Source organism: Psychrosphaera saromensis, from assembly GCF_002954545.1.
Lineage (GTDB): Bacteria > Pseudomonadota > Gammaproteobacteria > Enterobacterales > Alteromonadaceae > Psychrosphaera > Psychrosphaera saromensis.
Window position 1 is genome coordinate 2,876,078 of sequence record NZ_MSCH01000003.1, and the last position, 57,671, is coordinate 2,933,748.

At 37.5% G+C, this 57,671-nt stretch carries 45 protein-coding genes and 2 pseudogenes (1 of these 47 cut by a window edge); 9 read left to right on the forward strand and 38 right to left on the reverse strand.

Features of this window, described 5'->3' with window-relative positions; genetic code table 11:
- Positions 1-590 precede the first annotated feature (590 nt).
- From BTO11_RS16630 to BTO11_RS13085, 5 genes and pseudogenes are all read right to left on the reverse strand, one after another.
- A pseudogene (locus BTO11_RS16630) lies at positions 591-689 on the reverse strand (transposase); the annotation flags it as partial.
- 110 nt (positions 690-799) lie between these two features.
- The gene (locus BTO11_RS13070) at positions 800-1,900 is read right to left on the reverse strand and encodes a hypothetical protein (protein WP_105053015.1); all 1,101 of its coding nucleotides are present in this window, start codon (positions 1,898-1,900) and stop codon (positions 800-802) included.
- A gap of 136 nt (positions 1,901-2,036) precedes the next feature.
- Positions 2,037-4,001: an ATP-binding protein gene (locus BTO11_RS13075; protein ID WP_105053016.1), complete on the reverse strand. Its 1,965-nt coding sequence runs from the start codon at positions 3,999-4,001 to the stop codon at positions 2,037-2,039.
- Between the two features lie 248 nt (positions 4,002-4,249).
- A pseudogene (locus tag BTO11_RS13080) lies at positions 4,250-4,411 on the reverse strand (transposase); the annotation flags it as partial.
- Between the two features lie 575 nt (positions 4,412-4,986).
- The gene (locus BTO11_RS13085; protein WP_105053017.1) at positions 4,987-5,502 is read right to left on the reverse strand and encodes a peptide-methionine (S)-S-oxide reductase; all 516 of its coding nucleotides are present in this window, start codon (positions 5,500-5,502) and stop codon (positions 4,987-4,989) included.
- Positions 5,503-5,827: 325 nt separating this feature from the next.
- Here BTO11_RS13085 and BTO11_RS13090 point away from each other — a divergent pair, with 325 nt between their 5' ends.
- Complete coding sequence (locus BTO11_RS13090; RefSeq protein ID WP_105053018.1) at positions 5,828-7,702, forward strand: TonB-dependent receptor plug domain-containing protein; 1,875 nt, start codon at positions 5,828-5,830, stop codon at positions 7,700-7,702.
- 209 nt (positions 7,703-7,911) lie between these two features.
- On the opposite strand, the gene BTO11_RS13095 is transcribed toward BTO11_RS13090, so the two are convergent.
- The 10 genes from BTO11_RS13095 to BTO11_RS13140 all read right to left on the reverse strand — a co-directional run bounded on the left by BTO11_RS13095 (position 7,912) and on the right by BTO11_RS13140 (position 23,281).
- Positions 7,912-11,130 (reverse strand): efflux RND transporter permease subunit, encoded by a 3,219-nt coding sequence (locus tag BTO11_RS13095; RefSeq protein WP_105053019.1) that lies wholly within the window; start codon positions 11,128-11,130, stop codon positions 7,912-7,914.
- 16 nt (positions 11,131-11,146) lie between these two features.
- Positions 11,147-12,838: an efflux RND transporter periplasmic adaptor subunit gene (locus BTO11_RS13100; protein WP_229793291.1), complete on the reverse strand. Its 1,692-nt coding sequence runs from the start codon at positions 12,836-12,838 to the stop codon at positions 11,147-11,149.
- On the reverse strand, positions 12,838-14,373 hold the full coding sequence (locus tag BTO11_RS13105; RefSeq protein WP_229793290.1) for a TolC family protein: 1,536 nt from the start codon (positions 14,371-14,373) through the stop codon (positions 12,838-12,840). Before BTO11_RS13105 ends, BTO11_RS13100 begins: the two co-directional genes overlap by 1 nt.
- 181 nt (positions 14,374-14,554) lie before the next feature.
- On the reverse strand, positions 14,555-14,953 hold the full coding sequence (locus BTO11_RS13110) for a hypothetical protein (RefSeq protein ID WP_229793289.1): 399 nt from the start codon (positions 14,951-14,953) through the stop codon (positions 14,555-14,557).
- A 235-nt stretch (positions 14,954-15,188) separates the two neighbouring features.
- Complete coding sequence (locus BTO11_RS13115; protein ID WP_105053020.1) at positions 15,189-16,556, reverse strand: alkaline phosphatase PhoX; 1,368 nt, start codon at positions 16,554-16,556, stop codon at positions 15,189-15,191.
- A gap of 438 nt (positions 16,557-16,994) precedes the next feature.
- Positions 16,995-17,906, reverse strand: a complete 912-nt coding sequence (locus BTO11_RS13120) for a dienelactone hydrolase family protein (protein ID WP_105053021.1) — start codon at positions 17,904-17,906, stop codon at positions 16,995-16,997.
- A gap of 369 nt (positions 17,907-18,275) precedes the next feature.
- Positions 18,276-18,818, reverse strand: coding sequence for a hypothetical protein (locus tag BTO11_RS13125; protein ID WP_105053022.1), 543 nt, complete (start codon positions 18,816-18,818; stop codon positions 18,276-18,278).
- Between the two features lie 11 nt (positions 18,819-18,829).
- Positions 18,830-19,507 carry a hypothetical protein gene (locus BTO11_RS13130; RefSeq protein WP_105053023.1) on the reverse strand — a complete coding sequence of 226 codons (678 nt, stop codon included), beginning with the start codon at positions 19,505-19,507 and terminating at the stop codon, positions 18,830-18,832.
- Between the two features lie 127 nt (positions 19,508-19,634).
- Complete coding sequence (locus tag BTO11_RS13135) at positions 19,635-20,288, reverse strand: Qnr family pentapeptide repeat protein (RefSeq protein WP_105053024.1); 654 nt, start codon at positions 20,286-20,288, stop codon at positions 19,635-19,637.
- A gap of 467 nt (positions 20,289-20,755) precedes the next feature.
- Complete coding sequence (locus tag BTO11_RS13140) at positions 20,756-23,281, reverse strand: RCC1 domain-containing protein (protein WP_105053025.1); 2,526 nt, start codon at positions 23,279-23,281, stop codon at positions 20,756-20,758.
- A 280-nt stretch (positions 23,282-23,561) separates the two neighbouring features.
- On the opposite strand from BTO11_RS13140, the gene BTO11_RS13145 reads away from it, so the two are divergent.
- Complete coding sequence (locus BTO11_RS13145) at positions 23,562-23,810, forward strand: alternative ribosome-rescue factor A (RefSeq protein WP_373295159.1); 249 nt, start codon at positions 23,562-23,564, stop codon at positions 23,808-23,810.
- Between the two features lie 119 nt (positions 23,811-23,929).
- Here the strand turns inward: BTO11_RS13145 and BTO11_RS13150 are convergent, their stop codons facing one another.
- From BTO11_RS13150 to BTO11_RS13165, 4 genes are all read right to left on the reverse strand, one after another.
- Positions 23,930-24,289, reverse strand: a complete 360-nt coding sequence (locus BTO11_RS13150; RefSeq protein ID WP_105053026.1) for a hypothetical protein — start codon at positions 24,287-24,289, stop codon at positions 23,930-23,932.
- A gap of 315 nt (positions 24,290-24,604) precedes the next feature.
- The gene (locus BTO11_RS13155; RefSeq protein ID WP_105053027.1) at positions 24,605-25,300 is read right to left on the reverse strand and encodes a type II secretion system protein GspG; all 696 of its coding nucleotides are present in this window, start codon (positions 25,298-25,300) and stop codon (positions 24,605-24,607) included.
- A 241-nt stretch (positions 25,301-25,541) separates the two neighbouring features.
- On the reverse strand, positions 25,542-26,834 hold the full coding sequence (locus BTO11_RS13160) for an NRAMP family divalent metal transporter (protein WP_105053028.1): 1,293 nt from the start codon (positions 26,832-26,834) through the stop codon (positions 25,542-25,544).
- Positions 26,835-27,209: 375 nt separating this feature from the next.
- Positions 27,210-27,554: a DUF3718 domain-containing protein gene (locus tag BTO11_RS13165; RefSeq protein WP_105053029.1), complete on the reverse strand. Its 345-nt coding sequence runs from the start codon at positions 27,552-27,554 to the stop codon at positions 27,210-27,212.
- A 472-nt stretch (positions 27,555-28,026) separates the two neighbouring features.
- On the opposite strand from BTO11_RS13165, the gene BTO11_RS13170 reads away from it, so the two are divergent.
- Positions 28,027-29,706 (forward strand): SulP family inorganic anion transporter, encoded by a 1,680-nt coding sequence (locus BTO11_RS13170; protein WP_105053030.1) that lies wholly within the window; start codon positions 28,027-28,029, stop codon positions 29,704-29,706.
- Between the two features lie 72 nt (positions 29,707-29,778).
- Here the strand turns inward: BTO11_RS13170 and BTO11_RS16505 are convergent, their stop codons facing one another.
- The 5 genes from BTO11_RS16505 to BTO11_RS13190 form a co-directional block, all read right to left on the reverse strand.
- Positions 29,779-29,922, reverse strand: a complete 144-nt coding sequence (locus tag BTO11_RS16505) for a hypothetical protein (protein ID WP_181135907.1) — start codon at positions 29,920-29,922, stop codon at positions 29,779-29,781.
- A 234-nt stretch (positions 29,923-30,156) separates the two neighbouring features.
- The gene (locus BTO11_RS13175) at positions 30,157-30,558 is read right to left on the reverse strand and encodes a ribosomal maturation YjgA family protein (protein WP_105053031.1); all 402 of its coding nucleotides are present in this window, start codon (positions 30,556-30,558) and stop codon (positions 30,157-30,159) included.
- Between the two features lie 13 nt (positions 30,559-30,571).
- Positions 30,572-32,206, reverse strand: coding sequence for a PrsW family intramembrane metalloprotease (locus tag BTO11_RS13180; RefSeq protein WP_105053032.1), 1,635 nt, complete (start codon positions 32,204-32,206; stop codon positions 30,572-30,574).
- A gap of 61 nt (positions 32,207-32,267) precedes the next feature.
- Positions 32,268-32,690, reverse strand: coding sequence for a DUF1493 family protein (locus tag BTO11_RS13185; RefSeq protein WP_105053033.1), 423 nt, complete (start codon positions 32,688-32,690; stop codon positions 32,268-32,270).
- Positions 32,691-32,889: 199 nt separating this feature from the next.
- A complete protein-coding gene (locus BTO11_RS13190; protein ID WP_105053034.1) occupies positions 32,890-33,279 on the reverse strand; it encodes a hypothetical protein in 390 nt (129 codons plus the stop codon).
- Between the two features lie 315 nt (positions 33,280-33,594).
- On the opposite strand from BTO11_RS13190, the gene BTO11_RS13195 reads away from it, so the two are divergent.
- A complete protein-coding gene (locus BTO11_RS13195; RefSeq protein WP_105053035.1) occupies positions 33,595-34,206 on the forward strand; it encodes a hypothetical protein in 612 nt (203 codons plus the stop codon).
- Between the two features lie 166 nt (positions 34,207-34,372).
- On the opposite strand, the gene BTO11_RS13200 is transcribed toward BTO11_RS13195, so the two are convergent.
- The 6 genes from BTO11_RS13200 to BTO11_RS13225 all read right to left on the reverse strand — a co-directional run bounded on the left by BTO11_RS13200 (position 34,373) and on the right by BTO11_RS13225 (position 38,588).
- The gene (locus BTO11_RS13200) at positions 34,373-34,705 is read right to left on the reverse strand and encodes a DUF6488 family protein (protein ID WP_105053036.1); all 333 of its coding nucleotides are present in this window, start codon (positions 34,703-34,705) and stop codon (positions 34,373-34,375) included.
- Positions 34,706-34,781: 76 nt separating this feature from the next.
- A complete protein-coding gene (locus BTO11_RS13205; protein ID WP_105053768.1) occupies positions 34,782-35,270 on the reverse strand; it encodes a hypothetical protein in 489 nt (162 codons plus the stop codon).
- Positions 35,271-35,411: 141 nt separating this feature from the next.
- Complete coding sequence (locus BTO11_RS13210; RefSeq protein ID WP_105053037.1) at positions 35,412-36,110, reverse strand: HupE/UreJ family protein; 699 nt, start codon at positions 36,108-36,110, stop codon at positions 35,412-35,414.
- Positions 36,111-36,384: 274 nt separating this feature from the next.
- Entirely contained in the window at positions 36,385-36,885 is a 501-nt protein-coding gene (locus BTO11_RS13215) for a rod shape-determining protein (RefSeq protein ID WP_229793288.1), read from the reverse strand.
- A gap of 328 nt (positions 36,886-37,213) precedes the next feature.
- Complete coding sequence (locus BTO11_RS13220; RefSeq protein ID WP_181135908.1) at positions 37,214-38,128, reverse strand: pyridoxamine 5'-phosphate oxidase family protein; 915 nt, start codon at positions 38,126-38,128, stop codon at positions 37,214-37,216.
- A gap of 25 nt (positions 38,129-38,153) precedes the next feature.
- A complete protein-coding gene (locus BTO11_RS13225) occupies positions 38,154-38,588 on the reverse strand; it encodes a VOC family protein (protein ID WP_105053770.1) in 435 nt (144 codons plus the stop codon).
- Positions 38,589-38,749: 161 nt separating this feature from the next.
- Between BTO11_RS13225 and BTO11_RS13230 the strand changes: the two genes are divergently transcribed.
- Positions 38,750-39,286, forward strand: a complete 537-nt coding sequence (locus BTO11_RS13230) for a TetR/AcrR family transcriptional regulator (RefSeq protein ID WP_105053039.1) — start codon at positions 38,750-38,752, stop codon at positions 39,284-39,286.
- A 285-nt stretch (positions 39,287-39,571) separates the two neighbouring features.
- Here the strand turns inward: BTO11_RS13230 and BTO11_RS13235 are convergent, their stop codons facing one another.
- The 3 genes from BTO11_RS13235 to BTO11_RS13245 form a co-directional block, all read right to left on the reverse strand.
- Positions 39,572-40,378 carry a tetratricopeptide repeat protein gene (locus tag BTO11_RS13235; protein ID WP_105053040.1) on the reverse strand — a complete coding sequence of 269 codons (807 nt, stop codon included), beginning with the start codon at positions 40,376-40,378 and terminating at the stop codon, positions 39,572-39,574.
- Positions 40,379-40,453: 75 nt separating this feature from the next.
- Positions 40,454-40,939, reverse strand: a complete 486-nt coding sequence (locus BTO11_RS13240; RefSeq protein ID WP_146105489.1) for a hypothetical protein — start codon at positions 40,937-40,939, stop codon at positions 40,454-40,456.
- Positions 40,940-40,984: 45 nt separating this feature from the next.
- Positions 40,985-41,644, reverse strand: coding sequence for a hypothetical protein (locus tag BTO11_RS13245; RefSeq protein WP_105053042.1), 660 nt, complete (start codon positions 41,642-41,644; stop codon positions 40,985-40,987).
- Positions 41,645-42,183: 539 nt separating this feature from the next.
- Here BTO11_RS13245 and BTO11_RS13250 point away from each other — a divergent pair.
- A complete protein-coding gene (locus BTO11_RS13250; protein WP_105053043.1) occupies positions 42,184-43,395 on the forward strand; it encodes a hypothetical protein in 1,212 nt (403 codons plus the stop codon).
- Between the two features lie 5 nt (positions 43,396-43,400).
- Positions 43,401-45,554: a hypothetical protein gene (locus BTO11_RS13255; RefSeq protein ID WP_105053044.1), complete on the forward strand. Its 2,154-nt coding sequence runs from the start codon at positions 43,401-43,403 to the stop codon at positions 45,552-45,554.
- Positions 45,555-46,034: 480 nt separating this feature from the next.
- Here BTO11_RS13255 and gcvP read toward each other — a convergent pair whose 3' ends face one another.
- The 5 genes from gcvP to BTO11_RS13280 all read right to left on the reverse strand — a co-directional run bounded on the left by gcvP (position 46,035) and on the right by BTO11_RS13280 (position 53,874).
- Complete coding sequence (gene gcvP / locus BTO11_RS13260; protein ID WP_105053045.1) at positions 46,035-48,947, reverse strand: aminomethyl-transferring glycine dehydrogenase; 2,913 nt, start codon at positions 48,945-48,947, stop codon at positions 46,035-46,037.
- Positions 48,948-49,180: 233 nt separating this feature from the next.
- A complete protein-coding gene (gene gcvH / locus BTO11_RS13265; RefSeq protein WP_105053046.1) occupies positions 49,181-49,570 on the reverse strand; it encodes a glycine cleavage system protein GcvH in 390 nt (129 codons plus the stop codon).
- Between the two features lie 212 nt (positions 49,571-49,782).
- A complete protein-coding gene (gene gcvT / locus BTO11_RS13270) occupies positions 49,783-50,868 on the reverse strand; it encodes a glycine cleavage system aminomethyltransferase GcvT (protein WP_105053047.1) in 1,086 nt (361 codons plus the stop codon).
- Between the two features lie 271 nt (positions 50,869-51,139).
- Positions 51,140-52,402 (reverse strand): FAD-dependent monooxygenase, encoded by a 1,263-nt coding sequence (locus tag BTO11_RS13275; RefSeq protein WP_105053048.1) that lies wholly within the window; start codon positions 52,400-52,402, stop codon positions 51,140-51,142.
- Between the two features lie 53 nt (positions 52,403-52,455).
- Positions 52,456-53,874: an FAD-dependent monooxygenase gene (locus BTO11_RS13280; RefSeq protein WP_105053049.1), complete on the reverse strand. Its 1,419-nt coding sequence runs from the start codon at positions 53,872-53,874 to the stop codon at positions 52,456-52,458.
- Positions 53,875-54,324: 450 nt separating this feature from the next.
- On the opposite strand from BTO11_RS13280, the gene BTO11_RS13285 reads away from it, so the two are divergent.
- A complete protein-coding gene (locus BTO11_RS13285; protein WP_105053050.1) occupies positions 54,325-55,599 on the forward strand; it encodes an ABC transporter substrate-binding protein in 1,275 nt (424 codons plus the stop codon).
- 78 nt (positions 55,600-55,677) lie between these two features.
- On the forward strand, positions 55,678-57,671 hold the 5' portion of the coding sequence (locus tag BTO11_RS13290; protein WP_105053051.1) for an ATP-binding protein. It continues 751 nt past the right edge of the window; the window shows 1,994 of its 2,745 coding nt (coding positions 1-1,994); the start codon lies at positions 55,678-55,680; its stop codon lies beyond the right edge, outside the window.

Consider the following 57,671-nt stretch of genomic DNA (forward strand, 5'->3'; position numbering starts at 1 on the left):
CTTATTTCGCCCCTCGGCGGTCATACCTTTTTCAACAGCTCAAAAGGTAGGCCAAAAAGCCGCGTCCTATCAATATTCTAATCTTCAATAAAACTAAGTTTTGTCTTCCAAGACGGGATGAACATTCGTCCCTGAACACCATCCCTTATTCGACGTCCTGTCTCATACTTTAAAAACTTATTTTATTTCAGGAATATTTAGATGGAGAGATAAAAGCAGAGCAAGAGCGAAATGCAACAAATCCCAATAGCGAGAGCTACTGGGCTTTTATCTGGTTTAATTTGACACTGACCCGTTTTATTCAGGCGTATCCGATAAGCTAATTTGAATTTCTCTTGGTCTAGGCATAACAAAACACTCAATGTATCAATATAGGTACAATTGAGTTTAGTGCAGTTCAAATAACTGTCAAATTAAGATGGGTGGCCATGTTATTTACCTTGAAATACAATGATAATAAGGCGTATCCGATAAGCTAATTTGAAACTCTCTTGGTCTAGGCATAACAAAACACTCAATGTATCAATATAGGTACATTAAGTTTAGTTAACATTGAAAAACTGTCAAATTAAGATGGGTGGCCATGTTATTTCTTCACCGCATAAAAATGCCCTACGGACACAACGAGAGATACAGTGATAATAAGGCGTATCCGATAAGCTAATTTGAAACTCTCTTGGTCTAGGCATGACAAAAAACTCATTGTATCAATATGGGTACAATTGAGTTTAGTTAACATTGAAAAGCTGTCAAATTAAGATGGGTGGCCATGTTATTAGCCATGTTATTAAAGCTCTTGTTAGCTTTCGTTTGTTAGACTAGATATATACGATTTAGCCCCATCAAAACTGAATGTAACTTCACGAGCACCAAAAAAAGATTCCCAATGTGCAACTATACCAGCCTTTTCTTCTTCATTTGAAGAATATCCAACAACATGAATCTTAGCTTTTTTTCGAGTCATCCGAGAAAGTAATTGACGCATCTCAAAATCTGCACTTGGCAGAGAGTAACCAATAAAAACTATTTCTTCTGCTTCAGATATCTCTATACCAGCATTTTGCCAAATAATCTTATATTGTGGATTTGATAAATCTTTAATAAACGTTGGCATAATCAAGTTTGCCATAAGAGAATGATTACCTTCTTCCTCTTCAAAATTGTTGTCACAATGCCTACATGAGGTCAAAGTTGTAAAGTTATTTATTGCTTCTTTTTCATAAAACTTAGTATATAAGCGAGCACATCTTGGACATTGTAGCCAATTTAATGAACCATGAAGCTTTAATAATTTGACATTAAAACCACCTCCTCCAAGCACTTCTAAGCCAGGCTTAACTGTGACATCATCTTTATCAAGTGAACTTATATAGCAGCAGTAATCTACAACTGCATTATGAGGTGTATTTAAAATGGTTTTATAAATAGAATTATCTAAAAGAATGTCCCAGTTTGCACTAATTACACTTACAGGATCTTTTTCCTGATAATTGTTATAGGCTCTCATTGATGATTTTTCTGTTAAATATTTTGCAAATGAATCTATATAGTCTTTAGAGTGATTCTTATCAAGAAGGAGCTGAATTGTACGCCCAACCACATAAAAAACAGATTCTCTTATTTTCATTATATTATCTAAACTGATGCCCCTATATTGGGAACTTTCACTTAAACAGCGGTCTAAAGGCGTAAAAATATCCTCCAATGCTATAGAAGAATATCTACATTCTGGGATATTAAGTTGATCGTTTATGAAGCTTGTAAATTCTGCAAACCTATCCTTATCAAAGTTTGCTTTATTTTCTCTAAATTGCTTAAAAGCTTCTGGAATAATTGCAGCCTGCGTAGGAGCTCCAGCTTCTACTGAAAATCCAGCTCCCAAAATAAATACGGTTTTCATAATGTTAAATATATCCTATTAATTACGGATGAATGGATGAAAGCTAACACCTCGTTAAGCGGAATAAAAATGGTTGGTTAAAATCGCGAAGCAATAACCAACTGTTTTTATTCCGTTTAAACGACATGTTAGCTTTTTAGAACAGATCATTTCCATATGTTGCTTTTTGATAAGATTGAGATTTATCAATATCATTAAGGTAATTAACAAGTTCTTTTAGAATGATAACGTGAAATGTTGTTGTTCCGGAATTAAGAATATGTGTTATTCCGTGGAAGTCTCTTTGATGCAAATTATCTAGATCTAGTAATGAAATAGCTTCATATTTCTTTTTCCATTCAGTACCCATTTCCCAAGCTATTGCCAAATGAATATCTTTTTCAAATTTATAATCACTTTCAAATTCATGAATCAAAGCATCAATATTGTATTTATATTCCAATATTTTAGGAGGGCTAGTATGCTCTTTACTAAAATGAAACTCTTGAACTCCTAAAGGATTATCTTCTTTATCAAACTCATGGTTTGATAAAGGCTCCTTAACTACATATTTATATACACCATCATATTGTTTGATTTGGCTAGTTGCGAGTAAATTAACTCCCCTTATAACCCCTCCAGCAATCAATTGATTAAAGAGAACAATAACATCTTGTTCTGATTGAGGCTCTGATGTGATTGATATTTCATTCATCGGGGCAAAGAAGTTTTTATTATTTAAAACAAGAGGATTAGAAAGTTCATGTGTTTCTTGGGCTTTAATCCAGTCGTGTAATTCCAATTCCTTGGTTATATCTGGTTTTGTTCCACTATCTGACTTCAATAGCTTCCTCCACTTTTTAAAGCGGTTTACTATTGCAACAGAAAGTTTTTCAGAGGCGTCTTTCAATTCAGGCTGAAATCCTTTTCGCCCCAGGTCTGGATCTGCATCCTGAAAATGTACAATAATATGACATTGATTTTGATAACCAATATTTGAGGTTAATGGAATTGCAATCAATTCTCCCTGAGGCATACCATTGTTAGCTAGTTGCAAGCCTCCTTTTAAAACACGATAACCTTTTCTCAATTTTGCTAAGTTATCGTTTAATTGATCCCATACCGAAGTTGAATAAGTGAAGTAGCCGTAGGCTTCAACGTGGTATTTTTTTATCAAATCATTTAATTCGTCATCTTTAGGTTTAAGTGAGAATAAATCTGAGGAATTAAAATATTCATATACCCCATTCGATTTCATATATTTTTGTGGGATAGCAGAAGCATCATGACCTTTTTCGATTAATCTATTCTGAATTTTTAAAATTTCTTTTAAATCGATACTCGCTTTTATTTTTGTATGGGGGTACATATATAATGCATCTTCATATGAAAGCTTTCTTTCGTCTCCATTTTTATTGATAACAGTTAAATCAAATTTTATTGGCTTGGATACATTATCGATTTTATTAATTGTTCCTAGCGGTGTTTTTACCAATAATAAATGTAGCCATTGCTCTGGGGTAGTGGCTGAGTACCAAGATAAGTCTTTCGGGCGTGTATGCTCACCACCAAACTTTATTTTGAAAGTAGATCCTCGATTTATAGTATTGAAGTACTCATCACTTGATTCGGAAGAGGTAACAACAGGTCTAGTAACGGTGCCTGTATAATCTTCAACCCAACCTCTTCCTCTTTCTAATTTTCCTACAAACTCATGTCCATTACCTTTGGTTCCGAATTGTAAATAATCAAACCCATAACCAATGTATGTAGCACCGACCCCTTTATTACCCCTAGTACTACCACCATTCTTAAAAGAAATATTTGGTGCAAGGAAAGATTCAAATTCCTTTTCATTAAAGCCAACACCATTGTCAGTAATGGAAAATGAATTTTCTTCTAGATTTATCGTTAGTTGAAGTTTTCTCTCATAGTCACCATTTTCACTGTTAGCTCTTCTATCAACAGCATCCATACCGTTTTGAATTAATTCAGAAAATGAATCATACATCCCAACATAAGATTTTAGGATATTTTTAATTTCACGTTTCTGAGCAGCTGAAACTATTTCTGTATCTGCATCTTTACTTGATAACAGAGGATCCCATGATTGTACTTGCATAATATTCCTTATTTGCTACCAAAGTAGCGATGATACGTGAAAAAGCTAACGCCCAAATAACGAGGCTGTAGAATTTCTCATTCTCAGCCAATATCTTTAAATAAAAACCACAATATTTCACATCCTTCTAAGATTCAATAACTTATTTTATTTTCAATAATAGTTTGGTTAAATTGCGTTTAGAGTGGATTTATAGAGCTAATTAATAAAGTGAGGTTTGATGTGGCTATTAAGGCTTAACTTTTGGTCTAATGTAAACTATTTCTTAACTTCTCTATGTTGTGAACAAGGAAGTACATTTGCCATTGAGTATTTACTTTATCTTGGCCACGTAGCGTAAATTTGTTCATGCCTTTATTGACGGTAATATTTCCAAACACGGGTTCAATGGCACCAAGTCGTTTACGAAATAACGAAGATACCCATCTTTATTAGTTTGAAGATAAAACTCAATTTTATTGAGAATTAGAATATTGGTTAGGTGCGGCGCACTGCTTCATAGCATAACGTGGACACACACCTTAAATTTCTAACAAAAAGCGAACCGTCAGGTTCTCTCTGCTTTTTCTCTTTGCCCTTGCTTTTCCTCTCCATCTAAATATTCCCGAAATAAAATAAGTTTTCCAAAATATGAGACAGGACGTCGAATAAGGGATGGTGTTCAGGGACGAATGTACATCCCGTTTTTGAGGATGAAACTTAGTTTTATTGAGGATAAGAATATTGATTGGGAGCGGCGCTCTGTTTCATTATAAGAGCGCCTACCTTTTTGACTGTTGAAAAAGGTATGGTCGCCGCAGGTGAAACAGTCTTTTAATCTTTAAAAAAAACCAATTAAGCCTGCGCCTTTTTGGCTGTTGCAAAAAAGGTATGACCGCCGAGAGGTGAAACGGCTGTAGCCACGTGTCGAGTCACGAGCTTTGAGTAAAAAAACCAATTAAGCCCTTAAAAATATTAAACCGATTATATCTAATCGCCCTTATATCTAATCGCCCTTATATTTATGAAGAATGCTCTTAGGAATATGGCAATAATCATTGGGGAAACGGGTGAGTCTTTCTTGGTGCTCTTCATCGCTTTTCACATAATTGCTCAGCGGTAGGACTTCAACAACTATCTTATTGGCGTCATCACGTTGGCTTATGTACTTAGAGGCTATTTCTAGGTGGCGTGGTTGCTTACTGTATATGCCGGTTCGATACTTTTCGCCAACATCGTCCCCTTGTTTATTAACGCTATAAGGGTCAATTATTTCAAACAAGTAACCAATAAGTTGATTCAGGTTAACCTGATTTGTGTCAAAGGTGACTTTTACGCACTCGGTATAACCATCATAACTACTATTAGTTGTGTTGCTTGAACCATTAGCTCGGCCAGCTTCTGTTGCTTGTACGCCAGGTGAGTGCTTCATAAACTCTTGCACGCCCCAAAGGCATCCACCGGCAAAATAGATAGTTTCACGCTGGGTGTTGGTATGGTTATTCTGTGGTTTTATTGTCATATTTTTTATTTTTATTTTATTTTATTTTTATTCTATTTGTAATACCGATATTTAGCGTGAAGAGGATCTATTAAAGATGGCTCGTATTTAGCTGAGAGTGACGAATGATTATCATGTGTAATGTTTCTTCGCAGTAATATACAATGCCGATCATTACATATCAACCAGACTAAATATTATCTTACGATAACCCAGTTTGGTTGTTCCAACCGATTAAACAGCTCTATGGATTTAGTCAAAGGACCACAGTTGAGATAGTTGTTAAAAGTGCAACTGCCACGTTTCCTTTACCTATAGAGCACACTGCCTAAAAGAGAAGATCTCAATGACCCGAGTTATACCAACCGCTTTGCTTACTTTATCATGCAGCATAGCCACTTGTTCAGCTGCATCTGAAGAGACGAATGACGTAAATGAAATTGAAAAAATCACCGTTGAAAGCTCTACCACGGCCAATAAAGATGCGGTAGGTACGTTTGTTTCATTAGTGTCAAACCTAGAATACGATCCGCGTGTTGATTTACAGTCTCGCAATATGGCAGAGGCTCAAGCCGATGTAACTATCCGTGGTGGCATTTTTGAAAATACCGGATTTCGTGTAGGTAGCGCGACATTACTCGACCCACAAACCGGACATTACTTTTCAGAAATTCCTATTGCACCAGAAATGCTGAGCGAAGCTTATGTACTAGCAGGAGCCGACAACGCCCTTTACGGAATGAACAGCTCTGTAGGTACTGTCTCTTTTGGTTGGAAAGCAATTGAAACCGCAGGTAGCGTTTCAATTGGTGCAGGTAATAACAACTTTAATTTACACCGAATTCACAGTGGTATCAGTATGCCAGTGGGTGATACTAACGACTGGACTCTCGGTTTTGAAGGTGAATACTCTTTCTCTGAAAGTGACGGCACAATTGACAATGGCGACCATGATTTCAAACGCTTATCTGGCCGCGTTCAACTGCTTGGCACAACATCACAAACGGATTTATTCTTTGGCTCTCAGGATAAGTTTTTGGGTTGGCCTAATATGTACACGCCATTTAATGTTAATGAAACAGAAGATTTAAGTACCCAGCTGTTCATACTTAATCACAAACAAGATTACGGCACAGAGAGTACTTTTGAAGTTTCAGCTTATACTCGTGATCACAAAGATCATTATATTTTCTCCCGTGAGAATCCAGCCGCATTTGAAGCTTTTCATGAAACTAAAGTGAACTCCATCGCCTTTGCTGGCCGTCATCATTTATCAAACCTGGACTCTCAATATAAGTCGTTTGCACTTAATTACTTTTCGCAATATATGGAAGACGAGATTGAGTCGACCACGCTTGAAAACAATTTTACGTCTCGTAAATATTATAAAGTGAGTGTATTACCTGAATACACTATGAGCTTACAAGATGAACAACAGCTAACATTCCGCCTTGGTGCAGCGTATGACGATACCAACAGAGATGACTCTGCGGTGTCATTAATTGGTGACATCATCTGGAATTCAATTAATGGTTACGGCACAGCTCAAACGGTTTACTTTTCTTATGCTGAAGCCAGTCAAGTCGCAGGTTATACGGCGATTGGAGGCAGTAACACAAGCGGCTTATTCAGAAGTAATTACGACCTTGAAAGAGAAACAACTGAAAACCTTGAACTTGGCTTTATTTTAGATGGTCAAAATTGGGGCTTTGATTCTGCCATTTTTTATCGTAAAGATAATGACTTAACGGATTGGACTTATAGCTTAAATTCAACCTCGGCTCGTTCGGCAAACCCAGTAGATATTGAGACCTCAGGTTTGGAATTACTTGGCACAAAACGTCTAGAAAGCGCTGAGTTTATAGCGAGTTACACCTTCCTTAGTAAATCGGAAGACTATGGAGTTACCGATGCAGACGCCAGCTTTTACGCATTAAATTACCCAGATCATCGCATAACATTAGGGGCTATTTGGCACCCTACTGACATGCTTGAATTCCGTGTAGACAATGAGTGGCGCAAGCAACAAGAAAACATTTTACGTAACGGTGATGACGAAGCTGTATTCACTCACCTAACGTTAAAAGTTTCTCCTCCACAGGTTCAAGGTTTGGAAGTGATTTTTGCAGCAGATAACCTTTGGAATGAATCCTTTGAAGAAATACCAGGTACGCCAGGCCGTGGACAACAATTTACTGCCACGCTAACTTATAACTGGTAGCTTATAACTGATGCTTTATTGTTAATAATAACAAAGCATCAGTAATTATTTTCAAAGCTATTATTTTCAAGGCTACAATTTCTAAGTGAGCGACAGAGACACCTTGCCTCTGTTGCTCATTTATACTTATTTAATTCATACCTATTTCATTCTAAGCTTAGCTATTTATTTTATGTTCATCTAGCTCTCACTTTTAGCCTATTCATTTTTTAGCTCTCACTTTTGAGAACCGTGCAAGAACGCCATAAATAAAATAATGCAGGTAAGACTAACAAGGTCAATATCACCGCACTTAACATGCCGCCCACCATAGGCGCTGCGATTCTACTCATGACTTCAGAGCCTGTTCCTGTGCCATATAAAATAGGCAACAAACCTACAATTATCGCAGCAGCGGTCATCATTACAGGTCTAACTCGCATTCCGGCACCATGTAGCACAGCTTGCAAGATATCGGCTTTAGTGGTGCTTATGTTTTGCTCTTTATGTTCATTGAACATCTCTTGGTAAGCCTGGTTTAAGTACACCAACATGATGACGCCAATCTCTACCGCCACGCCAGCCAAAGCAATAAAACCAACACCTACCGCAACAGAAAAGTTAAATCCTTGTAAGTACATTAACCAAATACTGCCAACCATAGCAAACGGTAACGTGCCCATGATCATGGCAACTTCAATCACATTCCTAAAATTCAAATAAAGTAGAATAATGATGATAAATAAGGTTAACGGCACAACATACATCAACTTGGCTTTTGCCCTTTGCATATATTCATATTGCCCAGCCCAAGTAATGGAGTAACCCGCAGGTAAATTCAGCTTATCGGCAAGGACTTGTTGCGCCGCCGATACATAACTACCAATATCAACTGCACCCTCGCCTTCACTTTTAAGGTCGATAAACGTCCAACCATTTAGTCGTGCATTTTCAGACTTTATGCCTGGTGGTCCATCTTCAATAAACACATGCGCCACATCACCTAATGAAATACGCTGACCATTGGGTGTCACTATTGGCAATAACGACAAGGCCTCTGGCGAGTCCCGATAATCCTGCGGGTAACGTAAATTAACCGGATAACGTTCCAAACCTTCAACCGTTTTTGTTACGCTAACACCACCTATAGCACTGGCCACAACTTGTTGGATTTCAGCAATGTTTAAACCGTATCTGGCTGCTTTTTGACGTTGAATATCGACCTTAATATAACGACCACCAACAACCCGTTCAGAATATACGGATGCGGTTCCGGGCACGTCTTTTAATAACACTTCCAGTTGTTTACCTATCTCTTGAATAACGGTTAAATCGGCTCCCGCGACCTTAATGCCAACGGGTGTTTTAATTCCCGTCGCCAACATATCTATGCGGGTTTTAATTGGCATAACCCAGGCGTTAGTCACACCAGGTAATTTAACTAAGGCATCCAATTCTTGTTTTAAGCTCTCAAGCGTTACCCCTTCTCGCCATTGATCTTTAGGCTTAAATTGAATAAAGGTTTCAATCATAGTCAGCGGTGCTGGGTCGGTGGCGGTTTCCGCTCGGCCTACTTTACCAAACACAGTTTTCACCTCAGGTACGGTTTTAATCAATTTGTCCGTTTGTTGTAATAACTGCCTAGCTTGCCCTATGGATATGCCAGGATAAGTGGTTGGCATATACATAAGACTGCCCTCATCAAGAGGTGGAATAAACTCGCTACCAATTTTATTAAGTGGATATAAACCGATAAGTAAAACAGCAAACGCCGTTAACAAAGTTATTTTAGGAAAACGTAAAACCGTTTTTAACGCGGGCATATAAACATAGATTAATAAACGATTGACTGGATTTTTATGCTCAGCAAGTACTTTACCTCGAATAAAATAGCCCATTAATACCGGCACCAAAGTAATGGCTAACGCTGCAGATGCAGCCATTGCATAGGTTTTGGTAAACGCCAATGGCGCAAACATTTTTCCCTCTTGCGCTTCCAAGGTAAATACAGGCACAAAGCTTACTGTGATGATCAACAAACTAAAAAATAACGCAGGCCCCACTTCCGATGCTGACTCGACCACCACTTTCCAGCGCTGCTCGTTAGTTAGTTCTTTGGTTAATATGTTTCCTTCTCGACTTAGCCCTTGTGGATTTGGCTCTTGTAGACTGGCCTCTTGAGATAAAAGCTTCTCCATGTGTTTGTGCATGTTTTCAATCATCACAATAGCACCATCAATCATGGCGCCTATGGCAATGGCAATACCGCCCAAAGACATAATATTAGCGTTTAGTCCTTGTAGATGCATGATGATAAACGCCGTTAAAATCCCAACCGGTAAGGTAATAATTGCGACCAAGGAAGAACGAACATGAAACAAAAATAGTAGACACACCAAGGCCACAACCGCGAACTCTTCTAACAACTTAAAGGTTAAGTTATCTACGGCACTTTCTATTAACGCCGACCTGTCATAAACAGGCACTATTTCTACGCCATCAGGCAAGCCTTTTTTAAGTTGTTCTAGCTTGGTTTTGACTCGCTCAATCACTTGTTGTGCATTCTCACCATAACGCATCACCACTATGCCGCCTACGGTTTCACCTTCGCCGTTAAGTTCAGCAATGCCTCGGCGCATTTGCGGTCCGGTGCCAATATCGGCAACGTCTTTTAACAACAATGGAATCCCCTTGTTGTTTACCCCTAGTGGAATATGCTCTAAATCTTCAATGCTTTTGATATAACCTGTAGCCCTAACTATGTATTCAGCTTCGGCCATTTCAATAACAGAGGCTCCAATTTCTTGATTACCTTGTTTTATCGCCCTTTCAATATGAGATAACGGAATACCAAAAGCTCGTAATTTGTCGGGATTTATAGTGATCTGATATTGTTTAACCATGCCGCCAAGAACCGAGACTTCCGAAACTCCAGATACCGTTTGCAGTTCATATTTTAAAAACCAATCTTGAATACTGCGCAATTGGCTTAAGTCATGTTGGCCAGTTTTATCCACTAACGCATATAAATAAACCCAGCCCACACCTGTGGCATCAGGGCCTAATTGCGGTTTAGCGTCATTCGGTAAATTTGGGGTAACTTGCGATAAATACTCAAGCACTCTTGAACGCGCCCAATACAAGTCAGTGTCATCATCAAAAATAACGTATACGTAAGAGTCACCAAAAAATGAATAACCACGTACGGTCACCGCCCCCGGTACGGACAACATGGCCGTCGTTAGCGGATAAGTCACTTGCTGCTCTACAACTTGCGGTGCTTGTCCTGGGTAATTGGTTTTGATTATGACCTGTACATCAGATAAATCTGGCAGTGCGTCAATAGGCGTTTTATTAACGGAATAAATTCCAGCCCCAACTAAAATACAGGTAGCCAGCAATACAAAGAAACGATTGTGTACTGACCATTTAATAATAGAAGCAATCATATTTTAAACTCCTAAATTAGTTACTTGAGTGAATTGAGTCGTTTGAATGATTTGAGCTAACTGAGCCTTCAACTGAATCATCATCGCTAGCTGATTCAGTCGCAAGAGTCGCTATTTCGGTAATGACAAAGTTGCCATCGTGAACCTCAAAGGTAAATTCAACCTTGTCATTAATATTGATCCCCACAAAGCTGACATTTTCAGCGGCGGTAAAGTCAACCGTAGCGGCTGCTCGCCCCCACTTTTTGATAGCAGAGCGACTTATATTGATCATGCCGTGTTCAACCATTAACGAATTCACTTTACCCGTTGCGGTTGCAGACAATACGCTAGGCATTTCCGTTTCAATTTCCATATTATGGTCTTGCATACTGCTAGCCATCACTGTTGTGTCAGAATTCATATTAACCGGATCCATGCGCTTAAAATCAGACGATTTACTCGACTCTGAATCCAATAGAAATTGAGCCGAACTCACCACCTCATCACCTTGTTCAAGCCCATTTAATATCTCAACATAATCTCCACCATAACGACCAACCTTAACGGCAATAGATTTAAAACGACCTTGGCCTAACGCCAATACTACTCGGTCTTGTCTGCCCGTTCGTATTAATGCTTCTTTCGGTATTTGTAATGTGTTTACATCACCTTGATTATGTAAAACCAATTGCGCGAACATGTTAGGTTTAAAGTCATTGTTGTGGTTTTTAATCCTTATCCGTACTTTAACCGTACGAGTTTGTGGATTTAATATAGGATGAATGTAATCCACGTTTCCTTGCCAAACCTTACCAGGTAAATAATCCAAAGTGATAGTTGCCGGCATACCAATAGCCACTTGTCCTGCTTGGCGTTCAAATACTTCCCCTTCTAGCCAAACCTCAGATAAGTCAGCAATAGACATAAGGCTTGAACCGGGTTTAACATAAAAACCTTCTCTGATATTTAAACTCTCTACCACACCATTTTGTGGTGCAAAAAAGGTAATACGTTGCTGTACTTGTTTGTTTTTTCTAAGCTCAGTAATGGCAGATGTTGGTAATTGCAGCGCCATTAATCTATTTTGAGCGGCCTTTATCAGTCTGTTATTGTCACGTTCTAATGCTAATAAAAACTCTTCCTGCGCATTCACAAGCTCCGGTGAATAGATATCATATAAAGCTTGGCCCTTTTTAACTTGTTCGCCCACAGACTTCACATGCAGCTTTTCAATCCAGCCTTCTACTCTTGGATGAATATCCACTAACCTCTCTTCGTCATGGGTAATGTAACCAAGGGTATTAATTTCTGAAGTCAAAGGTTTATAACTAACTTGTACCGTGCGTACACCTAAATTATTAATGACATTGGATGATATTTTTACCGCTCCGGCTCCAACATCTTGGCCTTCGCTTTTCCCTGTATTTTCATAAACAGGAACTAAGTCCATTCCCATCGGTGATTTACCCGGTTTATCACGACGATAATTAGCATCCATAGGGGCAACCCAATACGCTGGCGTTTTTTCTGCGTTCTCTGCTTTATCATTACCGTTACCCTTATCCTTGCTACTACTGCTGCTACTGCTAGCCGCCATGTTTTGCATGGGAGAGTCAGCAGTCTGAAACAAGCTGTAGCTCAAGATAGCAGTCACTAACGTACCAACAAAAACACCTAACATAATAGATTTAACCGTATTGCTTTTTTGTTGTTTAATTTGCTTCATTATTTATCTCCCGCAGTAACATTGTTACCGATAAACATGTAATTTAATTCAAGGTTTAATTGTTGTTCATCAACGTCTAGATTCAACTCATCTATTTCTGTGTTTAATACCGCAATGCGTGAACGTACCACTTCTAAAAAGTCACCATCGTCATTGTTATAAGCCGATAAGGTTGCTTCTGCGTTGTCATGAATTTGCGGTAACAGTTTTGATTTATATAAGCTCTGCCTGCGTTTAACCCCGTCTAATCTGGCGCTAATATTTGAATACGCCGACAACAATTCTCTAAGCAATAATAGTTTTTCAGTTTTAACCGCTTCTGTTTTAGAGATGGCAGATTGCACCTCTTTATCTTGCTTATTTTCAGTAAAAATAGGTAAGTCAAAGCTAATGCCAATAGAGAATAAATCATCTCTTTCTATTCCTGCTGCACCTGTAATAGAAGATGGCGCATCATCTCGATAACCATAACTCGCACTTACGCCCCATTGTGGTTTGTATTTTTGTTCCGCGATATGGACTTGGGTTTTTGTCGCTGTGATCTTTTTGTTTATCGCCTGCACACTAGGGTGGTATTCAAAACGTTGAATTAACGTGCTTGTCCTTACTCTTTGCGAGTCTACTCTTTGCGAGCTTTGCATCTGTTGTTGTTGTTGTTGGTGGTGTTGTTGGTGTTGCTGAGAAAACTCAGCGTCGAGTAAGTCAAATCTGTGCAAATCAATCTGAGGTAATTGCTCACCAAAATCCACGTTATATAAATCCATATAAAAATTCATATCAGCAGTTGTTGTATTAGCGGTATCAGCAAAGTTAATTAACCACTGAAATAACATGCCCTCAGATTGGCTTTTTTGTTGACGTAATTTGTCTAATCGTTCTTCCAAGCGGGTTAACTCAAGTTGCGCTCTAACAATATCTTGCTGACGAGTTCTTGCTAATGCCGACGAATAATTCGCTTGTGCTACATCCGCCAATTGTTCAAACAAAGCTCGGTTGTTTTCAATTAACGTTATGCTTTGTTGCGCTCGGTAAGCCTCTAACCATAAACGGCCAACAGTGACGGCTACCTTAGCCTCACGGTCTTGTCTTTGATAAGGGAAAGCTTCACTTTGGGTTTTATATTGCTGACTTTTAAGCGCTAACGTATCGCCCCGTGGAAACACTTGGCTAATGCCTATTTGAGCTTGAGTCATGGCCACTTGAGAAAAATCAAAACCACCAACTGGCAAGTTCGCCAAACCAAAAGACACTTTAGGATCTGGCAAGCTATTACTGGCTTGCCCCATTAATTTAAGAGCTTGTTGTTGATGAGCATTTCCGCTCAACCAAGGGTCATTTTTTTGTGCGGTTTTAATTGCCATTTCAAATGTTAAGACTGACTTAACATTTGTGTTAATGGTCTTGCTACTGTTTGTGCTGCTACTGTTTGTTCCAGATAGGTCTTGAGCGTCCACAGTTATAGTCATGAACATAGAGCCAAATGACAAATTCATTAATATGAAATTGGTGAACAACGTACTTTTATTTAAAAACATAACCACCCCAAAGGGATATCAACTATTTTGAATTGAATAGGTTATTTTTGATCTTTCTATTTACCGTGCAACTGCCAGTGCTAAAGCAAAAGCGAAAACAATTAAATAGAAAATTCAGAAAAGCCTAATACAAGAAATTAATAATCTAAATGCACCAAATTTTGGACACATTTATTCTGTATTAGCTAAGTATTGGAGGTCGGTATAAAGACGTTGAAGATAGGCTAAAAGCCAAGTTTGAAATGGAATGTATTTTTGGAGAAAAGTAGCCTAACGCTACAGGTGTTAATTCTTTAGGTAAAGTGGCAAGACTTGAACAGCCGCCAGTAAAACACTTACAGATAGTTGAACAGCAATCTTCGTTTTGTTCTTCTTGGCTAGTAGTTTCAGTTGAGTCAGCGTCAGTTAACATCAAGTGGTTCGGCATATTATGACTGGAGTGATCCATCATAGCCATACCATGTGACATTTCCTGCATTTGGCTACTTGTACTTTCCATAGCGCCCTTTTGCATGCCAGAGCCTTGCATAGTCATTCCTCCCATACTCATCATTTGATAAGGCATAACAGTAGACGCCATTGTTTGACCTATAAAAGTCAGACAAATGAGTAATACCATTAATGTTTTAGAGAAGGTCAATGTCACAAGGAGCCTGTTAGTTTAGTGTTATTAATTTTTAAACTGTGCTTACTTAACTTAATAATTGTATTTGCTTACTTTTGTTAAAAAAGTGCCGTTTAAACACAAGTCATTAAGTTAAGTGTTCAATCGTACACCTATTTTTAATAGATGTACTTATTTTTTAAAGCTGTCTCTATTTTTTAAAGCTATTCCAGGGGCCAGTTATTGCGACGGTTTTAGTTGGCGATTGTATATTTACAAATAGGATCTTCCCATCAGGAGAAAAACAAGCACCCGCAGTTTCAGTTTGCAAAACTAATTGAGCAAAATTATATACTTCCCCACTTGGCGTAACACCACGTAAATGATTATCAACAATATCTGTGTATTGATCTTCACACACAATTAAATGGCCATTGGGTGCTACGGTTAAATTATCACCAAAATTAAAAAATGACTCATCCGTACTTTCTACAAATAACTGAATTTGTCCAGGACTGGTATCTTCTTTATCTGTACCTTCAAACTCTGAAGGTTGATATTTCATTACCTGTCCTAGTTGTTTTTTACCACCATTTGAACAACAAAAATACAACTCATTCTCGCCCCAATGTATACCTTCACCTCGTGCAAATACAGCAGCACCGTCTTTATAACCGCGACGTCTTAAATCATCATTTGGACTTTCAGGCTCATCCAAATCAATCCACTCCACCGACATATTGGCATGTAACGACATTGTACGTTCATTCCAGTTACGAGAGTCAAATTGTGACTGGCCTTTAACAACCATAGCTTGTAACTGACCACCTTTATTAAGCTGACCAGCTTGGTTTGGAATAAAGCGGTAGAATAAACTGTCACCTCTATCTTCCGTAAGGTAAACAATTCCGGTACGGGGATCTATCGCTGCGGCTTCATGATTAAATCGCCCCATTGCTATCAAAGGTTCAGGTTTTATTAGTCCTGTAGCAGTTGCTGGCACGTCGAAAATATAGCCATGTGATTTACCTAAACCATCACGTTGATCTAATACGGTTTCTTCACATGTTAACCAACTTCCCCAAGGCGTAACCCCACCAGAACAATTTCTTATGGTGCCGCACAGCGACAAATATTCCTGTTCTCGTTTATTGTGTTTCACGTTATAAATGATATGGCTGGTTCCACCTGGTAAGGCAACACCGTTATCAAATACATCATAGGCTAAATCAGTTTTATGAGATTGAATACTTGCAGATTCTTTTTTTATACTCTTAGGAGATAATTCATGATTACGAACAAGCGCAACACGTTCATCATCTAAAGCAATACAGCCCATTCCGTCGGCTTTATCTGGTACGGTTAATCCATCATCCATCTTGTCACCAAACTCAGAAATGATCTGGTAGCTAAAGCCAGCTGGTAGATTCAAAATCTTATTAGGATCTGGTAGTAACGGACCATAAGCAGGAATAGTGCTTGGCATATCAGGTATTGATACTTTACCAAAAGCACTGCGAGCAAAACCAGCAAAAGCAAGGCTGCCTGCGCCAAGTAAAAACGATCGTCTAGATGTCATAATGATCTTCAAATTAACTGTAGGATTTCAATAAATAATAAAGGAAAACACAATTAAGAAATATAACAAGTTAACGATTTCATAAAACGATCATATTCAGAAATATCTAAAATTGCGCTTTAATTTAACTTGCTGCTCTTTATTGAATTTAAGCTACCTTACTTTTTAAGTGATCACTTTTAAGGCTTTTCACCTAGTCACTAAAATCTAACTGAGCGTTTTTAACGCTCTGTGTTCTTTAGCTAATTTATCTGGCGTTATGCCAAACGTTTTTTAAATGCAGTGGTAAAATTAGCCACATGTGTATAACCAGTCATAAAAGCACCATTAATTACGAAGGTGATTAGTGCTTTGTTATTATGCTTCGTTATTATGCTTCGTTATTATGCTTCGTTATTAGTGCTTCGTAGTTAATAGCGCTTTTTATCCATGGCCAAATTAAGCTAATTTTGAGTTGAAAAAACCTATGGTTCTAGACCATGCTAAATCAGCATTTGCTTGGTCGTAACGGCCAGTTGAGTCATTATGGAAACCATGTTTTGCGTTTTCATACATGTGCATAACGTATTCAACGTTATTGGCTTTTAAGTCTTTTTCATACTCAGGCCAAGACGCATTAACACGTTCGTCTAATTCCCCTAGTTGGATCATTAACGGCGCTTTAATATTTTTGCGTAATTCTTTACTTGCAGGTGTGCCATAAAACGGCACGCCAGCATCAATTAATTTACTATCAACTGCCGCTAAGTAGTTCACCATGTAACCACCAAAGCAGAAACCAACCACACCTAACTTATCGTTTGATAATTCATGAGATTTTATAAAATTAGCCGCCGCAACAAAGTCCTGTTCAATCTTACTTCTCTCTAAAGAGCGCTGCATAGAACGGCCTTCATCGTCATTCCCTGGATAACCGCCTAATGGGAATAATGCATCGGGTGCAAAAGCAATAAAGCCCGCTTTAGCTAAACGACGAGCCACATCTTTCACATAAGGATTTAGGCCTCGATTTTCATGTACAACAAGCACCACCGGCGCTTTTTTAACTGGCGCATCACCTGTGTTTGTCGTTATTGATTTAGGAAGAACCAAATAACCTCTGCCCTCTCCATGACCTTGTGGTGATGGGAAGTTTAAATAAGTTGCCGTGATCTCAGCATCATTAAACGACACTTGCTCTGCTAAGGCGTAATTTGGAAATAACGCCCCCGTAAGCGTGGTCATTGAATATCCTAGCGCCACTAACCCTGTTAGTTTTTTCATAAAAGTACGACGGTCCATACCACCGTGAGCGTATGAGTCATACCAATCAAATGCTTCTTCGGGAATGTTTTTATTATTGTTATTCATGAGGTTCCTCTGAATTTATTTTGGACGCTGTCAGTTATAACAGAGCATTATCAACAGTGGATAAATATGCAGCAATTAAATAACCTTTTCAAAACTATTCTATAGACCACATAGAATATAAGTTGAATGGATAATCTGGGCCGGGCTAATTTAATCCAACATAAAATAAGCTACACAGAATCAATTCCAATTACAGTGTTTAAAAGCTTACAAGTCGTTGGGCTTAACTAATTTTGGCAAGAGACTAAAGATAGAGGGGGCAAAGGAATAAAATGGCCAAATAAAAATGCCAATCAATAATGATTGGCATTGTGTAAACTTGTATTACAGTAGTTTTGTCTTACTGCAGCTTAGTATCAAACGTTAGTATTACATCATCAACTTTTTAAATTCAGCATCTGAATACAGTTGACTTAATAACTGCTTAACCAATGTAGGGTAAGAGTTTTGAGCGTTTGGAATAGCGATGCTGCCAATAAAAGACGAATCCCACTCAATTTTAGCCGTTAATGTTTTGTTAAAAACAGTGTCTGTATTTTTAGATACAGTAAATTCAACCGTCATGATCCCATCGCCTACACTAAAACCAGACGCATCCAAATCATTCTCCGTAATTTTTGCAGTTAACAACAAAGGAGAAAGTGGATTAAACAAAGACGCTTTTTTGAATTCTAATTGAATAGCATCTTCAAGATAGTCTGCATAAGATGCATTTACTGGAGACTTTAATTTAGAACCACGAAGTGAGATAGAGTTTAGCTTTTTATTTGCTAAGACAAAATCCCCCGTATTTATCTCTTGTTTGTTTTGCTTTAACACATTTACATTGTCTACGTTAGCTGTGTATTTGGGAGCAACAATAGTACATCCGCCCAACCAAACTACTGCTAATAATATGCTTAATATTTTCATTCTAATTTTCCTTAATTAATGGCTAAATATGATAATTCAGTTTTGTTAAATAAGCCTTGGTCTTCCAACATTAGGCTGTATTGTAATTGTTTATTTTCAATCATTTCTTTAAGTGCATCTCTAACCATATTGCTGATGGTTTCGTCGAATGCTTTTTTCGGTGTGTTCCCCATAGCAGGAATAAACCAAATACCGATCATTGTCTTAATTGTATCGGTTGAACCATGAGAATATGATGCTGCTGGAGTAGCTGTGGTTAATAGTTCAGCTTTTAATGTATATTTGTCTGTAGCAAAGCTAGGTATTACTCCAAAAGTAAATCCAGTTATAAAGCCAGCAATTGCTGCTCCACCTTGATTTTCAACATGGTTATAAAAATGTAATTTAATAACATGTTCCGCATTGGCAGAATTAAATTCATCAATGGTATAAGAATTAAATAATTTAGCTGCATCAATTTCTCTTTTTACAATTTCTGTTAATGCAGGAACTGAACTTGTTAAATCGATGGCACTATCTGATTCAGGATTACCTCTAAAAAACTTAATATCAAAAGCAACGGTAGGTTTAGACTCATACTGTTGAACGTCTGGCAAATCAACCTGAGCTAGTTTCTTCCCCGGGAAAGATGCACAACCACCTAACATTAATGTTAAAAAAGTGATTAGTAATATAAGACTTCTGTTCATACTTCAATTTCCATATATTGTTTATAATTATAGTTAATTACTATTAACCAAATTATATTGCCTTATTTATTAGCAACTTAAAAGCATTAATTACAACAGTATATTTTATTACTTAGTTAATAAAATATCAGTTAGGCAGCACTATGACACCTAGTTGCTCAAATAATTGCTCTTGTTGCCAGTCACAAATCTTTACGCCGTTTAAGTTAACGCGGCGGACATCCAAGCCCGTTAATTCGCAATTGGTTAAGTCACAAAACTCCATATTAAATTGCAGCCAACTCTCAGGAGAAAATACACCTCGGCTTAAATCAGAGCCTTTAAAAGACGCATTTTGTAAATTAGCCCCAGTCCAGCGATTTTCAAATAAATCACACTTTTCAATACACTGTTTTTCAAAGTCGGTGTAAGCCAAATTACAGCCTGTAATGTACACAGAACAAAAGTAACTTTGCCTAGATATCTGATTCACAAAATTGGTTTTTACAAAGCTAGCACCTTGTAAGTCACATTCTCTAAACTCTGCACCAAAACCATTGGCACCCAAAAAGTTCGCCATACCTAATTTACACGAGTTAAAACTCGCATCACGTAAGTCGGTATATTTAAACTGACAACCAATACTGTCGCCACTTTCAATAAACTTACAGTTAATAAATTTAGCATCTGTTAAGTCAGCAAAACTAAAGTCACATTGATAAAAATTACAATTTTCAAATCGCTGCTCTTGTAAGTTTTGTTTGGAAAAGTCATGTTGATGAAAGGTTTGTTCGCTGGTCATTCTGTATCCTAAAAAATGCATTTCAATTAACTTTAATTGACTAAGGATCAACTTAAGCAGAAATATTTGACGCAAGACTAGCATTGCAAAACAGCAACAATCAAGCAGATAAAAACCGCTAAATTTGCATTTATAACTAGGTGTTAAATATCAATTTAAAGGCAGCTAAGAGTGGCGAGAACCGAGTTGCGAGGAAAAGCAGCCGTAAGCCGTAAGTCAATCGAAGAGCAGTTACGAGTGGCGAGAACCGAGTTGCGAGAAAAACAGCCGTAAGCTGTAAGTCAATCGAAGAGCAGCTAAGAGTTGCGAGGAACTTATCCCCTATTAGCTAACAACACTGCCAAGTTAATTAAATGCGATTAGATTGGCAATACCTTAGAAGGAAAATCAGTTAACTCTATATAAATAGAGTCAACGACTAAGACCGACCTTGTAAATAAATCTGTTACAGGGTCTAAATACCCTTTTTATTCTAAAACATAAGGATATACAAATTTAGTATTTAGAACACTGTCATTTTGGATTTCTCCCCAACAAGTCACGTCTGCATTGCTATAATGTGCACAACTTTGGTTCTGACCAACACTAATTTCTATAATGTCCTTTAACCCTGCAATATTCACAGGAGTGTAGGCATCTGTTGTCGTACCATCACCTAGTTGCCCATTATCATTGTCGCCCCAACATTGTACTGTGCCATCACTTCTCATAGCACAACTATGATTAGTGCCTAAACTAACTTGAGTAGCATCGGTTAAGTTTATTACAGTAACAGGTACATTTGAGTTATCCGTTGTATTATTCCCCAGGTTTCCTGAAGTATTATCCCCCCAACAAGCAACTGAAGTGTCACCTTTTATCGCACAACTATGATTACTGACAACACTAATAGAAGTCACTCCAGTTAAAGAGTTAACATCAACAGGAACCGAAGAATCTGCATTTGTTCCATCACCAAGTTGTCCTCTGATGTTACTGCCCCAACACACAACAGACGAATCATTTTTTAAGGCACAACTATGAGAATTTCCCAATTCAATCGTACTTACATTAGTGAGGTTTAATACATCTACAGGAACAGAAGAGTTTCCCGTTGTCCCATCTCCAAGTTGTCCGCTAGCATTATTCCCCCAACAAGATACGGTACCATCGTTTTTAACAGCACAACTATGATAATCCCCCAAACTAATATCAACTACATCGATAAGGTTTAAAACATCAACAGCTATAGCCGAATCATCCGTTGCATTATTACCAAGTTGTCCTCGATTGTTATAACCCCAGCAAGATACGGTACCATTGTTTTTAACGGCACAGTTATGATTATAACCTACACTAACATCAGTAGAATCATCGGTATTATTAACCACGCTAGGAAGTGATCCCACAAACCCTATTTCACCATTACCTAATTGACCATAGTAATTACGCTCCCCCCAACAAGTAACAACTCCATCAACCGTCAATCCGCACTGATGGGTATTACCTATTCCTTGGTTTGAGATACCTGTTAATTCAGAAGTAGTGATAGGCGTTGTTGTATTTTTAACATCTTCATATCCGAGTTGACCATTCCCATTATACCCCCAGCAAGTAACTGAATTATTATTTTCCAATGCACAAATATGATCAGCACCAACACTGGCAGTTTTAAAATCATTTCCTTTGGTTATCAACGTTGCCGTTGAAATATTATCACTTATAGAAGCGCTAATTAGATTATCTTCATTATAACCCCAGCAGTAAGCATCACCGTCATTAGTAACTGCACAACTGACGTAGTTACCTAGATTAATAGATGCAACATCTGTAAGACCACCAACGGTCGTAGGAACTAAAGAATCATCAAACGTTCCGTTACCAAGCTGACCAGAATCATTAGATCCCCAACACGCCGCTGTACCATCAGTTTTTATAATACAACTGCTATCGCCACCTACACTAATAGCACTAACATTATTTACATTTGAAGTATTAACAAACGTTGAAGAATTATCGGTTGAACCATCTCCAAGTTGACCCGAGCTATTGTAGCCCCAGCAAACTACATCATTAACACCTTTAACTGCACAAGTATGGCCTCCCCCAGAACTAACTGCCGTTGCGCCAGTAAGACCCAACACATTAACAGGAACTAAACTATTTGTTGTTGTTCCATCTCCGAGTTGACCTGCAAAATTGTTTCCCCAGCAAGCAACTGTAGCGTCACTTTTTATCGCGCAATTAAATGCATAGCCGGATGTAATTGCAATGACATCCGTTAGCGTAGCAACCGTAACCGGAGTTAAACTATCAACAGTTGTTCCATCACCTAACTGTCCGCTATTATTTCTTCCCCAACAAGCAACTGTACCGTCGCTTTTTAAAGCACAACTATGACTGCTACCTGTACTTACATCGATAATATCGGTTAAATCAGGTACTGCAACTGGAGAGCTTGAGTGATCCGTTGTGCCATTTCCGAGTTGTCCTTCGTAATTTTCCCCCCAGCAAACAAGAGTTTGATCTTCTGTAATCGCACAATTATGGTTATCACCAGAATTTATTGAATTAACCAGTAGTTTACTGGCGTACTCTAAACTTTGAGTTTGAACTTGATTTGATTTTTGGTGTGAAAACTCCAAATCATAACTACCCGCAGGTAACAAAGGAGTTGTAAAATATAATTCGTGTGGACTTTGTGAAGTAATATCAAGAGGGATGTTATTTAACGAAACATTCATAGCACCGTCTAACTCACTACCTGAGACTTGCACTTGAGAGCCATCAAATAATACTTTTTGAATAATAGATGTAATAGAGAAAGGCTCAACATATTCATCAACTACTTCTTCAGCTTCTTCCTCAGTTGCTTCTTCAGTTTCGTCCTCGGCTTCTTCAGTTTCACCTACTACAACTTCTTCTATCTCATCAATAATTTGTTCAGAATCGTTAGACTTACTGCAGCCTGTAACAAACACACTTATAAATAATAAAGTTACTAAATACTTCATTAGTAGCACAACCCTTTTAATAAACTGACAAAATTGTCAACTTGATACTTTTGATGTCAAAATTTAACCTGGATCATACCAATCAGTAAAGCATTTGGGAATAGCTTATTTTATTATGGTTTGCTTATATTTCTTATACAAATAACGGCTTGATAAAATGTAATCGGTGAAATTTAACACTAGCCCAACAACACACTGCCAAGTTAATAAAATGCTGTTAGACTAACGTCTCTTCATAATGAAGATAAACCGCCCTTTACACTTCAAAGGAGAAGATAAGATGGCAAAACGTAAAATGAGTAACGGGAGCAAAGCCCAGCAGCTTTCAGTAGCAAAGCTTAAAACCGACACCACCTCAACGTCAAAAACAACTGACCTTGGCCGCGGCACAATAAACCACAGCGCACTTGGAGCATTGGTTACCAGTAAAGTGTTTAGAATGAGAGTAGAGAAAGCAAAAAAAGGAAAAGGCGCATTTAGCCGTAAAGCAAAACACTCAGGGAAAGAGTGTTATCAAATAGCCGCTTAGCTTTTATTTTAGCTTAGCGATTATTTGATAATACTTTTGGAGTTATACAGCTGCGAGTGGCGAGAACCGAGTTGCGAGGAAAGCGAAGAAAAGCGAAGAAAAGCCGCTAGATTCAATCCTCAATCAAGTTTAAACACACCATAAATCAAGTCATACTTTTCTGAGTAATCAGTAAAGTCTGCAATTTCTCTAGCGCCTTTATTTAAATCTACGGCAGCTTCATTTGAATACTCTTTAATCCACTTATCCGTAAGGCTTTTCTTCCAAGAGTCCGCCAAAATTAGGCCGTATGCACATTGAGGAAGCGGTTTATCTCTGTCATCAAAAACGGATTTGAACTGCTTTTTCAGAGCTTCACTGTTGAGCTTTTTGATATCACGGTCTATTGCGCCAAAGTTGTTTGTAATTGCAGAGTTTCTTTTAGCTTCTATACAAAGTAACCAATCATTTAAAAAAAGACTTCTAATAAATGTATACAATACTTTGTTCTCCAGACTAACAAACAAACAAACTATTAGCGTGAATTATTAATTAAAAAACACATTAATTATGCTAATAAACGCAATATTAATCGTAACTTAGCAATTGATTTCATCATAAACAATTTAATTTAATTCTGAGGCGCCGCCCCGCTTTATTACACCGTAAGGTGAAATACAGAGGTTCATAACTAAGAAAACTTATAATTAACACTCCAGGTTAAATATCAGCCAATAAAAAGCAAAAAAGAACACCAAAATGTTCTTTTTTTAACGTATCTCAAATCAATTAAACAACGAGATATTACCTTACTTTTATAAACCAGTTACCACTTGATAATCGGCAACTAAACCCACATTCTCTATTTGGGCAGGTAAGATATCGTCTGCTGTATTAATTATCCCATCTCTACCATAAGAGCGAATGTGATAACTGTTTTCATCAATAATCTCATAATAATAAAACCTTGCTTGATCCATATTGACTTGTGCAGCATCGTATAAAAAGACAAATGAATTTTCAGGAAGAGACTTTTGTAATACATCAAGTGATTCTGGGTATTTACCATTTTGAATTTTATAAAATTCTATTGATTGTACAGCTGACGTAAGTTGCGTTTTTGCCATTTTGGCTCTGAGTTCGTCATAAACGCCACCTTCTTGGACAAAACCAAAATAACCAAGAGAGCCGTATATAACTACCGTAAGGAGAATGCCTGCAACACCCACAATTATTAATTTAAGATTCTTGGCTGTAACCCCCCAAACAATGGCGATAATTCCAAATAAAACACCTATCAGTGGGATAAAAGACAACCCACACACGGCGAATCCTAGACACCCTATGGATTTTTCCGATTGTTTAAATTCTTGATTATTGTCTAACATCTGCTCCGTTATGAGCCTGTTCACTTCATTAAAACGATCTGGGTATGCTTCTTTATCGATAGTATTTCTAACGTCGATAAGTTCATCAAGAGTATACTTTGAGTAGTCAATATTGGAATCCATAGCGGAACATCTCCTTTGTGTTATACAGCCTTATTATTAGGCTAAAGATTAACTACGACAATAACGTAGAAACCCACTTTAATTAGTACAAACATTTAAGTCAACTTTTGTTCGGGAACCGTCATGTTCGCTCTACTTTTTCTCGTAACTCGAAACCCGCCCTCGTTGCTGAACTCGCTTTTTCTTACAACTTACAGCTTACAACTGCTTTTCCTCGTACCTCGAAGCCCGCTACTCGCAGCTACATTATCCACTTCCACCAAATAAACACAGCCAAAAACCCGAACAAATAAACAAGTCCCATCCAGCTTAAGACTTTCATTTTTGGTGTTAAGGCTAACTTGCCAGTTAACTTGGATTTAACAATTAAGCGATAGTTAAGTAATGCAAATATTGGGGTGGTGATAAATGCCAGTGCCATGGCAAAATTAAGCATGGTCATTAACTGTGCGGTAAAAAACAATAAAATCACCATAGCGACTGTGCTGACGCCTACCATCCAACCAATGTGGTTTTTAGGTTGGTCTAGTTCTTTGTTTTGCAGTAATAAGTTGGCTTCTGATAATGAACGGCAGTAACCGTCTATTACGGTAATCGTGCTGCCAAAAATACAGAAAAACGCAACAACGGCGATTAAATAACGCGACCACTCACCTATGGTGTGTGCATACATGCTTACCAATTGATGGGTGAATTTCGCACCTGAATTACTGAGTGTTTCACCATTGCCGTTTAACACTAAGGCACCTAAGGCTAAAAAGACGATGGCTAATAATGCGGTGCCAATATAGCCGACATTAAAGTCGAACAAGGCTTCTTTTATGGTGACGTCTTTTTCTTTTCTTTGGTTTTTTAACCACATTGAGGTTAAAGAAGACACTTCTATTGGTCCTGGCATCCAACCCATCATGATGACAATAAAGCCAATAGATGCCATATCCCAAACACTTGGTGGTTGATAATCTGCGGGTGCTACCGGGCCATTGGCAATCGCCATAGCTAAGGCACTTAATGTGGCTACCACTAGCGTTAACATGATCACTTTTGATAGTGTATCAAGTAGCTTATATTTCCCTGCGAACAAGATAGTTAAACAAACCAATAAGATGATAGCGGCGTTAGCTGTCATGGAAAGCTCAAAGGGGGAAAAGTAACTGAGTAAACTGGCACAAAACATTAACAATGCGGCGGTGCTTACAATAGACGCTATCACCATTAAAACAAAGAATGTCCATAAGTAACCACGGCCTAATTCGCTATAACCCTGGATAAGGCTTTTGCCTGTGCCCATAGTGTATTGCACTCCGGCACGGAAAAATGGGTATTTAAACAGGTTAACCAATAAAATAATGATGGCTAATTGCCAACCATAAATAGCCCCTGCTTTGGTTGATGCCACTAAATGCGAACCACCTACTGCGGCGGTTGCCATCATAACGCCGGGGCCAAAGCTGTTAATTATTTTTTTAAAACGGCCTGTGTTATTTATTTCTAAGCTTTTTATCTCAGGGCTGGGCGTCGCTGAATTTTCCATGCAATTGATCTTCTATTATTTTTATAAGTCTTAAAGCTTCCTTCTATCTCTGGGCTTTGTGACTGATTTTATTGTTATTGCGAGAACTATATTGTGAACTGTTTTTTAAAGCAACGAGTATTAACCCCCACAGATTCGCTCTGATGTGACTCGTAACTCGGTACTCGGTACTCGCAGCTGATCCCTAATAACATGGACACCCACCTTAAATTTCTAACAAACAACAAAACGCCATATTCACTCTGCCTTTCCATATCTTTGTAATATCATTTCGACTCAAAAGTCAGGCATAAAAAAAGGTAGCCTAGGCTACCTTTTCTTATTCCAGAAACATTTTTTACTTATAAGACTTATCTATTAGCCTTATCTATTCTGCTAATTTGCCGCTAAGTCAGTAATATTAACTTGCGTATTGAATCTGCCGTTGGTTAACGCATTGTTCATTTTTTCTGGTGAATCACCAAACTCTTGCACAAAAGCTAAAATATTTTGATTGTTACAAGTCACTTTTTCGGCAATGTATTTTTTGCTTAAACCCGACTCTTTAATTACTTTATGCAATTGAATTTTGCTTTTACCTGCAGCAGCAGAACAAATCTTTGATGTTACATAATCATCTGCGGCTACAACTTTACTGGCCGCGTTTGCCATACCGATAGTTGATAAAGTTAATACGATTATTGTAAGTGTTTTAGTCATTTTTTGTGTAAGTGTGTTCATAATAGTCATCCCTTAGTTAAGTTACTTGTTAGTTTGCAACCGAGATGCCATATTTTATTTACGCTACTTTTCAAAGACTTAACAAAACAAAAGCTATTTCACGCCTATTTTATATAATTACAAAAACCACAAAATGGTTATATTAACCACAATTTAGTATTGAATTATTGTATACCTTGGCTAAGATCCATGTTGTAAAAGATATCTACTAAATACTCGCTAAAAAATTAGATATTAAGACCTGCGTTATAAAAAGCTAGTTACCAAAAAAGCTCTCTGCAAACCTTGTATGAATTCTGCTGTCCGTTTATCAGAATTTTTAATGATCAATTTACGTTTAACAAACAAGCAAAGCACAAATCCTGTCCAACACCTCTTACCAATCAATAACTTATTTACTAAATAAAGATCTTCCATATACTCTCGTCTGTTAACAAACTTCATCTCCTCATTCTGATTTAGGGCTTTTATTATGTTTGGAAATCGTTTTGACAGTGTCGACCTAAAAGGTGATATTTTTGGTGGTGTCACCACTGCAATTATCTCTTTACCATTAGCGCTCGCTTTTGGTGTCGCCTCTGGTGCTGGCGCTGAAGCTGGGCTTTGGGGCGCTATTATGGTTGGCCTGTTTGCTGCACTTTTTGGTGGCTCTACCACGCTTATCTCAGAGCCCACAGGCCCCATGACCGTTATTATGACGGCAGTGTTAACCAGCATGATGGCAAAGTACCCTGAAACTGGGGCCGCAATGACTTTTACTGTGGTTATGATGGCCGGTGCTTTTCAAATTATACTTGGTACGCTTAAACTCGGAAAATATGTAACCTTAATGCCTTACAGCGTTATATCAGGCTTTATGTCTGGTATTGGTGTGATATTAATTATCTTGCAGCTTTCACCTCTGCTGGGTCACTCAGCGCCTTCTGGCGGTGTTATTGGCACGTTATCAGCCTTGCCTGCCACCTTGTTTAATCTAAAATTCAGTGAGCTATTTTTAGGTGCGCTTACCTTAGGTATATTATTTTATTTTCCGAAAAAATATAGAAAGTTAGTGCCAGCACAATTGGTGGCTTTAGTGGCTGTCACGCTTATATCTATAATATTATTTGATACCGACACCATCAGACGTATTGGTGAAATCCCAGCGGGTCTTCCATCAATCGTTATTCCTCATTTTAATGCTGACATGTTCACCATCATGGTTATTGATGCGTTGGTGTTAGGCACATTAGGCTGTATTGATACGTTATTAACTGCGGTTATTGGCGACTCGCTTACTCGTAAAGAACACGACTCAGATAAAGAACTCAGAGGACAAGGTTTAGCCAATATGATCTCTGGTTTATTTGGCGCACTTCCAGGAGCAGGTGCAACCATGGGCACAGTCACAAATATCCAGGTTGGCGCAAGATCGCCCCTATCCGGTATTGTCCGTGCGGGTGTGCTGGCGTTAGTGGTTCTTGTTGCTGGCGGCTTAACCGAACCCATTCCAATGTCGGTGTTAGCGGGTATCGCCGTTTATGTTGGCTTTAATATTTTGGATTGGAGTTTTATCCAACGTGCTCATAAAGTCAGTATTCATGGTATGGCGATTATGTACGGCGTTATGTTCCTTACCGTATTTGTCGACTTAATTGCGGCGGTTGGCCTTGGCGTGTTTATTTCAAATATTGTGATTATTGAAAAACTGAGCAAAGAGCAAGCCCGAAAAATTAAAGCGATTAGTGATGCGGATGAAAACGACGTGCCGTTAACCGATGATGAACGCCTGTTGTTAGATAAAGCCAATGGTAAAGTTCTATTCTTTTACTTATCTGGCCCTATGATCTTTAGTGTCTCTAAAGCGATAACACGCCAACATAATCATATCTCTGACTACCAGGTGATGATTTTAGATTTAACCGACGTTCCTATGATAGATGTAACCGTTGGCTTAGCTCTGGAGAATGCGGTAAAAGATGCATTGGACGCAAACTGCGAAGTGATATTGCTGTGCGAACACACACAAACCCGTCAACGTTTAGAGAAATTGAATATATTGCAGTTAATTGCTTCAAACGGCAGTTTGGCTAAACATGAATTTAAAAGCAGAAGTGAAGCGTTGCAAGCGGCGCTTGAGCATGTAGAAAATAACAAAGCAGAAACTAATTAAAGAATGTTATTACTTCAACTATATACGCTAGGTTAATTACCTAGCGTATAAGATCAGTTTTAGTGTTAAGGATTATTCAACAAACTTATGTGCACGAGGCTTATCTTTCCCGCCACCTTTATGACCTCCTCCTTTATGTCCACCAGGAGCAAACCAAGGGCCTACGCAGCCGGATAAAAACATAACAATAACCACAGACACTATAATTTTTTTCATATTTACCTCTACATAATTAAATAAAACGCTTCACTTACCGCTGCTGAAAAATAAGGCAATCAATACTTACTTTAGTTCCACTAATAATGCAAAGCCTACTTCTTAACTTATACATACGGGCTCAAAACAATGAAAAACTTAGAACTAAAAATGCTTCAAACTCTTTAACAAGTCGTGAGGTATTAAATGGCTTATCTGCTAACGCCCATCAGCCCTATCATTGAGAGAACAGGGCTAACTGTGGGGGGCGGTGTTTTTCTTTTTAGCTAATGCAACTCGATAATATTCAATTAAAATTATAGAAAACCAGCCTATTGTGTATGCGAGTAGATCTAACCAATCAAATGTAGCTCCTATAATAATTCGGGCGGCCTTAATGTGCTCTAGGCCGAGAATAGTTACTAGATCAAAAAACTGTGCAACTTCAACAGAATACGAAAAAAACAAAACCGCATGAGCCAGTTTATAACTTTGCAGTTTGATAAATGATTTTAAAAATAAGTACATCCATCCAACCACCAATACATCCCCCAGAAAAGGCCGAATAAATTGGTCATTAACAAATAATGCGATGTACACCAGTACCAAAAACAAAGCACAACTGGCAAAGAAATACTTTCGATTAAATAGAACCATTTACTTGTTACCTTTACATGCGGCCGACTTTTTCATACGACTTAATCTTTAAAATACTCACCCAATATCCTTTGCTAACATTAAGCTCTCCAAGTACCTCAATAAGTATAAAAACCAAGAAAGCAGAATTCAGGATCATCATAAACAAATTAATATTGGCATTTTCAGCACCAAACTTGTAACCAATCGCCGCATATTGATACACAGCTATAATGCTTAATGACAAAGCTAAGAACTCCGAGCTTCTGATCAACTGGCCTTTTTTCGTATTAAACTCTGAATAATTAAGCGCATTAGTAATAGCTCGCCCGTAGCGCTGCACTGCTATATATAAGATACCTAAAGATAAAAACTGTAATTGCCCTATCCAGCCATCTGACAATAGCCAAAAATCATAAAACCCATGAATAAAACAAGCAACTATAAAAGCAAAAACAAAATAACCGGCACTATAATTTATATCGCCTTTATATTTTCCGTACATTAATCCGTAAGCGACAAATGACGTTAGCGCCATATGTAAGATAGTTGCAGAAGTAGACCTACTTAAAACGTCATCCAACCCAGCTTGATGGAAGTACATAAGATTTTCCATAAAAGCAAAACCCAGTGCGCATACAGAAGCGTAAACGATGTAATCCATAGACTCGTTAATAATATTAGTAAATCTGAGGATGATCAGAAAAGGCAGTATTTTTAAGGTTTCTTCAATAAGACCAATGGCAAAAATAGAATACAGTAAGTCATTTAAATAATTACCGTTTAACTGCCATCCTAAACTGACAAAATAAAAATCATATAGTGGAGTTGCCAACATAGAAAAACCACTACCTAAACATAAAGCAAACAGGATATGCTTTAATTTTTCAGTTTCGTAAACGTCTACCCAAAGGATAAATACAATCCAAAAGGCTAAGATCAATAACGCACCAACTAAGCCTGTTGTTGTCACGTTCCCTAACGAAAACGCATAAGCCGAATAGTCTTTTACATTGCCATTTTTAAGCAAATGATGGCGTATTACCCGCTCAGATATGTATTGTTTGGCTTCTGTATTTGACAACAGTTTTATTAATTTGTCTTCTTCTCCACTGGCTTCATACACTTTGGCTAAGTTAGAATATGCACCAGATAGATTCCCTTGAGCTTCAATTTCTTTTAAAAAATACGTTTCGGCGATAACATAATGCTTCTTAGTTAAATATATATAACCAATGGAGTTATTTAAGTAATGCAGCTTAGTGTTTTTAACTTTTAAATAACGAAGTAACGCATTGTCATCATTACCTTTTATGGCCTCCATATAGCCTATACCATAATAACCAATATCAGATAATTCAGCATGATTAGTGGATGCAAATGTTGCGTATTGAAGTGCTATTGTTTGGTCGTCTCGGTATGCACTTTTGCCAATTTTTTTAGGTCTGTTAAAGTGGCTGCGGATTTTACTTCTATGTAATTTTATATTAAACGGATCAGCGTTAATCAGCTCGTCGTACACGTTTTCAGTTTTAATATAATTACCAGCCAAAGCGGCATTGTCAGCTTCTTGTTGTAAAGTCAGATCCTCAGAGGAGAAGAAAACGTTAACGACTAAAATACCAATTAAAAAAGGGACAACGAATAAGAACAACCATATTCCTCTCATTTAATTTTTTCCATTCTTATGTTGTTGCTATAGCTAGTTATATTAACATTTTTCGAGTGTTCTAGCCCACTAAAAACACACCAACAGCCACGAGAGCAATAAGGAGCGCAATAAATAATAGCTTTGAAAGTAAAAGATCCCAACGCCTTTTGGGTATCTCATGAGCTGGATATTCTAACCCCCAACATTTTTGATTCGCATATTGCACTAGCATGTCTGGCGTTATTGGTATTCTGGCAACACGTTTATTGGGAGGGAGAAAGATAATTCCAAATAGACTTGAAGCTTCTTCAGGAGAATGAAAATACCAAAGAAAGTCATCAACCTTCACACTATAGTTTTCTGCAAACACCTCAACAAGCTCAAATAGATCGTCACCAAACACACCAAAATCCTCGAATAAATCTGAGTCTGGTTTTAATGCCTTAACGTCAATCCCTAGCTGTTGTTCTAGAAACAGATAAATATCTTTTAATACAATCATATTTTAGCGTTCGTTCGTTCTTTATTGTGTGAAATTGCTGTGTGAAATTACTGTGTGCAATTTGCGTGTAATTAGGCGCTGTTAATTAGCCTGCCTGTTCATTCGCATGGCCATTTTATACTTATGTTTTACACTGCCATCTGTTTTACATGGTTAAAACAAGCGGTTCAAATACTTGGCTCAGAAGCAAAGCTAAAGGTTATTGGTCCTGCTTTAATGACTTATTACGTGGCCCTCTGACATACTCAACCATAATAAAAGCACTAACTAAAAACAAACTGGTAGCAGAAATTAATAACTGCGGCACCTCATAAAAACCAATGTAAATGGCGATAATTAATGACACGCAACCTAAGCCGATTGTGTATACCGTGAACTCACTTATTTTAGGATAACGAACCACCGACACGATTGCGACCATTAACGAAAACAGACCAACCAAAGTAACCAGCGTAAGAAAAAATGATGGTAAATTTAGGAATGCCCCCTGAGCAAAGATATACAAACTAAAGATGCAAATTCCCGCCCAATGAATACTGGCCGGAATGACTAATGTGATGAGTGCAATTTTTTTTAATTTAATGCTCATACTTCCACTTTTAATTTTTTATTAAATGTAACTGGTCTAAAAATCATAAATTTAGGTTGCTGCCCTTGTTATTCGATTGCTATTCACTTGTTATTCTCTTGCTATAACAATCTTCAATAATCACAAAATGATAAGTCGCATAACGTAGGTTCACTGGCAAAGTACACAATGGGATAATGAGAGCAGATCTTAACTATCATAAAAATATTTATCCAGTTAGAATTTGATGATTAATTAGCTCAATGCTGTAAAGTATTGTATAACTTATAAAATATTAATTCTTAGTTATATAAGTCCACATAATATAGGTTGTTTATGATCGGTAAATTTTTCATTTCGTTTGTTCTTATTCTTGCATATCTGGTGTTGCCTGCTTTATTTCTTATTTCATTAGAGCCACTGCTCGGTACTTCTTTTGTTATTGGTAGCATTATCGCTATTGTTATTGGTTTTATACCATTCATGATTTTTGTTAGTAAAAAGGTGTTTGCTTTTAAAGCCGAAAATACGCCAGCGATATCAACGGATGAGATGAAAGATAAAATTCGTCATATCGAGATTGAAGGTAGTACTTTTGCCGTTGAGTTTAAAGACGACATTATGGTGCTTACACCACCCGTATTAGATGCTCGTTTCATTTCATTGTATTCTGCAGAACGTTATAAAATGACTTACTACATGAAATTATGGTTTAACGAAAAAACAAATACCGTCAGATTTAAAGACCATTTGGTCTCTTCTTCCTCGATATTGGGCATTAATAATTTTTCGTTTAACATCAGTGCCCAGTCAGGTTTTGTAACCGCTAGTGTGACATTGCTAGATAGTACAGGTGAACTAACTCAGTTTAGTAACAGCAAGCTGCATAAAGAATTAATTAAAGTAGTAACGCAAAACGGTTGGAATCTTAACTTAAAAATATTTTAATCCAGCGAACAGTGAGCAAACGTCAAAACACTAAAGAGCCATCCACTAATGCAAAGCAGTTAATCAATCCAATAACTGTTAAATTTAGGTGGTGTCTCTTTTATTGTTTGTCCCTTAAATCAAAGTGATCTAACCCCATTGATTTTCTGATTTTCAGCTGGATCATTTAAAATTTAGCTTCAGAATTAACCTTTAATACATCACCACTGACTGTCATTAAAAAGTAAATAGTTTTGTCTTTTGAACTATTCTTAGCACTTACAACATAATGGTTTTCTTCTTCAGAATGCAGTTTAAAATCTTCAGCAGTTAGGCTTTTCCAGCTGCCATCTAATTTTCCAACTTTAAAACCTAAGTCTTTAAAAGTAAGTTTTTGTGTTGCTTTAGCGGCTATTTCCAGTGCTTGTTCAGCACTTATTTCGCCATGATAACCATGGGCAAATACAGGGCTAGTGTTTAGCATTAACGCTATGAATAAGGCCGTTATTAAATTTTTCATTTTGTACTCCAATTGTTTAATCTACAGTTGTTTAAATCTACAGTTGTTTAAATTTACCGCTTTCTATTTCAGTAAGTTATTTAAGACCATGCTTTATATATTCGCCTTTAACGATAAGTTGAACTTTTACAGACACATCAGATGTATTTTTCCAATACCAACCATGAGAGCCTGCAAATGGTGCAGTAAAGCTACCTTTCATTTCATCTAATGTGGCAATTGCATAACTTTCAAAATACCCGGTTGTATCGCCTTCTGGCTCACCATGTAAGTCAAAATATAAGGCTGTGCTATCCGTCATCCATTCATACTCTAGCTTCTGGTACTGCGTCATAACAAATTTGTACTCAACACCACGGCCAGCCGGAACATTTACTTCTATTGTTTCAAACTCTTCTTTTGAATCCGCTGTGCTTCCTGAACTAGCTTGAGCGTTAACCTCTGCTTTCACATCATGAAACACAGTTAAGCCAAGACGATGACCGATACCTGTTGGGTCAATATTATATTCAGCAGGCAATATAATTGTAACTAAGGTAACTGCGGCAAATAATAAACTTAACATTGTATATTTAAGTAAAGCTGGCTTAGTTAATTTAATCGCTTGCTGTGGTGTTTCTTGTGTATTCTCTTGAGTTTGCTTTGGCATTGTTTTTCTCATAAACGTTATTTCTTAAATGTGTCAACTTAAGTCAGTAATTACAAATCAGCTGACAAAATATCCTGTAAGTTGGAAACCCATTAACATAAATCCTGCACTCATTAATAACCCGTTGGTTATTGTGGCAAAACGAATAAAGCTGTTGTGTGTACGCCAGTAATTGATAATTAATAGAATAAAGGCCAGCGCAGTAAATTGCCCTAATTCAACACCTACATTAAAGGCGATTAAATTGGTAATTAAACCATTATCCGGCAGTTGAAACTCTTGTAGCTTAGTTGCCAAACCAAAGCCATGGAAAAGACCAAAGATTAACACAGCTAATTTAGCATTGGGTGACTTACCAAAAAGCCGATTAAAGCCCCCTAAATTATCAAACCCTTTATACACGACGGAAAGGCCAATAATAGCATCAATTAAATAAGCGTTAACTTGGATGTCGCTAATGACACCAAATAGTAAGGTTATGCTATGCCCAAGTGTAAACATGCTGACATACAAGATCACGTCTCGGCTTTTATATAAGAAGAAAAGCACCCCCACTAAAAACAACAAATGGTCGTAGCCTGTCACCATGTGTTTAGCGCCAATATATAAAAATGGAATGATTTGTATGCCGGAGTTTTGTTGTAAAAATGCGCGTGTACTTTCATCAACGCCATGAGCAAATACGTCCATAGGTAGCCAAATAGCCACTAGCCCGATAAGGCAGAACAAGCCATATCGCAGGGAGTTATTAAACATTAACGATTTCCTTTGTTTCAATAGTTTTTTTATAAAAGCGTCTTTGTGATTATGTAAGATTAGGTATAAAAGGAAACACAAATACAGAGAGCAATGAGCAAATGCCAAAACACCAAGGCTGAGCAGTTAAGTAATTAACGGTTAAATTTAGGTGGTGTCTCTTTTATTTAACGTCAGCACAAGAACTAACAATTACCTATCTAAAACACTATCTAAAACAAATAGATAGCATATACAAATTACAACCTAAATCAAGATTAGGTCATTCTGCGGTTTACAGGTTATTAATAGTGGCTTTCCATCGTGCTTTTATTGCATTAATGCTATCAGTTTTTGCACTGAATTTTTCTCCAATATGGATCAACGTTTCTTTAGATCCTATTCCGTGACCTAACTCAGTTAAAATACGAGCCTCTATATTCGTTAAGCCACCTTCTGTTTTGTCTAACTGATGGATAAGAGCCCTTGGAGCTCTTTGAAATTTTGAACGACGAACGTTAAGCAACCCCTGTTGAAGTAGTTTTTCTGCTACGTAAAAGTCTCCGACAAATGAACGACTATGTTTAAACGGGTTAACAACAACGATATTGGCACCACTTTGTTGCTTTGCTTCACTGCCTATGGCTATTACCATGTTCTTTTTAGAGGTATCAATGGCAATATAAGGTTCAAACTCATAACGAATATCCGTTGAAAACACACTAATAGTGACTTTACTTTCGCTTAATTCAATAAGTAAATCGTCTGATAAAATATTCTTTAAAAATGAAAACAAGGACGAGACTCCAAATAATTGTGTAGTGGTTAATAATGTTGAGTTCTAATAGCCGTTAAATTTGGCTGAGGGGGATCTGCTATTTTGCTTCCAGATCTTTTGCTTTAGAAGTTTTTAATTTTGGAGCTCTTGATTTAGAAATCAAAAATCCAAATTCAACGCCGTCATATTACCAATAAAATTAACTAATTTATAATGCTTAATGTTTGAAGCTCCTTCATTTAACACTACAGGCGTAACCCAGCATAAAAACATTGCCACCCTCTCTAATTTCCCTTGGTATGGCATCATTTAAATATGGATGTCTCTTTTATTTTTCATGGAGGGATTAATCTTTTTGTAAATAAGCGAGTCCATTGTGCAGGATATCTACTTTCAGTGGCGTAAAACGAAGTGTGCGTTCTGCATTAGTTTTTTCATTGGAGTCTGTTTTTCCGTTGTCATCCCACAAGATTTCACTGGAAACGGTGAGCTGTAAAAGGTGTCCGTTTTGCCAATCAAAAAATAACAAGCTAGCGATTGGGTTATGCAGGAGATTTCCCATGGTATTAAAGAACCCATTTCCATAATAGTCTTCTACTAACAGTTGTCCTTTATCATTCATTTTAACAAAGCCAGCTTCGCCGCCTCGATGTGACATATCCACACCACGATTACGTAGCGCTTCACCATCATCAAAACTGCTGGCAATGAAAAAAGTATCGGCTTGAGTTATTAATTGTTTATCCGTCGCATCTAATACTGAACGTGTGGTCGTAGAAAAATCACCGTAAGCAACATTGGTTTTAAATGTTTTGTCTTGGATGTATTTAGGACAATTACCAAAGCTTTGTAATACGTTAATGGTGATATTTTTTTGGCTAATATCTGCAACCACCGCATTTAAACGATTACGTCGTTTAGTATCAAATTCAACGCCAACTAGACCAACTTTATCCCCTACTTCGAGTTCCTGATGAATAAAGTCTCCCATGGTATTTTGTGTGTTGATCACCAATGACGTGTCAGAAGGCGAATGGATAAAACCCAGTTCGCCAAATAAAACACTCGCACTAGGTTGTGAATGACGATCTGTATAGCCAATGAATATCATGAACAAGTTAGCAAAATAGTCTCGATGTTGTTCCGGCATAAAGTCGCGAATAAAACGAGGCCCAATATCTGCCATGCGTTTATCCGTACCAACACGTTTTTGCATGGTTAATTCGCCTTGATGCCAGGTCGGAGCCTGTTCATTACTCATCATTATCTCCTAGGAATTAATGATATTAAGCATTAATCAGTTCAAGTCTAATGCCACCTGGAATGTAACACATCATATGGTGGATCCCTGTATCGCCTAATGGCTCTGGTGCAAACTCAATCTGTACATCATCAAGTTTAAGGAATTTTGCATGCAAGGATTGTAGATCTTCTAGGTTGCTCACTCTCAGTGCAAAGTGATGTAACCCCACATTGTTTTGGCGATTAAAAGCAACCATGTTGTCAGCATCTTTAGCTTGCCATAGCGTTAACATAATAGAGCCATCAGAAACAAAAATAGCTGGATAATCTGGTTTTTCACCTACTTTTTCAAAGTTAAGTTGTTCAATAAAAAAATCAACGGCTTGTTGTAAATTAGGTACGGTTAAACCTAAGTGATGGATGCCTGCTGTGGTGATTGCTTGTTCGTTACTTTTGCTACTGGCTGTTGTGCTGCACATAATAATAAATCTCATTGAATAAAACGAATTGGGTGCACAAATCTGTACACCCCTATTTTTACTATAGGTGAACAGCTCTGTTTACGTCAAGTGTAATTTTGTTATAATCTAATTTTTATACAGATTGATTTCAGCATTAATCCAAATAAAGGCCGCTCAACATGCAACCAAGAAAGCAACATTTAATCGAAACCGCATTAACGTTATTTAATGAAAAAGGCTACCATGCCACGGGTATCGATTTGATTTTGGCTGAATCTAAAGTATCTAAGGCAACCTTATACAAGCACTTCCGCAGTAAAGATGAACTTATTTTAGCCGCGTTAGCATTACAGCATGAGCACGTGCTAGAGATGATTAAAAATAAAATAAGAAATACAAAGGAAGGAGATCCGTTACGTGTTTTAGCTATGTTTGATGGATTGCACGCATGGTTTAATAGCGAGAGTTTTTACGGCTGTAATTTTATTAATGCCAGTGCAGAATATGCCGACTCTAATGATCCTATCCATGCTTATGCAGCAGAGCACAAACAATCAATTGTTGACCTTGTACAAACTGAATTACAACCAGAAGATAAACATAAAGCAGAGCAAATTGATTTATTAGTAGGTGGAGCCATTGTGATGGCACATACACGCGGCATTAAAGATGCTGCTTTGATAGCAAAAGAAATGGCTCGAGCTCTTTTAAAATAAAAAGAGCCATAAAATGCCATAGAAACAAATGAGCCACTCAATCTAATTATTTAGATGGCCAATAGAGACGCCATGAAATACTTTGCTGAACTGTCGAATTAAAGTGGGTGTCTTTACAATAGCTGCGAGTCACGAGCATCTAGCTACGAGTAAAAAAGAACAAAAAAGGTGACCTAAGTCACTTTTTACATAATGAGTTGTATTCTTTTTATAAGAGTTTAGGTGGATGGCCTTTTATTTTTACTGTCAAATTAAGGTGGGTGGCCCTTTTATTCGCTATTAATATTAACGCTCTGACTCCATTGATTGCTTGTCCTTTTTCAACCTTTGGTAGTTAGTCCATAAAACTTTTGCTTTTTCAAAACCTTCAGAGGCCGAAAGCTCAAGGTACTTATCCCTTTTCTGATCATTCTCAATAAATTTAAATTCTGAATCATTATAGATGCTAGCTAATAGAAAATAAGCTTCACCTTTAAGCTTTTGAAATTGTGTACTTTCTAAAATATTAACCGCTTTTTTTACTTTTTCTAAATTTTTATCTATTTGAGCTTCAGAATATATTTCATTAGCGTATATTAATGAAGAGTTTTCCTCTCCTAGTGATGCAGCCTTAGCAATCCAATCAAATGCAGCTGCTTTATTTAAGTAAATACCTTTTTTATAAAGAACAAAAATATTATACATAGCTCTAAGATGCCCATTTTTAGAGGCAATTTCTAACAGTTCAATTCCAGAAGTTATATCCCTAGGCTCAAATGATATAAAAATAGAACCAAGCAAATAGCTAGCTTCTATATGATTCAGATCTACAGCTAAATTTAAATATTTAATAGCTTCTGATATATTTTTATTTTCAATTTTTCCATAAAAATACATTAACCCTCTTAAATAGTTAACATCTGCTGGATACTCCATTTCCAAATTAGATAGTGCTTTTAAAACATTATATTTTTTATCAATTTCATTGTTTAAAATAACTATTTCTAATTGTTCTATTGTCATCTCTGACTTTTTAACGATATCCATCGCATTAGAAAAAGCACTTACTATTACTAGAGTAATAAATAAAAGGGATTTAATAACTAGTTTCATATCAATTCCTCACAGGGCTTTTAGAGTTATTTAAAATCATAAATTCAAATCGATGTTTTTGTATTCTTTCTATTTTTATTTAGAAGATACTTGCTGCCCTGTTTGGCCTAAAACATCAAGAAACAACGATAATTCTTTCTTTTCTTTCATAGAGTTTTTTCGATTAGTTATATAGAACTCACCATAATTAAGTTTGCCCGCTTGTTCCATAAATTCATTGAACTCATTTAATCTCAAAATCTGATCTTGAAAGTCTTCTGCTGCTAAATTCATATCAAACACAGCAGTAAAACTATTACCCATTGGGAACTTTTTACATTGATCTATTAAAACAATATAGAATTTACCTTCATTCATATCAGCATAAAAAAAATCGCCCCAACAAGTGCAACCAAGTAATATTACGTTATTCCCTATTAGCCAACTCCAACTAGACAAGAAAGAGTCATCATAATTGTAATCAAACACGGTAATAAGACCGTCATTATACAACCCCGCTTCCATTTCATTCCATGGTGCGGTCTTTGCAACGCTTCTAAATTTAGGTATGGATAACCCCATACCACTGAGTTCATACTTCTCAAAAAACATTTTTAATACCCTGTTTTATTTTTGATTTAACTCTGACCCATTTGATTCTATATCAATGTATTTACCTGTATTCCCAGCTTTTCCTGCAGGTGCTACCAACGGTCTATAACTCCAAAATTTATTCTTGGTATATTCAATTTTTATTTCCGTTTGATCAGAAAGTGTTAACAATGAATAAAAAAACTCAACATTGTTTGTATCAATTTTGAAGTTGCAGGTAAATATATCACTCAGACCATCATTTTCTTGCTCTTGGAGTGTACAGTTTGATTTTTTCAAATCATTGATATAAAAATCTACTTTATGTGGTTTGACAGCCGAGTGTTTATTTTTATCAAGACTCCTAACCTTATACTCCATTGTCTCTTTGGAATTCTGGTAATCGGTATAAATTATTGGAACTAAAATAGGACCTATTGAAATATTATTTTGACTTATACGCATAGGGTAAAAAATATAGTTCGCACCATTAGAAACAATAGAATAAACAGGTGGGTTATATTCCCCCATGCATTGCGGACCAAAAATACCTAATGATAATTGATTCTCTTCACACCAATCATATACATAAGTTCTAGCAAAACTCTCATCTTTAACTAATTCATAATTGGTTGTACTACTTAGCGTTGAACACCCAGTGATTAAAATCAGTGATGCGAAAAGTAAAACTCTCATTTGGTTGCCTAAATACAAACTGATAGGCTATTGATACTAATGCGTATTTAGACTTACTACAACTACCGTTTTAGACGTTGTCCATAGACGTAGATTACGAAGTTCGATCGTGAATCAAAGTGATCTGACCCTATTGATTCATATTCTGTAACTTGCCTTGAATAACCACCCCCTCGTGTAGTAACAAATAAAAGTGGGTGTCCTTGTTATTTCTAGTTTTATTAATTTCTTTAAAGCTAACAGGATAACGAGGACTCCCACTTTAAATGAAGTGTTCCCAATTTAACCCTGACCTCTTTTTATTACTTCTTGTTTAGCCTTCAATTTTCTCATACTATAAAATTAATAAATTTAAAGATTTTGATATAAATAATAGATAAGACATACAGCATATTAATCATTAAAAAAATAGCTGCGTAATTAAAGTTCAATCAAAAATCGGCTAATAGTTTAGTAAGTGAATTTAAAGTCGTTGGTAGTTGACGATTTAAAAGTATTTATTTTAGAAAATGGTTAGAAAAATAAAAGGACAAATTTATATGATTTCGTTACCAGCTTCTTTAGATTTGGATAAAATTGAAGATTTTCAAAAAAAATTGGATAATTCTGATCATTTAGATGCACTTCAAATACCTGTTGGTAGTAGTAAATTTGCTTTTGGTGGGTTTGCTAGTGCCATACAATCAGTTAATACTTGGGCTTACTTTAACAACGAACGAAAAGTTGTAATTAAACCAAGTGTTAAAACTAAAAATGAAGTACTTAAAGAAATTATTGTACAACCTCATAAATTTACCGCTCTAATGATGGCAAAGCAAACAGAATTACTAAAAGAAGAAGCACCTAATGTAAGAAGTGAAGTAAATCAACTCGCTAAACTAGCTATAGAAAAACAACCTTTAGAAATATATGGCCAAAATCGGGGCAGATTGTGTTGGTATTCTTTTGTTGATCACAGCACAAAAGGATTTGATAGGAATTTTTATGATGTTACTCCTGGTTATCACCCTTCACCTAAAAGTATAGGTCAGATAAGAAGCATAATTAAGTCGATGGTTGAGCAATCTTCCAAAGTTGCAGGTGGTGGTTCACTCCCAAATAAAGAAAAAATTAATAACTTGGGCCGTATGTTCTACGAATTATTTATTAATACACATGAACACGGTAGTCGGGATTTTGATCGTAAAGTATGGATAAAACCAGCAACTCGAGTAATTTATTCATATGGAATTAATTTAACCGATAACGCAATTAGTAATACCGTAAAGCAGGAACAGAATTTCAAAAACTACATATCAAGACTCTCAACGACTAAGAACTCTACACGTCGATTTGTAGAAATTAGTATAGTTGATTCTGGATTAGGCTACTGTGGACGATGGCTTGCCGATCATCCAAATGAAGGAGATTTAAAAGATATAAGTATCAAACAGCAATATCAAATCCTTAAGAAATGTTTTCAATTTCGCAGCTCGTCAACGAATAATGAAATTAAAGGAAATGGCCTTCCAGCAGTAATGGCAAACTTAACTAACCTCAATGGATTTATGAAAGTTCGTTCCAACAAACTATCTGTCTTTAGGGATTTTGCCAATCAACCTTTTACTTCAAATGAGGAAGATAAATTCGAGTTTTCTGATTGGGAAACAAATGAGGTTTGCTCTAACCATTTAACAGAACATCCGGAATTAAGAGGGGTTGCAATTACTGTATTAATTCCACTTTATGATTGGACTGATGCTAAGGATTAAGCGTAATGAGTAATTATTTTACTTTTAGATTCCAAGAAACTAATGAACACAGACAATCTTTAGTGGTCTTTGGTAACCCTGACTTTGAAGTGTCATCTTTAACAAAAGTGATTAAAGATGATGTAAATGAGAACTTATTACCTCGACGAGTATATTTAATGGGTTATGATTTAACCTCAGCAGTGAAAGATGTACTTATTTCCGATAGCTTTTTTGCAGATGAAATTGATTCATGGATTGGTACCTTTGCCGATAAAGTAGCATTTTTAAAAGTTACTTCTACAGGGCTAATTAAAGAGTTAGACTCCAATGAAGAGTTTTGTTTTTCCTCCCAGCTTTTAACTACTGGCGCTGAATCAATATTTGAAAATAGAAAAGGACTAATAACCTCTTTGCCAAGTTATCACTTTTTAAAGCCATCTGGTGATCACTGCGATAAGTTTATACGTGCTTCAAACTTATTTGCCTCCGGTATTGAAGTTGCATTTTTAGCTATTGGTTTACTCCCCTACCTTAAGTCGAATATTAAGCGCATTTATGTGGACACTTCATCAATTTCTTTCTTAGTCAGTATCGCTGTTCAATTAAGTAAAAGTTTTGGTGAAAAATTCCCTGTTATTGAAAGTTTTGAGTCATATTCTGTTTTTAACAAACCTTATAGTTTTCTTGAAGATGATGACAGTTTAGTGGTCATTTCAGCCACCACTAGTGGTGGCCTGGCGCAAAAATTAACACAAAAGCACACATTTAAACCTTCCAACATTATTACGCTGTTTTACTCTCGAATTAAAGCTCAGCAAGAAGCAATCTTCGACATATCAGAAGCTGTTGGTAAAATCACATCAGTTAAGCCTTCTGACTGTAAGTTATGTGAAGATGGCTCCAAGCTTATTAAAATTGAAGGGGAACAATTCATACCTGAAATCCCAAAGCATGAGCTATTGGTTATAAATAAGACTGATTTCAATGAAGATAGAAAAAATTTCTTTAAGGCGTTTGCTACTAAGAAACTTCTCAAATTCAATACAGCGCCAAGCGATAACTGGGATCGAGAACATTTTTTCGTTGATGTAAAAGCGTTGCTTGAATCAGGATTAGATGCATTCAGAAAGCCTTTAATCAAAAAAGTAAATAAACACTTTTCAAAGGATATTAGCAAAGTAATTTGCCTTGACGATGATGCTGCTAAATCACTAGCCGATGAAATAGTTAAAATTACTAAAGCTCCTTCTGAATACGTAGTTTGCTATAACGACGTTACAGAAGATGATTTAAAAGGTCATAGCTCGGTAATGGTTGTTGCTAGTGCAATAACATCAGGCAGGAAATTACTTGCAACGGCAAGAAAGTTAAGAGGTATTGATCCTTCCGCGACAATCACTTATTTGGTTGGATTTTCTAAGCTTCCGACTATTGAGGCTTTTGAACAACTGAGGAAAGATCTCTGCTTAGGTGGTCATGAACTCATTCCACTTAAAACTTGCTATTTACCTAGGTTGAGTGAAAAAGCACTTACTCCTTGGGATATTGAACGAGAAAAGCTTTCTATATTTGGTGATATAGAAGATCCTCTCTCGGGAGAGCGTGATAAGTTACCTCTATTGCTAAAAAAACGATTAATCGAACTCAATGATTTTTCCAGTCAAGACGAGCTATTTTTGAAGTCACCAACTGGTGAAAACCTTTCTTTGAGAGGTACATTTGCTTTTTGGGGAGGACTTGGCCTAAACACCAGCGCATCTTCCCAAGCTGATGTTTACTGGACTATTCAATCAATTGTTCACGACTTAAGAGTTGAAAATGATAAAGGTTTATCCACTACATATCATTCTACTCTGTTAAGCCCTGTGTGTTTTGATCGTTTTAATGATGGTGTGATTCAAGCATGTTTGCTTAGATCTGCAAAACCAACAGAGCTAAACTACGCTGTTGATGAAGGTTTCAGTAGACAGATTACGGATATTATTATTTCTGTCGTAAAAAATAGTGATAACCCTCAAGGTGAAGGTTGTTTAGAGTTTCTTCTAGCAATATGGTCTGGAAGATTAAAAGTACAGGAAGAGCACTTGAAAGAGATATTAGCTTCAAAAGATGAAGTAGCGCCTGAAGATGTTAAATTCATTCTGAGGCAAATATCAAAGGATATCGAAATACCGTGAACTGCTCTCTAATTCCTAAAAACATATAAGTCAATTCCTAGCTGGCGAACCGCAGGTTCGCCCTGCTTTTTCTTTTTGCTCTGCTTTACCTCTCCATCACAAAATCACTTTGTTAAATATTATTTTTTATAAAATTCGAAGCATGGATGCTGAGAAAGGACTGTTTGTCAGGGACGACTTTTCAGTCCGCTTTTGTAAACAAAAATAACTATTTAATGAAGTATTGGATTTTGTTTAGGAGCGGCCTTTTTCGCCTACCTTTTTTGGCTGTTGAAAAAAGGTATGGTCGCCGAGGGGCGACTCCAATAGTAATTTGAAATACAATTTCAAAGCTAAAATCACCAATCTAACCTTAAAAAAAACATAAAAAAAGGTGACCTAAGTCACCTTTTAAATTCAAGGACGAATTAATGTCTAAGATACATGGATGTAATATTCTTAGACTAACCCTTTATGGATCAATAACTCTGGTTACAGAGCCTAGTCCTTATAAGTATCAATACTCGGACAAGAACAAATCAAATTACGGTCGCCGTATACATCATCTATACGAGTCACTGTTGGCCAGAATTTGTTTAACTTCACAGACTCACATGGGAATGCTGCGTAATCACGTGCATACGCTCTGTCCCACGTTGGGTCTAATACGTCTTCCGCTGTATGTGGTGCAAATACTAGTGGATTGTTTTCTAACGTCCATTGCCCGTTTTCAATCTTACTAATTTCACCACGAATAGCCACAAGTGCATCAACAAAACGGTCTAGTTCTACTTTTGCTTCTGACTCAGTAGGTTCAATCATTAATGTGCCAGCAACTGGGAATGACATGGTTGGTGAATGGAAACCGTAGTCGTTCAAACGCTTAGCGATATCCATTTCTGAAATACCAGATGAGTCTTTAAGTGGACGTAAATCAACAATACATTCGTGCGCAACACGGTCGTTACGGCCACGATATAAGATTGGGTAATGTGCACTTAAACGTTCTGCAACGTAGTTAGCATTTAAGATAGCCACTTGGGTTGCTTGGCGTAAACCAATTTTACCCATCATGGCAATGTATGCCCAAGAGATAGGTAAGATACCTGCAGAGCCATAAGGTGCTGCTGATACTGCGCCGTTGTCTATGCCTACATTTTCAATGGCATTTTTACCAATGAATTCAACTTTAGTCACAACGTGGTTTGGTAAGAAAGGCGCTAAATGCGACTTAACACCAATTGGTCCCATACCTGGGCCGCCGCCACCATGTGGAATACAGAATGTTTTGTGTAAGTTTAAGTGTGATACGTCAGAGCCAATTGAACCCGGTGACGTTAAGCCAACCTGTGCGTTCATGTTGGCGCCGTCCATGTAAACTTGACCGCCGTTTGCATGCACAATTTCACAGGCTTCTTTAATGGTTTCTTCGTAGATACCGTGAGTAGAAGGATATGTGATCATTACGCAAGATAAGTTCTCGCTGTGTTCTTCTGCTTTGGCTTTTAAGTCTGCAATGTCTACGTTACCGTTTTCATCACACGCGGTTACTACCACTTTCATGCTGGCCATTTGGGCTGAAGCTGGGTTAGTACCGTGCGCTGAACTTGGAATTAAGCAAATGTTACGGTGATGATCATTACGGCTTTCGTGGTATTTACGAATCGCGATTAGACCAGCGTATTCACCTTGTGCACCAGAATTTGGTTGCATTGAGATGTTGTCGTAACCTGTGATTTCAATTAACTGTTCAGATAATTCGCCAATCATTTTGCTGTAGCCTTGGGCTTGGTCAGCAGGACAGAATGGGTGCAAGTTACCAAATTCAGGCCAAGTTACTGGGATCATTTCTGCGGTTGCATTTAACTTCATGGTACAAGAACCCAAAGAGATCATTGAGTGATTCAATGATAAGTCTTTGCCTTCAAGACGACGAATATAACGTAACATTTCTGTTTCGCTGTGGTATGAGTTAAATACTTTATGCGTTAGTACGTCTGTTTTACGAGCGTAAGCGGCTGGAATTGAAGAGTCTGCATTAATAACTTGTGCGTCTAATTCAGCAATGTCTAAACCATGACCTTCACCAAGGACAACATCAAATAACTCTAAAACACATTCACGAGTAACGGTTTCATGCATGGTTGCAGATAATTTTCCGTCTAAATCAGTACGGAAGTTAACTAATTTTGATTTAGCGCGCGCTAGGATTTCGTCTTTGTTATCAGCCACAAAAGTAATGGTGTCAAACCAAGAGTTGTTAACTAAAGCAACGCCTTTGGCTTTAAGGCCAGCGGCAAAGATATCAGCAAAACGGTGTATGCGGTTTGCGATTGCTTTTAGTCCTTGTGGACCATGATAAACCGCGTAGAACGACGCCATATTAGCGAGTAATACTTGCGCAGTACAAATGTTTGAGTTGGCTTTTTCACGACGGATATGTTGTTCACGTGTTTGCATTGCCATACGTAATGCAGGGTTACCACGACGGTCTTTAGATACGCCTATGATACGACCCGGTAATGAACGTTTATGTTTGTCGCTGGTTGCAAAAAATGCAGCGTGTGGACCACCGTATCCCATTGGTACACCAAAACGTTGCGCTGAACCTAATACAGCGTCTGCGCCCAAGTGACCCGGGCCTTCTAACATTAATAAGCTCATAATGTCAGCGGCAACAATGGCAACGCCTTTGTTTGCTTGTACGGCTTCAATTAACGGTTTGATGTCGTTAACTTGACCTTCTGCGCCTGTGTATTGGAACAAGGCACCAAATATTTCGTAATCAACTGCTTTTTCTGGTGCGTCAACAACGATTTCAAAACCAAACATTTCAGCACGTGTTTTAACAACGTCGATAGTTTGTGGATATACATCATTGCCGATAAAGAAGATGTTGGCTTTTTTAGCTTTTGAAACACGACGAGCTAAGCCCATTGCTTCGGCAGCAGCCGTTGCTTCGTCTAATAACGAGGCACTGGCTAAGTCTAAACCCGTTAAGTCGATAGTGACTTGTTGGAAGTTTAATAGTGCTTCCAAACGACCTTGAGCAATTTCTGGTTGGTACGGCGTATACGCTGTGTACCAGCCTGGATTTTCTAACACATTACGTAAAATAACGTTTGGTACTGAAACTGGGTGGTAACCTAAACCGATATAAGATTTAGCAATTTTATTTTCACCGGCAACGGTTTTTAAATACGCTAACGTTTGTTCTTCCGTTTTGGCGTCGTCTAAGTTCATTTCTTGTGGTAAACGAATTGAGCCTGGCACCGTTTGTCCAATCAGTTCTTCAACTGAACTTACACCTAGGGTTTTACACATTTCTAACTGTTCTGCTTCGCTTGGACCTATGTGGCGGCGAATGAAAATGTCGTGTTGCTCTAGTTGTTGTAAGCTGGTTTTTTCGGTCATGTTAATAGACTTCCTAAAATTGCTAATGGTTAGCGGTTTAAAACAGTAAATATACGTTTATGCTGTAAACGTATGTTTTGTACTTATTTAGTTTGCGCTGACACCAGTACTATCTCTAATACTATTTCTAGTAGTAACTGGTGCACCAAGCGCATTCGTTTTAAGCAGAGCTCTGCCCTTTAAACGAATAAACCTCGCATTGGGTGTCCAAGCGAGGCTTTATTTTTTGCTAATTAATCTTCGTCGATTGACGATTCATAACCTTCCGCGTCAAGAAGATCATCTAATTCAGATGCGTCTTCTAATTTAATGCGGAACAACCAACCGTCTCCGTATGGATCAGCGTTAACTTTTTCTGGAGCGTCTTCTAGCTCTTCGTTAATCGCTACGATTTCGCCAGCAACTGGTGCATAGATATCAGAAGCTGCTTTAACTGACTCAGCTACAGCACAGTCATCGCCTGCTGCAAATTCATCACCAACGTCTGGTAAATCAACAAATACCATGTCGCCTAATAAACCTTGCGCATGTTCACTAATTCCTACAGTTACAGTTCCGTCACCTTCGTTACGTACCCATTCATGAGAAGAAGCGTATTTTAAATCCGATGGAATGTTGCTCATAGTTTATTTTCCTTTGGCCGTTGCTACTTAAATAATGGTTATTTAAATAGGTAATAGTTATTTAAAAGTTATTATTAATTTTTTTAGCTTTATACACTGCTAAATTTTAACAGCTAAGTTGTTCTGTTTAAAACCACAACAAAATATAAATGTTACGGCAAATTAGTTCAACTTAGCTTTTGTATTCTTTGCTATCGGTTTTAAAGTTCTCTTTAAAGTACTGATTTGCCGTTACGAACAAATCCTGCTTTAGTTACTTTAACGTCGACTAATTTTTTGCGCATTTCAACCTGAACCGTATCACCAACCGCAGCTCCGGCTGGAATACGAGCCATCGCAATTGAGTAACCTAATGTTGGAGAAAACGAACCTGAAGTGATAACACCGTCGCCGTTAGCGGTAAGGACTTTTAAGCCAGAGCGTAATACGCCCTTTTCTTCCATTACTAAACCAACGAGTTTTTCTGTGCCTGCTGCTTTTTGAGCAACTAACGCAGCACGACCAATAAAGTCACGGTCTTCTGGTTCCCAAGCGATGGTCCACGCCATGTTTGCCGCTAATGGAGATACTGAGTCATCCATGTCTAAACCGTAAAGGTTCATACCCGCTTCTAAACGTAAGGTGTCACGTGCGCCTAAACCTGCAGGTTTAACACCCGCATCTAATAATTTTTGCCATAAGTCAGCAGCTTGGTCTGCAGGAACGACAATTTCGTAACCCGCTTCACCTGTGTAACCTGTGGTTGCGATAAATAAGTCGCCAGCTTGCACACCAAAAAATGGTTTTAAACCATCAACAGTGGCTAATTGCACGCTGTCTAAAATAGTGGCTACTTTTGCTGTTGCTTGAGGGCCTTGAACTGCAATCATGCCAAATTCTGGACGTTCAGTAACGGTTACAGAGAATGCTTGTGCTTGTTTGTTGATCCAGGCTAAGTCTTTTTCACGAGTGGCTGAATTAACAACTAAACGGTAAGACTCTTTTGAGAAGAAATAAATGATAAGGTCATCAATAACGCCGCCGTCTTCATTTAACATACCAGTGTAAAGGGCTTTACCTGGGACCGTTAATTTGGCTACATCATTAGCAACAAGTTTACGTAAAAATGCTTGAGCATCAGAACCGTTAATATCAACAATTGTCATATGAGATACGTCAAACATACCTGCGTCTTGACGAACTGCGTGATGCTCTTCGATTTGAGAGCCATAGTTAATCGGCATTTCCCAACCGTGGAAGTCCACCATTTTTGCGCCAGATTCTACGTGTTTGTCGAATAAAACTGTTCTATTTGTCATATTTTTACCTTTGCTGCGTGTTAAACGTTACGAACAAGGTGAAAAGAATTAAGTCGTTTTATGAATTGTTAAATTTACAAACGAATAGTGCCAATAACATAAATGTAATTGGCATAACTTAAGTTCTTCCACTTAAAAATTGCGAAGGAGTATAACGGATTCGACGCAACAAAACTAATAAATTACCATTAGTTATTTTTATGCCAAACATAAACCTAAGTATGGCAAATGATAGCAATTTCAGATGTTTGCGTCGTTAATGTGGCGTGGGTTATATAACGTCTTTATATTTAGCTAGCTCAGGTAAATCGCCTGTAACACCCATAGCTTGCTCAATTATTTTATGTTTAACCACAGGGCTATTATTGGTTAACAACAGGCCAAAACCTCGAATAAGTTTTTTGAATTTATTATCACCTGCAAACAAGGCTTTTAAACCTGCCATTGCGGCTATATATGTTTGAGCTTCGGCTTTGCGCCAGCCTTCATATTTTCTTAGTTGTTTGGTTAACTCAGCGGTTTTATTAGGGTTTAACAGCTCAGGTGACTCCAATATTTGCACTAAACTGGCGGCATCTAACAAGCCTAAGTTCATGCCTAACCCCGCTAATGGATGTATGGTATGCGCCGCGTCGCCCATAAACACAACACCTTGATTAACCCATTGTTTGGCGTAACGCATAGTTAACGGATAACTCACACGTTGACTGGTTAATGTGATTGGTCCTAATACGCTGTCAGTAGCGGCGGTGATTGAGTTGTTAAACTCTTGTTCCGTCATGTCTTTTAATTGTTGTACATGTTCTGGTGAGCTAGACCAAACAATTGAGCACTGATTTTGCTCTTGGTTTTGTTCTTGGTGTTGCTCTGCAATTTGTAATGGCAATAAAGCTAATGGACCTGACTTTAAAAATACTTGTCTAGCACACGCTTGATGTGGCTCGGTTGTTTTGATTGTGGCCACCAGCGCATGATGATCGTAATCAGAAAATACCATAGGTGTTTTCAGTTGTTTTCTCACCCAGGAATTGGCTCCGTCTGCAGCCACCAGCAATTTACTCAGAATTGGCGTGCCGTCTTCTAAGGTAATTAATACTTGCTGCGCTTGGTTATTGTTTTGGTTATGTAAGCTAGTGACTTTACTATCAAATTTTAATTGAATATTGGCATGTGAACTGGCAACCGCGATTAGGCTGTTTCTAATATTATTGTTTTCAATAATATGTCCAAGGCGAGACTCTGATAATTGCTCGGCGGCAAACTCTATTTTGCCAAAACTGTCTTTATCCCAAACTGACATTTGCTTGTATGGGGCAAAACGCGTTGAGTCTAAATGCGACCAATTGCCTAGTTTACGAAATATGTTTTCGCTGGCGGCAGAAATAGCACTAACTCGCAGTTCTGGCTCAGTTAATTCTGTGTGACTTGCAGCTGCATCAATAACCATAACGTTAAAACCGTTATCTGCTAACCCTAGTGCGGCCGTTAAACCGACACATCCACCACCAATAATAGTTATATCTGTTGAAATCAAAGTTTTGCTTCTCTACGTTTATTTGTGATTTAAATGATTACTTTAAGCGTTTACTACTTAATTACTTTGCTACTCATAAAATGCAACGCAAACCATTGCTGTAAGCTGCTTACTTTTTGTAACGCTAATAAAGCTAAGGTTCTAGTTAATGCCGGTAATCGCCCTTCTAGGCCAAACATTCTTACTAATAAGTCAGTAAACCCAGCGATTCGATTAATGTCATGCTGACGTGCTGCTTGATAGTTATTTAATACGACAAAACTACCAATGTCGTTTTGACTTTTATCAACAGAGCTATTTACCGCGGCTTTGATCTGCTTAACCAAACTAGCCACATCTCTTAAACCTAAGTTAAACCCTTGCCCTGCAATTGGATGAATTGTATGAGCGCTATTACCAACCAGAGCAACACGATCGCTAATAATTGTTTCCGCTTTGGTTAACCCAAGTGGATAACTCTCACGTTTGGAGGTTTTAGTAATAACGCCACCAGCATGACCAAATGCATTTTGTAACTGCTGACAAAAATCGGACTCTGACAAGGCCATTATATTATCAACGTCTTCTGGCTTAACACACCAAACTACAGAATATTCATCTTTGTTAATTGGTAAAAAAGCGATTGGACCAGATGTGGTAAAACGTTCAAATGCGGTGTGACCGTCCAATTGAGACTGCTCTTCTTTATTATTTTTGTCTGCCCGGTTATCTGTGGCTAAGACGCTATTCACTTTGTTATTTTTTGTCACTTGTATATTAGCGATGATTGCGTTTTGCTTATACGCCTGGGTGCTAGTGCTAATATTTAGTTTTTGTCTGGTTGGAGACATTCCCCCCTCTGCGACAACGAGTAACTTGCCATGTAAGGTTTGTGCATCATCTAACACAACTTGGATATGCTCAGGATGTTGAGAAAGCTGTTGAATGGTATTGGGTTTGTACCAGGTGACCTGTTGTTTATTCTTCTGTGTGCTTGCTAAGGCAGCTTGTAACTCATTTAACGTGGTGGTAAATGCGTGTCCCATATTTCTCATAGCGGCAACGTAACCCATAGCGTTTAAGTTGTACTGCTGTGAGCGCATTATCGTTTTACCTAAATGACCACGGTCTGAGGTAACAATGGTTTTTATTGGCCATGCCGTCGGTTTGAGATTTTTCCACACTTGCCAATGATTTAATAACTGCAATGAACCATATGACAAAGCTAAACATCGGTCGTCAAAGTTAGCTGTTTGGCTTTGTTCAGAGATTTGATTTGAGCGTTGATTTAACTCCTGAGCAGCTGTATCTGATTTAAAATCACTGCTCTTAAAATCATTTGGTACGGCATCTAACGACGGCAGGCTAACAGTTTCAATTATCGCGATGGATAATTCAGGGGTTTCATTGATTAACCCAATTGCCGTTAACAGACCAGACAAACCACCACCGGATATGATCACATCGTATTCAGTTATTACAGTATCACTCATACACAACTCTCTTACACAACGTTCTACACAAATATCTTACAGGGCTTTCTTTAAAGCTATCTTAAAAGCTATCACTGAAGCTATTTACAAATGCTCATAGGTATTGCTTATCTCATATGGCTAAGCCTTCTGACAAAGCTCTATGACTAAGCCCATAAATAAGCATTTGAATTACCTACAATTGTAATTCCAATATAGCCTTAGCTGACAACAAGGAATTCACTAATAAGCCAATGCTACATTACCTTAACCGTCATTAACAAAACTATCTGCATAAATTGGTAAAACTTTACCTATGTTGTTTCTAATTCCCCTAGCTAAATCCCTTATCTTTAATATGGATTAATCAAATGCTAATTTGTTAATTTAGCTAAATAAATTAGCTTATTTCATTATTTAGCTATGTAAAAAAAACATTCGTTTCTATACTCAATAAAACTGACACAGAGGATGGTTAAAGTTTTGGATAAATCACGCAGAAAAACCCTAAAAAATATCGCCATTGGTAGCTTAGCTGGAGCTGCAGCAATTAAAGCGCCGTATGTCTTCTCTAGAAATAAAGTCACTCTTAGAGTATTGGGTACACATGTAACCTTACAAGAAGAGTTAAGAGAACAAGCTATGGCAGACTTAGGTATTAATTTAGTGTTTGAGCCTAAAGGCAGTGCGGCGGTTTTACAAAAGGCCTCTATGTTCCCCGAGTCTTTTGACCTTTTTGAACAATGGTCCAACAGCATCAATGTACTTTGGCGTTCAGGCTCTATTCAGTCTATCGACAAATCACGAATTACTCATTGGGATGAAATCAATAACCTAACTAAAACTGGCAAAGTAACCCCACATGCCAAAATAGGCGCAGGTGATGCACCGTATAAATTATTACATGTACAAGCTGACAACACGCTAGGCTCACAACACACTAACGAGATAAGTTACTTACCCTATGTACATAATGTTGACTCCTTTGGTTACAACACCAATGTGATTGCCAAAGGTATACCTTATGAAACCGAAAGCTGGGGTTGGTTATTAGATAAAAAAAATAGCGGTAAAGTGGGTGTGGTTAATGCCCCTACCATAGGTATTTTTGACTTGGCACTGGCAGCACAAGCCAACAACTTAATGACATTTAAAAATATTGGCGCTATGACTAAGCTAGAGTTGGATCAATTGTTCGCTATATTGATCGACTTAAAACAGTCTGGTCACTTTAGTGGATTTTGGACTTCTGTCCCTGAGTCCGTTCGTTTTATGCAATCTGACCGGGTTGCAATTCAAAGTATGTTCTCCCCTGCGGCTTCGTCATTAAACGGACAAGGCATTCCTATTACCTATGCAGCGCCCAAAGAAGGATACCGAGGTTGGCAGGGTGTTATGTGTTTATCTAGCGCTACCCAGGGAAAGGTTAAAGATGCGGCATACGATTATATGAATTGGTGGTTATCAGGTTGGCCTGGTGCGTTTGTGGCACGTCAAGGTTATTACATATCTAACCCACAACGAGCTAAGAGTCACCTTAGTCAGTCAGAATGGGATTATTGGTACGAAGGTAAACCCGCTTCACAACAACTCAAAGGAACGGATAATAAAGTGTCGGTTCAAACTGGTGATATACGCTCTGGCGGGAGTTACCAAAAACGTTTTAGTAATGTTGCAGTATGGAATACAGTTATGCCAACCTACGATTACAGTATTCAAAAATGGTATGAGTTTATAAACGCATAATGCTTACTTTAATGCTCACCTTTCCTCTGCTGCTACATTCAGTCCCCACTTCCTTTTATACTTTAGGGGACTGCTAGTATGTTCAGCAGTTTAAAAGCTCAATTAGCCGTCATCTTCTCAGTGATTTTAGGTTTGCTGTTTTGGCAGCAGTATATGGCGTATAAAAGTCAGGAATTGTTGACGGAAGAACTTAGTAATTCAGAAGTTCTGGCAAGAAAAATGATATCGGTAAAAACGTTAGAGAAGGACGTTATAGACTTACAACGTAATGTTTTAATCTATAAAGAAAACCGCAGTAATTCGATAATCAATCGCTTTATTGTCATTATGACGTCTATTAACCAGAAGCTAGCTGATATCAAACTATATGTTGATAACTCCAGCATAAATAAAAACCAATCTAATGCTATTGAAAGCATGCAAATGCACTTAACTAGCTACCAAGAAAATTTTGATACGGTTGTTAATGTATTAACCCTCCGAGATAAGATCTTGAATGACGGTATATTAAAACATGTTATGGAACTTCAAGATGACCTTTCAAAAATATTAAATACTCAAGAAAATGAAAATGCTAATTACCAACATTACTCCAAGTTATTACTTCTTACTCATCAATTACAACTTAGCATTTATGAATATAAGTTTATTTCTAACATCGAGAATAAAGCTAAATTTAACTCAGCCCTCAAACAAGTTGAAAGCATATTGGCGCGTTTGGACAGTTCAGAGTTAGCTCACTCACAGTTAGAGCATGCACAATTAGCTCAACATGTGAAAAGCATATCCTCTGGTTTTTTCAAATATTCGCAAGTTACCCAAAATTATTTTTATCTGGTTAACGTGGTTATGTCTGGCTCTGCTAATGAGTTTTTGTACTTAACCCAAAAGCTCAGTGCTGAAGCGCAGTCTCACTTAAATCAAAATAAGACCGCATTAAACACCCATATAAAACAAGCTAAATTACAAAGCAGTGCCATCTTCATCGTCAGTGTGTTTTTAGCATTAATTATTATACTCGTGGTAATAAAACAACTTATTGTGCCTATACAGAAAATCACCAAAGCTATCGATATGTTAGCTGCAGATGAAACGCTAGAAGAAGAGTTTACCTCAACAAGGAATGATGAAATTGGTCACCTGATCCGTTCCGCCAATATTTTTAATAATAAAAATATCAAAACAACCCAGTTATTAATTGAGTCACAACAACTCAATGAACGTCTTGGTATTGAAACGCAAAGAGCAGAACAAGCCGCTAAAGCAAAAAGCATGTTTATTGCAAACATGAGTCACGAAATAAGAACGCCAATGAATGGAATTATTGGCTTAGTTAATTTGCTTAAACAAAAAGCCCTTCCGACTGAGACCTTAGATTATTTAGATAAGATCAGCTATTCCTCCAATATATTAATGAGTGTTATTAATGACATTTTGGATTTCTCAAAAATTGATGCGGGTAAAATGGAAATTGAAAACATTCCTTTTTCCCCTGCCAATGCATTTGAAAACGTTATTGGTGGGCTTTCAATTAAAGCCTTGGAAAAACAACTCAATATTCGTTGTTACATGCCACCCAATTTACCAAAGAAACTCATTGGTGATGAAGTTCGCTTAAGCCAAATATTACTTAACTTAGGCAACAATGCGATTAAGTTTACCAATACAGGTTCAGTGTCTTTTATTATTAACTGGCAATACGCTCAAACAAATGAACAAGCTGAACCATCTATACTGTTAACCATTGAAATTGTTGATACAGGTATTGGGATAAGCGAGGAACAACAAGAACATATATTTGATGACTTTACTCAAGCAGATGGGTCTACGAGTCGGAATTACGGTGGCACCGGATTAGGCTTAAGTATATCGAAAAAGCTAGTTACCTTAATGGACGGAGATATCGACATAAACTCAACGCCGGCTCAAGGCAGTACATTCAAGGTATGTTTGCCTTTTGATATCGCAACAAACGAACCAATCACTGAACCTTTGAGTGTCAACTTTGGTTCTGTGTGCTTATGGGACATTGAAGCTGAAAAAAATGGCAACAAGTCATCGAATAATATAAA

What these genes read in the sequence shown, in the direction of transcription:
- BTO11_RS13230 (WP_105053039.1), top strand. Translation starts at nt 38,750, where the DNA reads ATGCAACCAAGAAAGCAACATTTAATCGAAACCGCATTAACGTTATTT.
- BTO11_RS13255 (WP_105053044.1), top strand. Translation starts at nt 43,401, where the DNA reads ATGAGTAATTATTTTACTTTTAGATTCCAAGAAACTAATGAACACAGA.
- BTO11_RS13095 (WP_105053019.1), bottom strand. Translation starts at nt 11,130, where the DNA reads ATGATTGCTTCTATTATTAAATGGTCAGTACACAATCGTTTCTTTGTA.
- BTO11_RS13195 (WP_105053035.1), top strand. Translation starts at nt 33,595, where the DNA reads ATGATCGGTAAATTTTTCATTTCGTTTGTTCTTATTCTTGCATATCTG.
- BTO11_RS13250 (WP_105053043.1), top strand. Translation starts at nt 42,184, where the DNA reads ATGATTTCGTTACCAGCTTCTTTAGATTTGGATAAAATTGAAGATTTT.
- BTO11_RS13225 (WP_105053770.1), bottom strand. Translation starts at nt 38,588, where the DNA reads ATGTGCAGCACAACAGCCAGTAGCAAAAGTAACGAACAAGCAATCACC.
- BTO11_RS13075 (WP_105053016.1), bottom strand. Translation starts at nt 4,001, where the DNA reads ATGCAAGTACAATCATGGGATCCTCTGTTATCAAGTAAAGATGCAGAT.
- BTO11_RS13120 (WP_105053021.1), bottom strand. Translation starts at nt 17,906, where the DNA reads ATGAATAACAATAATAAAAACATTCCCGAAGAAGCATTTGATTGGTAT.
- gcvP (WP_105053045.1), bottom strand. Translation starts at nt 48,947, where the DNA reads ATGACCGAAAAAACCAGCTTACAACAACTAGAGCAACACGACATTTTC.
- BTO11_RS13090 (WP_105053018.1), top strand. Translation starts at nt 5,828, where the DNA reads ATGACCCGAGTTATACCAACCGCTTTGCTTACTTTATCATGCAGCATA.
- gcvT (WP_105053047.1), bottom strand. Translation starts at nt 50,868, where the DNA reads ATGACAAATAGAACAGTTTTATTCGACAAACACGTAGAATCTGGCGCA.
- BTO11_RS13125 (WP_105053022.1), bottom strand. Translation starts at nt 18,818, where the DNA reads ATGAAAATATTAAGCATATTATTAGCAGTAGTTTGGTTGGGCGGATGT.
- BTO11_RS13175 (WP_105053031.1), bottom strand. Translation starts at nt 30,558, where the DNA reads ATGGTTCTATTTAATCGAAAGTATTTCTTTGCCAGTTGTGCTTTGTTT.
- BTO11_RS13170 (WP_105053030.1), top strand. Translation starts at nt 28,027, where the DNA reads ATGTTTGGAAATCGTTTTGACAGTGTCGACCTAAAAGGTGATATTTTT.
- BTO11_RS13100 (WP_229793291.1), bottom strand. Translation starts at nt 12,838, where the DNA reads ATGAAGCAAATTAAACAACAAAAAAGCAATACGGTTAAATCTATTATG.
- BTO11_RS13285 (WP_105053050.1), top strand. Translation starts at nt 54,325, where the DNA reads ATGGTTAAAGTTTTGGATAAATCACGCAGAAAAACCCTAAAAAATATC.
- BTO11_RS13085 (WP_105053017.1), bottom strand. Translation starts at nt 5,502, where the DNA reads ATGACAATAAAACCACAGAATAACCATACCAACACCCAGCGTGAAACT.
- BTO11_RS13240 (WP_146105489.1), bottom strand. Translation starts at nt 40,939, where the DNA reads ATGGGGTTATCCATACCTAAATTTAGAAGCGTTGCAAAGACCGCACCA.
- BTO11_RS13280 (WP_105053049.1), bottom strand. Translation starts at nt 53,874, where the DNA reads ATGAGTGATACTGTAATAACTGAATACGATGTGATCATATCCGGTGGT.
- gcvH (WP_105053046.1), bottom strand. Translation starts at nt 49,570, where the DNA reads ATGAGCAACATTCCATCGGATTTAAAATACGCTTCTTCTCATGAATGG.
- BTO11_RS13130 (WP_105053023.1), bottom strand. Translation starts at nt 19,507, where the DNA reads ATGAACAGAAGTCTTATATTACTAATCACTTTTTTAACATTAATGTTA.
- BTO11_RS13210 (WP_105053037.1), bottom strand. Translation starts at nt 36,110, where the DNA reads ATGTTTAATAACTCCCTGCGATATGGCTTGTTCTGCCTTATCGGGCTA.
- BTO11_RS13235 (WP_105053040.1), bottom strand. Translation starts at nt 40,378, where the DNA reads ATGAAACTAGTTATTAAATCCCTTTTATTTATTACTCTAGTAATAGTA.
- BTO11_RS13245 (WP_105053042.1), bottom strand. Translation starts at nt 41,644, where the DNA reads ATGAGAGTTTTACTTTTCGCATCACTGATTTTAATCACTGGGTGTTCA.
- BTO11_RS13155 (WP_105053027.1), bottom strand. Translation starts at nt 25,300, where the DNA reads ATGGATTCCAATATTGACTACTCAAAGTATACTCTTGATGAACTTATC.
- BTO11_RS13200 (WP_105053036.1), bottom strand. Translation starts at nt 34,705, where the DNA reads ATGAAAAATTTAATAACGGCCTTATTCATAGCGTTAATGCTAAACACT.
- BTO11_RS13135 (WP_105053024.1), bottom strand. Translation starts at nt 20,288, where the DNA reads ATGACCAGCGAACAAACCTTTCATCAACATGACTTTTCCAAACAAAAC.
- BTO11_RS13145 (WP_373295159.1), top strand. Translation starts at nt 23,562, where the DNA reads ATGGCAAAACGTAAAATGAGTAACGGGAGCAAAGCCCAGCAGCTTTCA.
- BTO11_RS16505 (WP_181135907.1), bottom strand. Translation starts at nt 29,922, where the DNA reads ATGAAAAAAATTATAGTGTCTGTGGTTATTGTTATGTTTTTATCCGGC.
- BTO11_RS13165 (WP_105053029.1), bottom strand. Translation starts at nt 27,554, where the DNA reads ATGAACACACTTACACAAAAAATGACTAAAACACTTACAATAATCGTA.
- BTO11_RS13160 (WP_105053028.1), bottom strand. Translation starts at nt 26,834, where the DNA reads ATGGAAAATTCAGCGACGCCCAGCCCTGAGATAAAAAGCTTAGAAATA.
- BTO11_RS13070 (WP_105053015.1), bottom strand. Translation starts at nt 1,900, where the DNA reads ATGAAAACCGTATTTATTTTGGGAGCTGGATTTTCAGTAGAAGCTGGA.
- BTO11_RS13115 (WP_105053020.1), bottom strand. Translation starts at nt 16,556, where the DNA reads ATGACATCTAGACGATCGTTTTTACTTGGCGCAGGCAGCCTTGCTTTT.
- BTO11_RS13140 (WP_105053025.1), bottom strand. Translation starts at nt 23,281, where the DNA reads ATGAAGTATTTAGTAACTTTATTATTTATAAGTGTGTTTGTTACAGGC.
- BTO11_RS13110 (WP_229793289.1), bottom strand. Translation starts at nt 14,953, where the DNA reads ATGGCGTCTACTGTTATGCCTTATCAAATGATGAGTATGGGAGGAATG.
- BTO11_RS13190 (WP_105053034.1), bottom strand. Translation starts at nt 33,279, where the DNA reads ATGAGCATTAAATTAAAAAAAATTGCACTCATCACATTAGTCATTCCG.
- BTO11_RS13185 (WP_105053033.1), bottom strand. Translation starts at nt 32,690, where the DNA reads ATGATTGTATTAAAAGATATTTATCTGTTTCTAGAACAACAGCTAGGG.
- BTO11_RS13180 (WP_105053032.1), bottom strand. Translation starts at nt 32,206, where the DNA reads ATGAGAGGAATATGGTTGTTCTTATTCGTTGTCCCTTTTTTAATTGGT.
- BTO11_RS13105 (WP_229793290.1), bottom strand. Translation starts at nt 14,373, where the DNA reads ATGTTTTTAAATAAAAGTACGTTGTTCACCAATTTCATATTAATGAAT.
- BTO11_RS13220 (WP_181135908.1), bottom strand. Translation starts at nt 38,128, where the DNA reads ATGAGTAATGAACAGGCTCCGACCTGGCATCAAGGCGAATTAACCATG.
- BTO11_RS13205 (WP_105053768.1), bottom strand. Translation starts at nt 35,270, where the DNA reads ATGTTAAGTTTATTATTTGCCGCAGTTACCTTAGTTACAATTATATTG.